The organism is Xanthomonas sp. BRIP62409 (genome assembly GCF_003992965.1).
Classification (GTDB): Bacteria; Pseudomonadota; Gammaproteobacteria; order Xanthomonadales; family Xanthomonadaceae; genus Xanthomonas; species Xanthomonas euroxanthea.
Map to the genome: position 1 here is coordinate 114,679 of NZ_QEZJ01000031.1, position 49,236 is coordinate 163,914.

The window sequence follows — 49,236 nt, forward strand, 5'->3', positions numbered from 1 at the left end:
AAGTGGTGCAGGCGGTCAAGGCCGGCGAGATTTCCATCAGCGCCGCCGCTGCCGTGGCCACCCTGTCCGAGGACGAGCAACGCGCCGCCGCGCAGGCCGGCAAGGCCGAGCTCAAACAGGCGGCCAAGCGCGTGCGCGACGCCAAGCGCAAACCCAGGCCCGACGAGGCCGAAGGCGGCGAAGCCGAACGCCGCGATGTGAAAGCCCTGCAACGCCGCGTGACCGAACTGGAAAACGAAAACGCCGCGCTGCAGGCCAAGGTGACCGCGCTGCAATCACAGCTGGAGCGCCTGCGCGGCTGAATACCCGACAGTGCATCACCGTAGGAGCGCACCCGGGCGCGACGCGGCTGTCCTGGTAACGCCATCGCGCTCGGGCGCGCTCCTACAAAACGATCGGCCGCTGCGCGAATGGCGACCACGATCGCTGCAACCACCGGTAGGAGCGCACCCGGGCGCGACACGGCTTTCCCGGTAACGCCATCGCGCTCAGGCGCGCTCCTACCGAACCGATGACGCGCGCCGTGGACATGCCCTGCTCCGGCGACTGGGTACACTTCGGACATGGAACCCAGTCTCAGCACTCCCCGTCCCGTCGATCCCCGTCGTGCCCAGCTGCAGCGCATGAAGCTGTTGGCGGTGGCCCTGCTGCTGGCCATGTTCGCCGGCTTCGTCGTCAGCCACCTGATGGGCGAACAAGGCGTCTGGGCCTGGGTCTCGGCCTTCTGCGAAGCGGCGACGGTCGGCGCATTGGCCGACTGGTTCGCGGTGGTGGCCTTGTTCCGCCGCCCGATGGGCCTGCCGATCCCGCATACCGCCATCCTGCCGCGCGGCAAGGACCGTCTGGCCGATGGCCTGGCGGTGTTCGTGCGCGACCAGTTCCTCGCCCCGGATGCGTTGATGGACAAACTGCGCGTGTTCGACCCGGCCAGCCGCCTCGGCGAATGGCTGGCCAAACCCGAGCAGGCGCGCATGCTCGCGCAGATGGCGCGCAGCTGGATGCTGCAGGCGCTGGAGCTGCTGGACGAGGCTGCGGTGCGCCGCGCGATCCAGCGCTTTGTGGTCGACCGTCTGCGCAAGTGGAATGCCGCCGCCACCGTCGGCGATATCATGGCCCTGCTCACCACCGATGGCCGGCACCAGAAATTGCTGGACGAGGTGCTGCTGCGCCTGGGCGAGTGGCTGGACCAGGAGCAGGTCAAGACGCGCGCCTCGGCGTTGATCGTGCGCTACGCGCGGCGCGAGTGGCCCAAGCTGGTCGGCACGGTGAACTGGGTCAAGCCGATCGAAGAGATTGGCGACAGCCTGGCCGACCGCATGGCGCGTGCGGCGATCGAGGAGTTGCAGGACATCCTCAAGACGCCCGAGCATCCAATCAGGCTCGACTATGAAGCCTGGCTGCAACGCTACATCGCGCGCCTGCGCGACGAGCCGGCAATGGCCGAGCGCGTGGAAGAACTCAAGCAGCGCGCGATCGAACATCCGGCCCTGCAGGACTACGTGCAAGGGCTGTGGGGCGAGATCCGCGATGCGCTGCGCAACGACCTGGCGCGTGAGGAATCATCGATGGCCGCGCACATGGAGCGTTCCATGCAATCGCTCGGCCAGGCATTGTCGCAGGATCCCTCGCTGCGTGAAGCGCTCAACCAGCACATGTTGCAGGCAGCCGACAAACTCACCACGCGCTTGCGCGCATCGGTGACCGAGCATATTGCGTCGACGGTGAAAAGTTGGGACGAACGTCACCTCGTCGAACAATTGGAATTGGGTGTCGGACGCGATCTGCAATACATTCGGTTCAATGGAACGCTGGTGGGCGGACTGATCGGTCTTGCCCTTCACGCATTATCGATCTGGCTGGCGTTCTGATGCATTGGCAATGACGTTGATCGCCCACCGGAAGCACGTGCAGACACGGGGAAGACCGCACGCATTCTGATGATCGTCAGGCGCCACCACGAAGCCGACCTCACTGTCGGTCAGCACACCGGGCACGCAACAGGCAAGGCAAAGGGACACAAATGCCGAATGGCCGCTGGGATCTGCGCAGGAAATACGGGCGCCGTGCGTCGATCGGGGCCCTGCTGATTCTCGCCGCAGGTTTGATTGCCGCCATTTTCGCCGGCCTGTCGCTGCAGCGACATAACGACCTCGAGCGCGAGCAGCGTTTCAACTACGTCGTGCGCACGCTGACCCGCAATATCAGCGAGCGCATGTATACCTTCGAACACGGGCTGCGCGGCGCGCGCGGCGCGGTGATCGGCGCCGGCAAGGAGATCATCAGTCGCGACCGCTTCACCCTGTACAGCCGCTCGCGCGATTACACGCGCGAGTTTCCCGGCGTGCTGGGCTACGGCTACATCCATCGCGTCGCGCCCGCCGACGAAGAGGCCTTCCTGCAGGCCGCCCGTGCCGACGGCGCACCGGACATCAAGCGGCGGCCGCTGGAGCCCTGGGACGGCGAGCGCTACATCGTGCTGTATTTCGAGCCGGAGTCCTCGGGCAACCGTCCGATTGGCCTGGACATCGCCTCCGAGCCACGTCGCCGCGCCGCCGCACTGCAGGCCGCGCGCAGCGGCCTGCCGATCATGACCTCGCCGATCTCGCTGTCCGGCTATCGCATTCCCAGCGAGAGCGGATTCCTGGTGCTGCTGGCCGTCTATCGCGAAGGCATGCCGCTGCAGACGCCGCAGCAGCGCATGGCCGCCACCAGCGGCTGGGTGTATGCGCCCTTCAGCGTCGAGCAGATGGTGCAAAGCACCCTGGGCGAGCGCGACGACCTGGCACTGGACCTGTCCGACAGGAACGAGCCCACCCACAATTTCTACCGCAGCGGCACGCCGTCCAGCGACAGCGCACGTCGCCCGCCGGTGATCCAGCAGCTGCAGATCTACGGCCGCACCTGGATCATCACCGCCCACCCCACCGCCAGCTTCCTGGCCTCGCTCAACCAGACCTCGCCATGGCTGATGGGCGGCCTGGTGCTGGGCGTGTCGGTGCTGCTTGCGGCATTGCTGGTGCTGTATTTCAGCAATGGACTGCGGCGCGAGGAAGTGCTGCGCAAGCAGATGGAGCTGGCGGCGCTGGTCAGCCATTCCAGCGAAGCCATCGTTGCCGAGACCCCGGACGGAGACATCACCCACTGGAATCCCGCTGCCGAAGCGATGTTCGGCTACAGCGCGGACGAGGCGATCGGCCAGAACCTGACGATGCTGCTGTCGCCGCAGCCGTATGCAATTGCCGACATCGCGCACGCCGACGAACACCAGTCGGTCGATGCCTCCGCGGCGCAGAGCATGCGCCATCGCGACGGGCATCTGGTGCATGTACTGGCCAGCAAGGCCCCGATCATCGAACGTAACGACACCCTGAGCGGGCATTCGCATTTCTTCCGCGACATCTCCGAGCGGGTGCGGTCGCACCAGCGCATCGTCGCGCTCAACGCATCGCTCGAACATCAGGTCGCCGAACGCACCAGCGAACTGATGAAGTTCTCCGCGCTGCATCGGGCGATTCTGGCGCATGCCGGCTTTGCCATCATCGCCACCGACTCCGCTGGCTTTGTCACGCTGTTCAATCGGGCCGCGGAAAAACTGCTGGGCTACAACGCCGACGAGGTGATCGGCCGCCGCAAGGCCGGCCAGTTCATCGAGCCCGAGGAACTGCAGCAGCGCGCGCACATGCTCTCCGAGCAGACCGGCGCGCCGGTGGCGCACACCCTGGAGGCGATCGCCGCGCTGACCAGCCTGGGCCGCAGCGACACCAGCGAATGGACCTACGTCAGCCATGAAGGCCGCCGCCTGCCGGTGCTGCTGACCCTGAGCACGCTGCGCGACGACAACGACCAGGTGATCGGCTACCTGGGCATGGCGGTGGATCTGACCGAACAGAAACTGCACGAGAAACAACTGCGCCTGGCGATGGACGCGGCCAAGAGCGCCAACCAGTCCAAGTCCGATTTCCTGGCCAACATGAGCCATGAGATCCGCACGCCGATGAACGCGATCCTGGGCATGCTGTACCTGCTGCAGCGCAGCGAACTGCCCGCTGCGGCGCAGGACATGGTGACCAAGATCGATCGCTCCGCGCGTTCGTTGCTGGAAATCATCAACGACATCCTGGACTTCTCCAAGATCGAGGCCGGGCGCATCGACCTGGAACGCGCACCGTTCGACCTCAATCAACTGTTTGACAACATCGCCGACCTGATGCGTTCCTCGCTCAGCACCAAACCGGTGGAAATGATCGTCGAACCGCTGCCGCGCGACTGCCGCTGGTTGCTCGGCGATGCGCTGCGCATCAACCAGGTGCTGGTCAACCTGGTCGGCAACGCGATCAAGTTCACCGAGCAGGGCGAAGTGGTGCTGTCGGTACGGCGCTTCCCCAGCGGCGATCCGAACAAGTTCAAGCTGTTGTTCTCGGTGCGCGACACCGGCATCGGCATCTCCAAGGAAAAGCAGAGCCTGATCTTCTCGCCGTTCCTGCAGGCCGACACCTCCACCAGCCGGCGTTACGGCGGCAGCGGCCTGGGCCTGACCATCAGCCGGCGCCTGATCGAGTTGATGGGCGGCGAGCTGGAAGTGGAAAGCGTGCCCGGCCGCGGCAGCGAGTTCTATTTCGTGATCACGCTGGAAAAAGCGGCCCCGCCGCCGGCCCAGCGCGAGCTGCCCGCGCTGCCGCCCGAAGCGATGCCGCGCGTTTTGATCGCCGACGACCACGATGCCGCGCTCAACAACCTGGTGCGCATCGCCACCGAACTCGGCTGGCGCGTGGATGCGGTCGCCAGCGGCCAGGCCGCCTTGCAGGCGATCGAACAGGCCAGCGAGCCCTACGACATCTTCCTGCTCGACTGGCGCATGCCCGATATCGACGGGGTGGCGATCGCGCGGCAGATCCGCGCGCGCGCCGTGCCCGGCCCGCATCCGGTGATCGTCATGGTCACCGCGTACGAGCGCCGCCTGCTTGAACAGCACCCGGAGCAACAGGATCTGGATGCGGTCATGACCAAGCCGGTCACCAGTGCGGCGCTGCACCGGCTGATGGAGCAACTGGTCGACGCACGCCCCGGCGCGCGGCCGGTGACGCCCACCTTCGTGGCGCGCCGCCTCGAAGGTGCGCATCTGCTGCTGGTGGACGACAGCGAGATCAACTGCGAAGTGGCCCAGCGCATTCTCGAAGGCGAAGGCGCCATGGTCACGGTCGCCCACGATGGCGAGCAGGCCGTCAACACGCTCAAGCGCGCCCCGGAGCTGTTCCAGCTGGTGTTGATGGACGTGCAGATGCCGGTGGTCGATGGCTACGAAGCCACGCGGCGGCTGCGGCAGATCCCGGCGCTGGCCAGCCTGCCGGTGATCGCGCTGACCGCCGGCGCCTTTCGCCCGCAACAGGAGAAGGCGCTGGAAGCCGGCATGAACGGTTTCATCGCCAAGCCCTTCAATGTGGAGGAACTGGTCACCGCCATCCGCCATTTCCTGCAGCCGGGCGTGCGGCGCATCCCCTCGCTGCCGCACGAAGCCGACGTCCCTGCCGGCCCCGAATGGGAACATGCCGACCCGGAGGTGCTGGATGCAGCACGTGCGCGCAGCCTGTGGCGCGAGCGCGAGCCGTACGAGCGCTATCTGCTCAAACTGCTGCGCGACAACCCCGACCCGGCCGAGACTGCAGCCGAGCATCTGCGCCGCAATGAGCTGCCGGCGATCGGCGCGCTGGCGCACAAGCTGCGTGGCGCAGCCGGGTCGCTGGCCTTGCCGGCCCTGGCCGGTGCCGCCAGCGATCTGGAGACCCGCATCGAGGAAGGCCACGACATCACCTCGGCGCTGATCGCGCTCAAGGACACCATGCAGCGCACCACCGCCGCGATCCATGCCTTCCTGCAACACGCCAGCAGCGCCGAGGCGGCAAGTGACGATGCGGTCGCGCTGGACGCAGACAGCGTGCAGATCCTGGAAGCGGCCCTGGGCAGCGACGATGCCGACAGGATCGACCACGCGCTGCTGATCTGCGCGCCGCGCCTGCCGCGCACCCTGCAGGAAGGACTGCAGCGTGCGGTGGATGATTTCGACTTCCGTCGCGCCGAGGCCACGTTGCGCGACTGGCAAGCCACTCACCTGCACTGACCGGTCGCCACGCAGGTCGCAAGGAGTCTTCATGGCGCATCGTCCCCTGCTGTGTGTCGACGACGAATCCAGCAACCTGGCCACCCTGCGCCAGTTGCTGCGCGACGATTTCCCGCTGGTGTTCGCCAAGTCCGGCCGCGAAGCGCTAGAGGCGGTGCTTCGCCACACGCCGTCGTTGATCCTGCTGGATGTCGAGCTGCCCGACATGGACGGCTATGCGGTGGCGCGCACGCTCAAGCAGCAACCGGCCAGCGCGGCCATCCCGATCCTGTTCGTGACCTCGCGCAACAGCGAGCACGACGAGCGCACAGGCCTGGAAGCGGGCGCGGCCGACTACGTCAGCAAGCCCTACTCGCCCGCCCTGCTCAAGGTCCGCATCGCCACCCAGTTGAAGCTGGCCGAAAACGCGCGGCTGGCCCAGCAGTACCGCGATGCGATCCATCTGCTCGGCACCGCCGGGCAGGGCCAGGATGCCGACACCGGCGCACATATCTGGCGCATGGCCGCCTATGCGCGGGTGCTGGCCGAAAAGATCGGCTGGCCGGCGCAACGGGCGCAGTTGCTGCAGGATGCCGCGCCCCTGCACGACGCCGGCAAGATTGCGGCACCCGGCGGCCTACTGCACCCGTCCGATACGCTGGACGAACACGAACGCTCGGTGGTGCGCCAGCATCCGCAGGTCGGCCACGCCCTGCTGCGACACGGTCGCGGGCCGGTGTTTCAGCTGGCTGCGGAGATTGCCCTGCATCACCACGAATGCTGGGACGGCAGCGGCTATCCCACGGGCCTGGTCGGCGATGCCATTCCCGAATCGGCGCGCATCGTGGCGGTGGCCGATGTGTTCGATGCGCTGTGCGGCCGGCGCGCCTACAAGGCGCCATGGACGGTGGACGACGCCATGCGCAAGCTCGACAGCATGGCCGGCAAGCAACTGGAGCCGCGCCTGGTGCAGCATTTTCGCGAGGCATTGCCGCAGATCCTGCAGATCATGGATGCCTGGGATAGCGCGGCGCCGGGGACCTGAAGAGCCGGGAATCGGGAATCGGGATTGGGGATTGGGGAATCGGGAATCGAAGAGCGGGGAGCGCGGGACGGGCTGATCAGTTTCTGGGCCGATCGGGTGAGTTGGCACGAGGCATTCGCACCCGTCTTGCGGGCTGTACGGCTCTCTCAGGTGGGCTGGTGGTGTTATCGGCCCTGTGATGCGTACGCAGTGTTGCCTGGCTTGTGCTTGAACACCGCTCCGCACGGGCGGACAATAGCCATGTTGCGCCGCACAACACCGTGCGACGCGGGCCGGTCTGATCGCCATCTGCGCGCCACCGATGCGGCCCCGCAACCGAGAGTCCGATGTCCTCCAGCGTGTCCGAGGCCGGCGTCACGCCGCCGCGTTATCCCGATTACCGCATCATCTCGCTGATCCTGGCCTGCGCCATCTTCATGGAGCAGATGGATGCCACTGTGCTGGCGACCGCGCTGCCGACCCTGGCGCGCGATTTCGGCGTTGCCGCGCCGGCGATGAGCATCGCCATGACCAGCTACCTGCTGGCGCTGGCGGTGCTGATCCCGGCCAGCGGCGCGATCGCCGACCGCTTCGGCCTGCGCCGGGTGTTCGGCGCATCGATCTGGGTGTTCGTCGGCGGCTCGATCCTGTGTTCGCTGGCCGACAGCCTGCCCACCATGGTCGCCGCGCGCGTACTGCAAGGCGCCGGTGGCGCGATGATGGCCCCGCTCGGCCGGCTGATCCTGCTGCGCACGGTGGAGCGCCGTCACCTGGTGTCGGCCATGGCCTGGACGCTGGTGCCGGCCTTTATCGGCCCGATGCTCGGCCCGCCGCTGGGTGGATTTTTCGTCTCGTATCTGGACTGGCGCTGGATCTTCTACATCAACGTGCCGATCGGCATTGCCGGCTTTTTGCTGGTGCGCCGTTTCATCCCGGAAATTCCCACCGACACCACACCGGCACGTTTCGACCTGCGCGGTTTCGTGCTGTGCGGCACCGCGTTGGGCTGCCTGTTGTTCGGCCTGGAAATGGTCAGCCAGCAGGACGGCATCGGTACCGCGAGCTGGCTGCTGGCCATCGGCGGCAGCGCTGCGCTGGGGTATCTGTGGCATGCACGCCACCACCCCGCTCCGCTGCTGGACCTGAGCCTGCTGCGGATCGATTCGTTCCGCTTGTCGGTGATCGGCGGTGCGCTGATGCGCATCACCCAGGGCGCGCATCCATTCCTGCTGCCGCTGCTGTTCCAGATCGGCTTCGGCATGAGTGCTGCACACAGCGGGCGCCTGATCCTGGCCACCGCGCTCGGCGCACTGCTGATGCGCAGCATCACCCCGCAGTTACTGCGCCGCTTCGGCTATCGCAACAGCCTGATCGGCAACGGTGTGCTCGCCAGCCTGGGCTACATGGTGTGTGCGTTGTTCCGGCCCGACTGGCCGCCGGCGCTGATGTTCGGCCTGCTGCTGTGCTGCGGCGCCTTCATGTCGTTCCAGTTCGCCGCCTACAACACCATCGCCTATGAAAACGTGCCCGCATCGCGCATGAGCCGCGCCAGCAGCCTGTACACCACCTTGCAGCAACTGATGCTCTCGGTCGGCGTATGCGCCGGCGCAATGATCCTCAAGCTGGCGATGCTGGCCGGCGATCACACCCAGCCTGCGCAACGGGATTTTTCGCTGGCGTTCTGCGTGGTCAGCCTGATTTCGCTCAGCGCCACCTGGTGGCATGTGCGTTTCGACAAGGATGCCGGGCAGGAAATGAGCGGGCACCGGGCTTCGAGCGGCTGACCGCAAGGCTGCGCAGCCGGAGCAGCTACACAGCCGTGACTGGAATCGGCGTGCACCGCCCCGGCAACTGTGGTTTCCATGCGACATCCTCATCCAGTTGCCAACTGCTCGCACTGCTTGGTTGACCAGTCTTGCAACGTGTCATGTCCGCCAACTCGCATGACAGCACCCCACAGGTGCCGCCATGCCTGCCATCATCGCGCCTTGTCGTTTTGCCGCGACGCGGCCTCGGCACGCGTCACCAGCAGGAACGCCAGCGGAAAGCTGATCTCGATCGCGACTGCCGCGAAGATGCCGGCGTTGACATGCCCGGCCACCCACTCCGCCACGCCCAGCACTGCCAACAACAGGCACGCGGTGACAAAGCCCGCAACCACGGCACGGCGCCCTGGCGACGGTGGCGCCGTTCGCACCAGCAGCAGCATGACGCCGATGGCCGCATACAGCGGTGCGGCGCGTCGGCCGAGCACGCCCAGCGCGTCGCTGTCGAAGGCCACGCCCCAATTGGCCAGCATGGCCGCAGGCGCCAGCAGCCAGGCAGCGCCCAACGCGAAGAACGACAACGCCGACAGCGTGGCCAGGTAGCGAAATGCGCGCGATGCAGTCGGCGCGCTCATGCGTTCACCTCCACGACCGTGCACCCCTGCACCTTCCGCGCGTTGCCGCCAAAGTGGGGCTGATGCAATCCCCGGCCGCTGGTCAGCACCCGGTCTGCAACCGCACTGCCGGCATCGCGGGACGCTTCGACCACACCGGCAAGATCGACGCCAGGAATCAGCGGAAGATGGCGAATGATCGGGCCACCTCTGCTCACCGCCACCGCCATCGCGTGGTGGTCGTTGCCGGTCGAATTCTCGACAGCAACCCTCACCTCGCCCGGCATCAACGCGTCTTCGTTGAACCGGACCAGCCTGGTAACCACCGGCTCGCTGGTCTGAACGCTAAGCACTGCATTGAAGGTCATTGCCTTCTCCTGTTGGGGTCAAGACCGCGCGCGACCGCGTCACCACCGACGCATCGGTAACGGCATGCGCACTGCAGTCGCTGCGGCTCGTTTGTGCAGCGGTGCAACCTAGCGCGGCGCAGCTGAAACCTGTTGCGCTCACCGCCAGGGCCGGCACTTGCAGTGGTTTGTCGGCCGGGCTTATCCGGCGTGGGATGGCGTCGTCGTCTCGGACGGCGTCTTCGCATCGAGCTGCAGGTTCTTGCGAATCAGCGCCTGGAACACGCCCGCCGGCGCAAACCGCCGCAGGAACTGCAGCTGTCCGGCGATCTTGCCCGCGGTGTAGCGCACCTTGGGCTGCTGCGCGCGCGCCGCCTTCACCACCACGTCGGCGACGACGGAGGGCTCGTCCGCGCTTGCCATTGCCTGCGCCACCACCTGGCCGACCTGGGTGCGCACCTGACGGTAGTTTTCCAGCGGCGCATCCGGGGCGAGAGTGTTCGCCTCGAACTGGGTTTTGGTGTAGGCCGGCTCGATTACCGTGACCCGGATTCCGTAGCTGCGCAGCTCGTGGTCCACCGCTTCGGAGTAACCCTCCACCGCGTGCTTGCTGGCCGCGTACAGCGCCGCATACGGCGTGGGCACCAGCCCGATGATCGAGCCGATGTTGATGATGCGGCCACTGCCCTGGCGGCGCATCTGCGGCACCACTGCGCGCGTCATGCGCACGACACCGAGGAAGTTGGTGTCGAGGATGGCCTTGGCCTGCTCGATCGAGCTTTCCTCCGCAGCGGCGGGAGACACACCGAAACCGGCGTTATTGACCAGCAGGTCGATGCGCCCTTCCCGTCGCAGCAGCTCCTGGATCGCGGCGTCGACCGATTCGTCGCTGGTCACATCCAGCGCCAGCAGCGTAAAGGCGCGCTGCCCGGACTGCGCGCCGCGACGGCTGGTGCCGTACACCGTATAACCGGCGGCAGCCAGCGCGTTGGCAGTTGCTTCGCCGATGCCGGAGGAGGCGCCGGTCACCAGCGCAACAGGGGGTTTGCTTGTCATTGGATTTCCTTGAGTGCAGTGAGTGACAGGGCGGCAGTCGGTTGACGATCACGCCGCGACTGGAATGCGATGGCTTGGCTAAAAACGCAGTCCTACCGGTGAAACCTCGGCCACGTGTGTGGCGGATGCACGCCTGTCGGTTAGTTGGATGCCTGCAACGACGACAGGATCTGGTCGCGACACACCGCGATGATTTCGTCGGCCAGTGGCGAATCGTTCGGGCACGACCGCGACAGCACGATGGCGCCGATGGCGTGCGCCATCATGTCCAGGTTGCTGGCGCGCTCCGCTGCTGCCTCGGCGGTGCCGGGCGCAGCGCCGCTGCGGTCGAGCGAGGCCAACAGGTTTTCGACCCCGGTGGCGAACGCCTCGCGCACTTCCTCCGGCTGGCGCGCGGCATCGGCGCCCAGCGCAGCCATCGTGCAGCCGGTGGCAAGGCTGTCGCGATGTCCGCGCGACAGATAGAAGTTCACGAAATCTGCCTTGTCCACGTGCTCGGTCTGCGCGGCGATGCTGGCCAGCCCGCAGGCCGCCGATTCAGCCATCAGATCTGCCTTGGAGCGGAACTGCTTGTAGAAGCCGCCGTGGGTGAACCCTGCAGCGGCCATCAGATCGGCGATGCCGATCCCTTCGTAACCGCGCTCGCGAAACAGCACCGAGGCGGTCTCGACGACGTGCGCCCGGTTTGCCTGCGCCTGTGCCTTGGTCACTTTCATCGTTGGGACACTCCGTGCTTGTGCGGGACTGGTGAGAGCGGCAGCTTACTTTGATGTCATTCGTCATCAAAGTATTGACACTTTAGATTTTGATCGTAATCTTTGTCAACCACTGATTCCGAGCACCGCCAATGACCCACCCTTCGCTGTTCGAACCCTATGCACTGGGCGCGCTGACCCTGACCAACCGCATCGTGATGGCCCCGCTGACCCGCAACCGTGCGGGCGCCGGCCTGGTGCCGAGCGCACTGGCGGCCACCTATTACGCCCAGCGCGCCTCGGCCGGCCTGCTGATCACCGAGGCCACCCAGATCTCGCCCCAGGCTCAGGGCTATCAGGACACCCCTGGCCTGTACACGCCCGAGCAGATCGCCGGCTGGCGTGCAGTCACCGACGCCGTGCATGCCAAGGGCGGGCGCATCTTCGTGCAGCTGTGGCATGTGGGCCGGGTGTCGCATGTCGACCTGCAACCGGGCGGCGCCGCACCGGTTGCGCCGTCGGCGATCCGCGCGGCGACCAAGGTGTTTGTCAACAACGGCTTTGCCGATGTCTCCGAACCACGCGCGCTTGCGCTGCACGAACTGCCGGGCATCGTCGACGACTTCCGCCAGGCAGCGGCCAATGCGATTGCCGCCGGCTTCGATGGTGTCGAAATCCACGGCGCCAACGGCTACCTGCTGGAGCAGTTCATCAAGGACGGCGCCAACCAGCGTACCGATGCCTACGGCGGCTCGATCGAAAACCGCGCACGCCTGTTGCTGGAGGTGGTCGCTGCAGTGAACAAGCAGATCGGCGCCGATCGCACCGGCGTGCGCATCTCGCCGGTGTCGCCGGCAAGCGGCATTTCCGGCAGCGATCCGCAGCCGCAATACGACTACATCGCCGAGCAGCTCGATGCGCTGGGCATCGTGTACCTGCACGTGGTCGAAGGTGCGACCGGTGGCCCGCGCGACGCGGCCCCGTTCGACTATGCCGCGCTGCGCAGCAAGTTCACCCGTACCTATCTGGCCAACAACGGCTACGACCTGGAACTGGCCAACGCCCAGTTGCGCGCAGGCAACGTCGACCTGGTGGCCTTCGGCCGCCCGTTCATCAGCAACCCCGATCTTGTCGAACGTCTGCACACCGGCGCAGCGCTGGCGCCGTTGAATCCGGCCACGCTCTACGGCGGTGGCGCCGAAGGCTATATCGACTACCCGTCCCTCGCCGGCTGAGGCTGTCTCGCCTGGCGTCCTTCATCCACTCTCATCAAGGAATCCTGCATGTCCACGCTTCCCGCTGTCCTCATCACCGGCGCCTCAACCGGCATCGGCGCCGTCTACGCCGAGCGCTTCGCGCAACGCGGCCATGACCTGGTACTGGTCGCACGCGACAAGGCCCGCCTGGATGCGCTGGCTGCGCGTCTGCGCGATGCACATGGCGTCAGCGTCGATGTGCTGCAGGCCGACCTGACCCAGGCCGCCGATCTGGCCGCGGTGGAAACCCGCCTGCGCGAGGATGCGCAGATCGGCATCCTGATCAACAACGCAGGCATGGCGCAGTCCGGCGGCATCCTGCAGCAGGACGCCGCGGCGGTCGACCGCCTGATCGCGCTCAATGTCACCGCGTTGACGCGCCTGTCCGCCGCCGTTGCGCCGCGCTTTGCACAGTCCGGCAGCGGCGCGATCGTCAACCTCGGCTCGGTGGTGGGTTTCGCTCCGGAATTCGGCATGAGCGTCTATGGCGCCACCAAGGCCTTCGTGCTGTTCCTGTCGCAGGGGCTGCACCTGGAGCTGGGCGCCAAGGGCGTCTATGTGCAGGCCGTGCTGCCGGCCGGCACGCGCACCGAGATCTGGGGACGCGCCGGTATCGACGTCAACACGCTCAGCGACCTGATGGACGTAGGCGAACTGGTCGACGCCGCGCTGGTCGGCTTCGATCGCCGCGAGCTGGTCACCATTCCGCCGTTGCACGTGGCCGAACGTTGGGACGCACTGGATGGCGCGCGCCAGGGCTTGCTGTCGGACATCCGGCAGGCGAACGCCGCCGAGCGTTATCAGCCGGCAGCCTGACCGGCCGAACGACGCTGCTGCCCCGCAGCGCTCGCCACGGTGAGCGCTGCGGACCTGCATGGAGACGGCACGCAGCCGCACGCGTGCACGGGTTCGATGGATTCACATGGGCGCATGTGGCGATCAGGCGGCAGGCATCGCTCTGCCAGCGCAGGGATGAAGGCGGCCGGGGCCCGCGTCCCACCCGGCCACCCATCCCTACAACCACGGCATTGGACTGGAACCAGATGAAAGCACTCACCTTCAAACGCTACGGCAAGGCTCCCGGCATCGGCTTCAGCGAGCTGGCCCGCCCGACGCTGCAGCCCGACGAACTGCTGGTCGAGGTGCATGCCGCGGGCGTGAACCCGATCGACAACATGATTCCCACCGGCATCTTCAAACCCGTAGTGAAATTCGAGCTGCCCGCCACGCTGGGCAGCGACGTGGCCGGAATCGTCATCGAGGTCGGCAGCCGCGTCACCCGCTTCAAGCCGGGCGATGCGATCTTCGCCAGCGTGTTCGATCTTGGCCGCGGCACCATCGCCGAGTATGTCGCGGTGCCGGAAAGCGCCGCAGCGTTGAAGCCGGCCAATCTGGAGTTCGTGCAGGCGGCATCGCTGCCGATGGTCGCACTCACGTCCTGGCAGGCCCTGAAGGAACGTGCCGGCCTGCAGCCCGGCCAGAAGGTGTTCATTCCCGCCGGCTCCGGCGGCATCGGCACCATCGCGATCCAGTTGGCAAAACACCTCGGCGCCACTGTCGGCACCACCACCAGCACCGGCAATGTCGCGCTGGTGAACAGCCTTGGCGCAGACGAGGTGGTCGATTACAGGCAACAGGACTTCGAGACCGTGCTGCGCGGCTACGACATCGCGCTGGGCACGATGCGGGGCGATACGATCGAAAAATCGCTCGCCATCCTCAAGCCCGGCGGCAGGATCGTGTCGCTGGTGGGGCCGCTGGACGCAGCCTTTGCCCGCGCACGCCGGTTGAATGTCGTGCTGCAATTCGTCTTTGCCATGATGAGCCGCAAGATCATCCGCCTGGCGAACAAGCACAACGTCGCCTACGGCTTCCTGTTCGTGCGTCCCGATGGCGCGCAACTGGCGAAGATCGGCGAACTGCTCGAAGCCGAACGCATCCGCCCGGTCATCGACAAGGTGTTTGGCTTCGACCAGGCAAAGCAGGCGCTGGAATATCTAGCCCAGGGCCGCGCCAAGGGCAAGGTGGTCGTCAAGATCAGATAAGGCAGTGAACTGGTCACGGCAATCGGTGCAGACCCACGCATGCGAAAGGTCGCCCCGACGGCGAATGCCACTCAGTCACTGATGACCACACTATCGCGGCATTCGTGCGCAGGTCGCCATCGATGAGCGCCACCTGCGCTGTATCACTCAATCGCTAAACCTTGAGCGCAATTCGGCCCAGCGCATCCGGGTCTCCCGCCAACAACGCTGCTCGCAGCCAGGATGCAGGAAGTCCGACGCCGTTCGATGACCGACGTTCGCACTGCACCTTACGATGCAGCTGCAAGACGTTCCTGCAACGCATGCAGCGATTCTTTTCCCGATACAGCCAGCGCACGCGACGCGTAGAGCAGGCGATCGGTGAGCTCGCCACCCAGGCCAGGTTGACCCGCCTCGCGGGCCGCCTCACCGGCGTGCAGCATCTCCAACACGCCCTGCAGCCCGAGCAAGCAGTGATCGATATGTGCGCATTTGAGAGCCAGGCCAAATTGCATCGGCAGATCGGACCAATGCAGGCCGTTGGTGGCTTCCGCACCACGTGACTCGGACAGGCGACGGAAGAACACGTCCTCACGCGCATCACCATGATCGGCCACGGTATGGGCGGTCGGCTGCGAGGCGGTTGCGGTAGTGGCCGAATGGGCAGGATTGGTGCGCGGCATGAGGATCTCCTTGGATAGTGGAGAGCACCGCCATCGTTGACCGGCGCTCGTGCGCCTTGGATTTCGGGCTTCCACACCCGTCTGCAGGATCTACTGCAGCTAAGCGATACTCATCGGACTATTCGAGAGTGTCAAGAAGCCTGGGATTGTTCACCTACTCGCGTGCGTTGTCTGACATGCCTCTGGCATGCAGACAGGCTCACAGAAAGGCAGCGCGCGTGTCGTAGCTGGCCGGATGTGGACCACGCGATTGGCCGACACCCGGACGACGCATTGGGCTCGCGATCGTACGGAGCAATTCCGCACGTAAATAAGGCGACCCTTGGGCCGCCTTGTGCATGGGCAGACACTACGTAGCTGCATCAGCTCAGCCTAGGTGATGACGAGCACCTGCTCCGCCATCACCTCGCTGCACACTATTACATCCCGTGCGCTGCCAACTGGCCCAACCGCTGCACCGCCACCGACACGGTCGGGTAGTCCAGCGTCTTCTGCTCGGCCACATCGGCCAGCATCGCCAGGGTGAAGCGCAGGCTGGAATCGTCGCGTGCCAGCCAGTTGGCCACCTTGTCCTCGGCACTGCTGCCGGGCATGGTCAGCACCTGCGCCACCAGTGCACGCTGATGCGCGGCCAGTTCATCGCGCAGCACACCACGTGCCACTGCATGCCAGCGGCCGTTGACCTCCAGCGCGTCGATCTGCTCGAACAACCATGGAAGGCGCAGCGCTTCGCCCAGGCGGAAATGCACCTTGGACACGTCCACCGGCTTGAGCTTGCGGGTGCGCGCGGTTTCGATGATGTCGAAGGCCGGTTCCAGGTAACGCAACTCGCACAGCTGTTGCGCCAGTTGCGGCGGCAGGCCCTTGTCCTGCCATTCCTGCACGCTGGCTTCGTACTGCGGGCGCTGCGCATCCGACAGCACGCCGGAAGCGATACGGATGTCGTTGAACGGGCCGTGGTAACGCTCCACCGCCGCGGTGATGCCCGGCATCTGGCCCGGACGCAGCAGCAGCCAACGCACGAACGAGCGTTGCAGGCGCCAGATCACTTCCAGTGCATCGATCTGCACCGACTCGGGCACCTTGCCGTCCAGCGCGTCGATCTGCGTCCACAGCGCGCGTGCATCCAGCGTCTCGCGGCTGATGGTATAGGCCTTGGCGACCTCGGCGATGCTGCGGCCGGTGTCTTCCTGCATGCGCATCAGGAAGGTGGCGCCCATGCGGTTGATGGTGGTGTTGGTCACCGCGGTGGCGATGATCTCGCGCTTGAGGCGGTGACGCTCCATCGCATCGGCGTACTTCTTCTGCAGCGGCTGCGGGAAGTAGCGCTGCAGTTCCTTGGACAGATACGGGTCTTCGGGGATATCCGATTCCAGCAGCTGCTGGAACGCCACCAGCTTGGAGTACGACAGCAGCACCGACAGCTCCGGGCGCGACAAGCCCTGCCCGCGTGCCTTGCGTGCGGACAGTTCGGCATCGGAGGGCAGGAACTCGATCTGGCGATCGAGCAGGCCCTGCAGTTCCAGCGTGCGGATGAAGTGCTGCTTGGAGCCCAGGCGCTTGACGCTCATCCGCTCCATCAGGCTGATCGCCTGGTTCTGGCGGTAGTTGTCCCACAACACCAGGTCGGCCACTTCGTCGGTCATCGACGCGAGCAATGTGTTGCGCGCGTCGTAGGTGAGCTTCTTGGCCTGCACCATGTCGTTGAGCAGGATCTTGATGTTCACCTCGTGGTCGGAGGTGTCCACGCCGGCCGAGTTGTCGATGAAGTCGGTGTTGAGCAGCACCCCGGCCTGCGCGGCCTCGATGCGGCCGAGCTGGGTTAGGCCGAGGTTACCGCCCTCGCCCACCACCTTGCAGCGCAATTCGCCGCCATTGACGCGCAGGCCGTTGTTGGCGCGGTCGCCCACATCGGCGTGCGACTCGCTGGACGCCTTGACGTAGGTGCCGATGCCGCCATTCCAGAACAAATCCACCGGCGCCTTGAGGATGGCGTTCATCAGCTCGTTGGGCGAGAGCTGCTTGACGCTGGAGTCCAAGCCCAGCACCTCGCGTACCGGCGCGCTGATGTCGATGGATTTGAGCGTGCGCGGATAGATGCCGCCACCGGCGCTGATCAGTTTGGCCTCGTAGTCGGCCCAGCTGGAACGCGGCAGCTTGAACAGGCGCTCGCGCTCGGCGAACGAAGCGGCGGCATCCGGATTGGGGTCCAGGAAGATATGCCGGTGATCGAACGCGGCCAGCAGGCGGATATGCCTTGAGAGCAGCATGCCGTTGCCGAACACGTCGCCGGACATGTCGCCGATGCCGACCACGCTGAAATCCTGGCTCTGGCAATCGCGCCCCATCGCGCGGAAGTGGCGCTTGACCGACTCCCACGCACCACGCGCGGTGATGCCCATGCCCTTGTGGTCGTAGCCGACCGACCCGCCGGAAGCGAATGCATCGCCCAGCCAGAAGCCGTGGTCCAGCGCCAGCCCGTTGGCGATGTCGGAGAACGTGGCGGTGCCCTTGTCGGCCGCGACCACCAGGTACGGGTCGTCCAGGTCATGGCGCACCACCTGCGGCGGCGGCACGATCTTGCCGCCGACGATGTTGTCGGTGATGTCGAGCAGGCTCTGGATGAACAGCTTGTAGCAGGCGATGCCTTCGGCCTGGATCGCGTCACGGTCGCCGCCCACCGGCGAGCGCTTGACGTAGAAACCGCCCTTGGCGCCGACCGGCACGATGACGGTGTTCTTGACCATCTGCGCCTTGACCAGGCCCAGCACCTCGGTGCGGAAATCCTCGCGCCGGTCCGACCAGCGCAGGCCGCCACGCGCCACCGCGCCAAAGCGCAGGTGCACGCCTTCCACCCGTGGGCTGTAGACGAAGATTTCGCGGTACGGACGCGGCTTGGGCAGGTCCGGCACGATCGAAGAATCCAGCTTGAAGCTGATGCAGTGCCCGTGCTTGCCGCTCTTGTCGGTCTGGTAGTAGTTGGTGCGCAGCGTCGCGTCGATCACGCCGATGAAGCTGCGCAGGATGCGGTCCTCGTCCAGGCTGGAAACGCGGTCCATCAGCTTCAGCAGCGTGGCGCGCGCAGCCTCCTGCTGCGCATCGCGGTCGCTGCCGCGCGCCTGCAGCACCGGCTCCAGCGCCTTGAGCGTGGCCTCGTCGCCAGCTGCCAGCACCGACAGTTCCTCGCGCAGGCGTTCCTGCCCGGCAACGATCTGCGCCTTGGTCTCGCTGCCGGTGGCCGGATCGAAGCGCGCCTCGAACAGTTCCACCAGCAGGCGCGCCAGCAACGGGTAGCGGGTGAACGTCGCCTCGACGTAGGCCTGCGAGAACGGCACCGCGGTCTGCAGCAGATACTTGCAATAGCCGCGCAGCAGCGCGACCTGGCGCCAGTGCAGGCCCGCCGCCAGGATCAGGCGGTTGAAGCCGTCGTTCTCGGCATCGCCATTCCAGATCCGTTCGAAGGCTTCGCCGAAACCGGCGTCGGCATTGGCTGCATTGATCTTGCCGGAGGTCGATTCGACCTCGAAATCCTGGATGTAGACCGGTGTCTCGCCGACCTGCAGCCGGTATGGCCGCTCGGAGATCACGCGCAGGCCCAGGTTCTCCATCATCGGCATCGCATCGGACAACGGGATGTCGTCGAGCTGGCGATACAGCTTCAGGCGCAGGCCTTCGCCGGCGTCCAGCCGCACGCCGTCGTCGCGACGGATCTCCTGCAGGCTCAGATGCAGGTCATCCGGGCCTTCCAGTGCCGCCAGATGCTCGACGTCGGAGACCGCCGATTCGATCGACGAGTCTTCGATATAGCCGGCCGGCAACGCACGCCCGAAGTTGGCCGCCATGCGCAGGCCATTGACCTCGCCATGCCGCGCCACCAGCGCCTCGCGCAGGGCATCGCGCCAGTTGCGCAGCAGATGCGCCAGCCGCGATTCGAGCTCGGTGGTGTTGAATTCCAGCGCCTCGCCACTCTTGGGCCGCACGATCAGGTGCAGCTGCGCCAGCGGCGATTCGCCCAGCACCACGCTGGAATCGATGTATTCGCCGTGCAGCGCCTCCTTGAGCAAGGCTTCGATGCGCAGCCGCACATCGGTGTTGAAGCGCTCGCGCGGGATGTACACCAGCGCGGAGATGAAGCGGCTGTACTTGTCGCGGCGCAGGAACATGCGGCTGCGCACGCGCTCCTGCAGGCCGAGGATGCCGATCGCGGTGCGGTACAGCTCTTCCTCGTTGGACTGGAACAGCTCCTCGCGCGGCAGCGTCTCGAGGATGTGTCGCAACGCCTTGCCGCTGTGGCTGCTCGGGGTCAGCCCGGACTTGCTCATCACGTATTCGTGGCGCTGCCGCACCAGTGGAATTTCCCAGGGGCGGCGGTTGTAGGCGCTGGAGGTGAACAGGCCCAGGAAGCGCTGCTCGCCGACGATGCGGCCCTTGGCATCGAATTCCAGGATGCCGATGTAATCCATGTAGCCGACCCGATGCACGCGCGAGCGCGCATTGGTCTTGGTCAGGATCAGCGCGTCCTTGAGCTTGGCCGAGGTGTTCAGGCCATGCGCCGCCAGCGTGGTCACCGGGCGCGCCGGCGAGGTGTCGCGGCCGCGCATCAGGCCCAGGCCGGTTTCTTCTACCGGCGCCAGCACGTCCTGGCCGTCCTGCTTCTCCACGCGGTACTCGCGGTAGCCGAAGAAGGTGAAGTGGTCGGCGGCCGCCCAGCGCAGGAATTCCTGCGCCTCGTGGCGGCTGATGTCGTCCATCGGCAGGCGGCGGGTGGCCAGGTCATCGGCCAGCATCACCATCTTTTCGCGCATCGACGCCCAGTCGTGCACGATCGCACGCACTTCGGCCAGCACCTTGCGCACGGCCGCTTCCACCTTGGGCATGTCGTCGGCAGGCTGGCGGTCGATCTCCAGCACCATCAGCGATTCGCTCTTGCCCTCGCCCACCGCGGTCAGCTTGCCGGCCTTGTCGCGCGCGATGCGCAGCACCGGGTGGCCAAGCACGTGCACGCCGATGCCCAGGTCCGACAGCGTCATGCTCACCGAGTCCACCAGGAACGGCATGTCGTCGTTGACGATCTGCAGCAGCGTGTGCGGCGACTCGTAGCCGTGGCTCTTCAGGGTCGGGTTGAACACCCGCACATTGACCGTGCCGGCCTTGCGCGTGCGCGCAAACTCCAGCATGTCGGCCGCCAGGGCCGCCCACTGTTCGGGTGGGTGGTTGGGGAACTCGTCCTCTTCCATGCGCCGGTAGAAGTCGGCTGCAAACAGCTGCACCTCGGACTGGCGGGCAGCCGGGTAGCGCTTGCGCAACGCGGCAAAGACCGGCTCCAGGGTGACCGCCTGCGGCGCGGTGGCAAGCACGGGGACGGCATGTTCGGCGACCGGTGTGACCGACGTCGTGGACGATTTCGAAGCAGCTTTCTTGGCTGTCATGAGAGCGCTGGGATGCTCGGTGGAAAACCTGAATTGTACCGGCGCCGGATGAAGGCGCCTTGCTGCATAGCGCAAATTCCCGGGGCCGGCGCCGGCCCCGGACGCGGCATCCAAGCGCTACCCGACTGTAATTCCTCGGGCGGCAGCCCATTGGCGGCCGCGCATCGGCCTGCCGGACCGCCACAACCGGCAAAGTCGGGCCCGACGCTTGGCGCACAAGGCGCTGTACAGACAGAATTGCGACCGTCAAGCCTGTTTAAAAACTAAACTGGACGGTATAGTCTACCGCCATGACCCCCCGTTCCCACCGTGCTTCCCGGCGCTCGGATTGCGATCGCCGCATCCATGCGGCTGTGCATACGCTGCTTGCCGAGCGTGGCATGCGGCTGAGCATGGATGCCGTGGCCGAGCGTGCCGGTTGTTCCAAGCAGACGCTCTATAGTTACTACGGTTGTAAAGAAAACCTGCTGCGCGATGTCCTTCAGGACCACGTGCATCTGGCCACGGTGCCGCTGGGCACCGCCTCCGGCGAGTTGCGCGAGGATCTGCTGGCCTTTGCGCTGGCCCATCTTGACCGCCTGAACCGGCCCGATGTGCTACAGACCTGCCGATTGGTGGAGGCCGAATCGCACCGGTTTCCCGACCAGTCACAGCAGATCTTCCAGGACGGGGTCGTCGGCATGCAGCAGCGCCTGGCGCAGCGCTTCGAACAGGCGATGCAGGCAGGCCAGCTGCGCCATGACGATCCGCACTGTATGGCCGAACTGCTGTTGAGCATGATCGTCGGTCTGGATTTCGACCGGCAACGCTTTCAGGTACCCCACCGCGCCGGCCTCCCCGCCAGGCAGCAGTGGGCGCAGTTCGCTGTCGACACGTTCCTGCGCGCCTTTGCCGCGGTCGCTGCCACGCCTTCGCTGTCCCCGCTTTCCTTTCTCACTTCAAGACCCTAACGGAGTTCCTCCTGATGATCGCCCCGCTCCGCACATTCGGCCTGGCCTGTGCCATCACCCTGGCGCTGGCTGCCTGCAGCAAGCCCGAACAACAGCAGGCGCCGCCGCCGCCGGAAGTGTCGGTGCTGGAAATGAAGCCGCAGACCCTGCCGCTGGAACGCGACCTGGTCGGCCGCCTGTCGGCATTCCGCTCGGCCGACGTGCGCGCACGCGTGGACGGCGTGGTGCTCAAGCGCCTGTACACCGAGGGCACCGACGTCAAGGAAGGCCAGCCGCTGTTCGAGATCGACCCGGCACCGCTGAAGGCCACGCTGCTGCAGGCGCAGGGCCAGCTGGCCGCCGCCGAGGCGACCTACGCCAATGCCCAGGTCGCCGCCAAGCGCGCGCGCAGCCTGGCCCCGCAGCAGTACGTGTCGCGGGCCGACATCGACAACGCCGAAGCCACCGAGCGCTCCTCCCGCGCCAACGTGCAGCAGGCACGCGGCCAGGTCGAGTCCGCCCGCATCCAGCTCGGCTTTGCCAGCGTCACCTCGCCGATCACCGGCCGCGCCGGCATCCAGCGCGTGACCGAAGGTGCGCTGGTGGGCTCGGGTGAGGCGACCCTGCTGACCACGGTCGACCAGATCGACCCGCTGTATGTGAACTTTGCGATGAGCAGCGAAGAGCTCGCCGCCCTGCGCCAGGCCCAGAGCAGCGGCAACGTGCAGCTCAGCGGCGATGGCAAGTCCACCATCAACGTGGAACTGGGCAACGGCACGCAGTACCCGCACCCCGGTACGCTGGACGTGTCGGCGGTGACGGTGGACCCGAGCACCGGTGCGGTGTCGCTGCGCGCGACCCTGCCCAACCCGGAACAGGCACTGCTGCCGGGCGCGTTCGTGACCTTCAAGGCCAGCCTGGGCCAGCGCAACAACGCCTACCTGATGCCGCAGCAGGCCGTGCAGCGCGATGCCACCGGCGCCTACGCGCTGGTGCTGGGCAAGGACGGCAAGGTGGTGCGCAAGAATCTCACCGTCGACGGCCAGCAGAAGGGTCAGTGGATCGTCACCGGTGGCGTGACCCCGGGCGATCAGGTGATCGTCGATGGCGTGCAGAAGGCCAAGGAAGGCCAGCCGGCCAAGGGCGTGCCGTGGGATCCGAACAAGCCGGCGCAGGGCGGCCAGCCGGGTGCACCGGGCGCGGCTCCCGCCGCCCAGGGTGGCAACGCACAGGCCGCACCGGCAGCCGACAAGGCCGACGCGGCGGCACCGGCCGCGCAGGAACAGTCCAAGCCAGACGCTGCGGCGCAGCCGACCGACTCCCAGTCCAAGCAGCAGTAACGGAACCCGGACATGCCTAAGTTTTTTATCGAACACCCTGTCTTTGCCTGGGTGGTGGCGATCCTGATCTCGCTTGCGGGCGTGATCTCGATCCTGAATCTGGGTATCGAGTCGTACCCCACGATCGCCCCGCCGCAGGTCACCGTCACCGCCAACTTCCCCGGCGCCAGCGCCGATACCGCCGAAAAAGCGGTGACCCAGGTCATCGAGCAGCAGCTCACCGGTATCGATCACCTGCTGTACTTCAACTCGTCCTCGGCCGCCAACGGCCGCGTGACCATCACGCTGACCTTCGAAACCGGCACCGACGCGGATATCGCCCAGGTGCAGGTGCAGAACAAGGTGTCGCTGGCCACGCCGCGTCTGCCTTCGGAAGTCACCCAGCAGGGTGTGGTGGTGGCCAAGGCCAACGCCGGCTTCCTGATGGTGGCCGCGTTGCGCTCGGACAACCCGTCGATCAACCGCGACGCGCTCAACGACATCGTCGGCTCGCGCGTGCTCGAGCAGATCTCGCGCGTGCCCGGCGTGGGCAGCACCAACCAGTTCGGCGCCGAGTATGCGATGAACATCTGGCTGAACCCGGAGAAGCTGCAGGGCTACAACCTGTCGGCGACCCAGGTGCTGACCGCGGTGCGTAACCAGAACGTGCAGTTCGCTGCCGGTTCGGTGGGCGCCGACCCGACTCCGGAAGGCATCAGCTTCACCGCCACCGTGTCGGCCGAGGGCCGCTTCAGCTCGCCGGAACAGTTCGAGAACATCATCCTGCGCACCGATAACAACGGTGCCACGGTGCGCTTGAAGGATGTCGCGCGGGTCACCGTGGGGCCGAGCAACTACGGCTTCGACACCCAGTACAACGGCAAGCCCACCGGCGCCTTCGGTATCCAGCTGCTGCCGGGCGCCAACGCCCTGAACGTGTCCGAGGCGGTCGGTGCCAAGCTCGACGAACTGCAGCCGACCTTCCCGCAGGGCGTGACCTGGTTTGCGCCGTACGAATCGACCACCTTCGTGCGCATCTCCATCGAGGAAGTGATCCACACGCTGGTGGAAGCCATCGTGCTGGTGTTCCTGGTGATGCTGCTGTTCCTGCAGAACTTCCGCGCCACCGTGATTCCCACGCTGGTGATTCCGGTCGCGTTGCTGGGCACGTTCTTCGGCATGTACATGATCGGCTTCACCATCAACCAGCTGACGCTGTTTGCGATGGTGCTGGCGATCGGCATCGTGGTCGACGACGCGATCGTGGTGATCGAGAACGTCGAACGCATCATGAGCGAGGAGCACCTGGAGCCGAAGGCGGCCACGCAGAAGGCGATGACCCAGATCACCGGCGCGGTGGTGGCCATCACCGTGGTGCTGGCGGCGGTGTTCATCCCCTCCTCGCTGCAGCCCGGCGCTTCGGGTGCGATCTACAAGCAATTCGCGCTGACTATCGCCATGTCGATGGGGTTCTCCGCGTTCCTGGCGTTGAGCTTCACCCCGGCGCTGTGCGGCGCGTTCCTCAAGTCCACCCACTCGACCAAGAAGAACTGGATCTACCGCACCTTCGACAAGTACTACGACAAGCTGGCGCATCGCTATGTCGGCGTGGTCGGCCACACCCTCAAGCGCTCGCCACCGTGGATGATCGTGTTCGTGGTGCTGGTGGTGCTGTGCGGCTTCCTGTTCACCCGCATGCCGGGCAGCTTCCTGCCGGAAGAAGACCAGGGCTTTGCGGTGGCCATCGTGCAGCTGCCGCCGGGCGCGACCAAGATCCGCACCAACGAGGCGTTCGCGCAGATGCGTGCGGTGCTGGAGAAGCAGCCGGCCGTGGAAGGCATGCTGCAGATCGCCGGCTTCAGCTTCCTGGGCTCGGGCGAAAACGTCGGCATGGGCTTCATCCGGCTCAAGCCGTGGGAAGAGCGCGACGTCACAGCCGAACAGTTGATCCAGCAGCTCAACGGTGCCTTCTACGGCATCAAGGGCGCGCAGATCTTCGTGGTCAACCTGCCCACCGTGCAGGGGCTGGGCCAGTTCGGCGGCTTCGACATGTGGCTGCAGGACCGCTCCGGCGCCGGCCAGCAAGCCCTGACCCAGGCGCGCAACATCGTGCTGGGCAAGGCGGCGGAAAGGCAGGACACCATGGTGGGCGTGCGCCCGAACGGCCTGGAAGACGCACCACAGCTGCAGCTGTCCGTGGACCGTGTGCAGGCGCAGTCGATGGGCCTGGACGTCAGCGATATCTACAGCTCGATCCAGCTGATGCTGGCGCCTGTGTACATCAACGACTACTTCTCCGAAGGCCGCATCAAGCGCGTCAACATCCGTGCCGACGACCAGTTCCGCACCGGCCCCGAGTCGCTGCGCAGCTTCTTCAGCCCCAGTGCGACAGCAGTCGGTGCCGATGGGCAGCCGGGAATGATTCCGCTGAGCAATGTGGTCAAGGCCGATTGGACCTTCGCCTCGCCGGCGTTGAACCGCTACAACGGCTATTCGGCGGTGAACATCGTCGGCAATCCTGCGCCGGGTGGCAGCTCCGGCCAGGCGATGACCGCGATGGAAGAGATCGTCAACAACGATCTGCCGCCGGGCTTCGGCTTCGACTGGAGCGGCATGTCGTACCAGGAAATCATCGCCGGTAATGCGGCCACGCTGTTGCTGGCGTTGTCGGTGGTGGTGGTGTTCCTGTGCCTGGCCGCCCTCTACGAGAGCTGGTCGATTCCGGTGGCGGTGCTGATGGTGGTGCCGATCGGTGTGCTGGGTGCGATCACCTTCTCGATGCTGCGTGGGCTGCCGAACGATCTGTACTTCAAGATCGGCATGATCACGGTGATCGGCCTGGCGGCGAAGAACGCGATCCTGATCGTGGAGTTCGCGGTGGAACAGCGTGCGGCAGGCAAGACGCTGCGCGAGGCGACGCTGGAAGCGGCACACCTGCGCTTCCGCCCGATCCTGATGACCTCGTTCGCTTTCATCCTGGGCGTGCTGCCGCTGGCCATCTCCACCGGTGCCGGCGCCAACTCGCGTCACTCCATCGGTACCGGCGTGATCGGCGGCATGGTGTTCGCCACCGTGCTCGGCGTGATCTTCATCCCGCTGTTCTTCGTGGTGGTGCGCCGCATGCTGGGCGACAAGCTGGACGAACAGTCCAAGGACTACCTCGCGGCACAGGGCGACGCCGGAAGCCATCGTCCGGATCGTTGATCTGGGACATCGCCTAGAACGAAAAGCCCCGGCACTGCCGGGGCTTTTTTTTGGGTTGCGCAACCGTGATATCTCGTAGGAGCGCACCCGGGCGCGACGGGCATGACCGGTAACGCCCGTCGCGCCCGGGTGCGCTCCTACGGTGGGGGGATCGGTGACATGCCGTGCTCGGGCAAGACCTGCACCATGTGCCAGCTGTTGGCCAAGCACATAGCGCGATCTGTAACAACCGCCGCGCCGTCGTAGGAGCGCACCTGGGCGCGACGAGCCTTACTGGTAACGCCTGTCGCGCCCGGGTGCGCTCCTACGGGTGCCGGGGATTGGTGACATCCGTGCTTGTGCAAGACCCGCACGGCGCGATCCGCAACAACCGCCACGGCGTTGTAGGAGCGCCCCTGGGCGCGATGGCTCTACCGGTAACGCCCGTCGCGCCCAGGTGCGCTCCTACGGTGGGGTGCGGGGGCCGGTGGAGCCGCGCACCACGCAGCGGCCGGTCATCACCATGCGGCGGATCGGCAGCTGCGGGTTGCCCAGGCGTTCCAGCAGCAGCGACATCGCTGCGCGGCCCATGTCCTCGACCGGCTGCTCGACCACGGTAATGCCGGGCTCGACCAGGTCGGTCCAGCGCTCGTTGTCGAAGCCTGCCAGGGCCAGGTCGTCTGGCAGGCGCAGACCGGCGGTGCGGGCGGCCTTGAGCGCGCCCATCAACAGCAGGCTGTTACTGGTGACAATGGCCTCGGGCCGGTCTGCACCGGCCAGCCATTGGCCGACTTCGGCAATCGCCGCTTCGGCGGTGGGCGCCACTTCGCGGTAGGCCGGCGTCAGCCCCGGCGCCGCCATCGCGGCCAGATAGCCGTTGCGGCGCTCGGTGGCGGTGGTACTGGTGCCGAACAGCCCGCCGATGCGCCGATACCCCTGCGCCTGCAGGTGCGCAACCAGCTCGCCCATGGCCGCAGCGTTGTCCAGCACCACACTGTCGTAGCGGCTGCCGGGGCCGGCGCGGTCCACCAGCACGGTCGGGTAGTCCAGCACCAGCTCGTGCATGCGCCCGACCGTGCTGCGGGTTGGCGCGAAGATCAGCCCGGTGATGCGTTCTTCCTGCATCAATTGCAGGTACAGCGCTTCGCGCTCGGGGTCTTCGTCGGTGTTACACAGGGTTACGCGCATGCCGGCACGGTAGGCCACCTCCTCCACCGCGCGGATCAGCGCGGTGAAGTACGGGTTGCGGATGTCGGCAACGATCACCCCCAGGATGCCGGACTGCTGGGAGCGCAGGCGTCGCGCCATCAGGTTGGGCCGGTAGCCGGTCTGGCGCACCGCCGCCTCGACCTTGGCCCGTACTTCCTCGCTGACCGGGCCAGTGCCCAGCGCGCGCGAGACCGTCGATTTGGAAACCCCGGCCACGCGGGCCACGTCGTTGATGCTGATACTCACTGGGACCGTTCCCGCTCCATTCGCGCACCTGCAGCCAGGTGCGGTGCCTGATCCGATGCTAACCCGAAAGCACTACACCGTTTTTGTGCAGCGCACATTGACCTGGAACGTGGGAACGTTCCCACTATACTGCCCAGCCCGTTCCCATCCCGGAGTCCGTCTTGTCCTCTCCGTCGCCAGCCGCCCCCGTCACCCCCGAACTCGTGCGTCTGCGTGCGCATGCCCGCGACAAGGACGACGCCATCGCACAGGCTGCCCAGTTGCTGGTCGCCGCCGGCTGCGTGGCGCCGGGCTACGACGCCAGCATGCGGCGCCGCGAAGGCCTGGCGAACACCTTTCTGGGCCATGGCCTGGCGATCCCGCACGGCGTTGGCGAAGACCGCCACCTGGTGCGCCGCGACGGCATCGCGGTGCTGCAGTTGCCCGAGGGCGTGGAGTGGAACCCGGGCCAGACCACCCGGCTGGTGGTCGGCATTGCCGCCCAGTCCGATACCCACATCACCTTGCTGCGCCGGCTGACCCGCCTGATCCAGGACCCGGCCCAGCTGGAAGCACTGTTCACCACCGACGACCCCGGCGTGATCGTGGCCGCCCTGACCGGCGACCGTGCGCCCGACACCAGCGCCGCACCGGCCACCGACCTGGCCGAAACCTTCGCGTGGACCATCGCCTACCCCAGCGGCCTGCACGCGCGCCCGGCCACCCGCTGGGCCGAGACCGCACGCGGTTTCTCGGCGCGCGCCCAGGTGCGCGCCGGCGACCAGGCCGCCGATGCCAAGAGCCTGGTCGGCCTGCTGCAGCTCGGCCTGCGTGCCGGCGACAGCATCACCGTCTCGGCCGAAGGCCCCGATGCCGCCGCGCTGCTCAAGCGCCTGCGCGCGGTGATGGACAGCCTGACCGCGCAGGAAAAGGCCGATGCCGAACGCGCCGCGCAACGCCGCGCCGCCCCGGTGGCCGGCTGGACGCCGCCGCAGGCGCAGCCGGCCATCGTCGGCATCGGCGCCAGCCCGGGCGTGGCGATCGGCATCGTGCACCGGCTGCGTGCGGCGCAGACCGAAGTGGCCGATCAACCGGTCGGCCTGGGCGATGGCGGCGCGCTGCTGCACGACGCGCTGACCCGCACCCGCCAGCAGCTGGCGGCGATCCAGGACGACACCCAGCGCCGGCTCGGCGCCTCAGACGCGGCGATCTTCAAGGCCCAGGCCGAGCTGCTCAACGACACCGACCTGATCACCCGCACCTGCCAGCTGATGGTCGAAGGCCACGGCGTGGCGTGGTCGTGGCATCAGGCGGTGGAACAGATCGCCTCGGGCCTGGCCGCGCTGGGCAACCCGGTGCTGGCCGGCCGCGCGGCCGACCTGCGCGATGTCGGCCGCCGCGTGCTGGCCCAGCTCGACCCGGCCGCCGCCGGCGCCGGCCTGACCGACCTGCCGGAGCAGCCTTGCATCCTGCTCGCCGGCGATCTGTCGCCGTCGGACACCGCCAACCTGGACACCGCGCGCGTGCTCGGCCTGGCCACCGCGCAAGGCGGGCCGACCTCGCATACCGCGATCCTGTCGCGCACGCTGGGCCTGCCGGCGCTGGTCGCGGCCGGCGGCCAGTTGCTGGATATCGAAGACGGCGTCACCGCCATCATCGACGGCAGCAGCGGGCGGCTGTACATCAACCCCTCCGCACTCGACCTGGATGCGGCGCGCGCGCATATCGCCGAACAACAGGCCATCCGCGAGCGCGAGGCTGCCCAGCGCGCCTTGCCCGCCGAAACCACCGACGGCCACCACATCGACATCGGCGCCAACGTCAACCTGCCCGACCAGGTCGCGATGGCACTGACCCAGGGCGCCGAAGGCGTCGGCCTGATGCGCACCGAATTCCTGTTCCTGGAAAGCGGCAGCACGCCCAGCGAAGACGAGCAGTACCAGACCTACCTGGCGATGGCGCAGGCGCTGGATGGCCGCCCGCTGATCGTGCGTGCGCTGGACATCGGCGGCGACAAGCAGGTGGCGCATCTGGAGCTGCCGCACGAGGAAAACCCGTTCCTGGGGGTGCGCGGCGCGCGCCTGCTGCTGCGCCGCCCCGACCTGCTCGAACCGCAGCTGCGGGCGCTGTACCGCGCCGCCAAGGACGGGGCGCGGCTGTCGATCATGTTCCCGATGATCACCTCGGTGCCGGAGCTGATCACCCTGCGCGCCATCTGCGCGCGCCTCCGCGGCGAACTCGACGCGCCCGAGGTGCCGATCGGCATCATGATCGAAGTGCCCGCCGCCGCCGCGCAGGCCGACGTGCTGGCGCGGCATGCAGACTTCTTCTCGATCGGCACCAACGATTTGACCCAGTACGTGCTGGCGATCGACCGCCAGAACCCGGAACTGGCCGCCGAAGCCGACAGCCTGCACCCGGCGGTGCTGCGCATGATCCGCAGCACCATCGAGGGTGCGCGCAAGCACGAGCGCTGGGTTGGCGTGTGCGGCGGCCTGGCCGGCGATCCGTTCGGCGCCAGCCTGCTGGCCGGCCTGGGTGTGCAGGAACTGTCGATGACGCCCAACGACATCCCGGCGGTCAAGGCACGCCTGCGTGGCACCGCGCTGAGTAAGCTGCAGCAGCTGGCCGAGCAGGCGCTGAACTGCGAAACCGCAGAGCAGGTGCGCGCCCTGGAAGCGCAGCGCGAGGGCCAGGCATGAACCTGCACGCCATCACGGTGACGCTGAACCCGGCGATCGACCAGACCATCCAGCTCGACAGCCTGCAACCGGGCGCGGTGCATCGCGCCAGCAGCGTGCGCAACGATGCCGGCGGCAAGGGCATCAACGTGGCCGCGTGCCTGGCCGACTGGGGCAGCCAGGTCGCCGCACTCGGCGTGCTCGGGGTCGGCAATGCCGGCGTGTTCGAGGCGCTGTTCCGCGAGCGCGGCATCACCGATCACTGCCAGCGCGTGGCCGGCGAGACCCGTACCAACCTCAAGCTGGTCGAGGCGCGCAGCAACGACACCACCGACATCAACCTGCCCGGCCTGCGCCTGGGCCAGCCGCACCTGCAGGGCGTGGCCGCCCACCTCGCCCCGCTGCTGCGGCCCGGCCTGCCGGTGGTGCTGTCGGGCAGCCTGCCGGCCGGCCTGCCGGACGACAGCTGGGCGCAGTTGCAGGCCCAGGCCGGCGCCGCCGGTGCGCGCGTGCTGCTGGACACCAGTGGCGCGCCGCTGGTGGCCGCGCTCGGCGCCGCACGCCAGGCGCTGCCCTACGCAGTCAAGCCGAACCGGCACGAACTGGAAGCCTGGACCGGCCGCCCGCTGGCCGACCGCGCCGCCCTCAGCGCCGCCGCGCACGAACTGATCGCCCGCGGCATCCAGCTGGTGGTCATTTCGATGGGCACCGAGGGCGCCCTGTTCGTGCAGCGCGACCAGCGCCTGATCGCGCGTCCGCCGCGCCTGGCGCAGGGCAGCAGCGTGGGCGCCGGTGACGCGATGGTGGCCGGCCTGGCCGCCGCGCTGCTCGACGACTCCACCGACCTGGAACAGTGCGCCCGTCTGGCGACGGCGTTCTCGGTCAGCCGGCTGGAAAGCGGCGATGCGCGCCGGCTGAACCCGCAGCAGGTACGCAAGCTCACCGGCGAGGTCGTCATCGACCAGCTCTCCTAGCAAGGCCGGCGGCGCGCCCGGTGGGAGCACCACCGCAACGCGCCCGGGTCTTGCGCAAGACACCACGTATCCCGCCGGCACTCGCCGGCGACCGAACAACGCAGGAGATTTGCATGTCCTCTTCCATCGTGGTCATCGCCGCTGGCGACCGCAGCACTGAAGCCGTCCTGGCGGCCGAAGCGCTGCGCCGCGCGGCCACCGCCGCCGGGCGCAGCGTGACGATCGAGATCCGCAGCGACCAGGGTGTGCTCGGCGCACTGCCGGGCGACCTGGCCAGCGGCGCCAGCCAGGTGCTGGTGATCGGCGACGCCGATGCCGACACCGCCCGCTTCGGCGATGCGCAGCTGCTGCGCCTGAGCCTGGGCGCGGTACTCGACGACCCGACCGCCGCAGTGCACCAGCTCGCCGCACCGGCCGCCGCGAATGCATCGGCTGCCGCAGCAAGCGCAGGCGCCGGCAGCAAGCGCATCGTCGCGATCACCTCCTGCCCCACCGGCATCGCGCACACCTTCATGGCCGCCGAGGGCCTGCAGCAGGCAGCCAAGAAGCTCGGCTACCAGATCCGCGTGGAAACCCAGGGCTCGGTGGGCGCGCAGGACGCCCTGACCGACGATGAAATCCGCGCTGCCGACCTGGTGCTGATCGCCGCCGATCGCGAGGTCGACCTGGCCCGCTTCGGCGGCAAGCGCCTGTTCAAGAGCGGCACCAAGCCGGCGATCAACGATGGCCCGGCCTTGATCCAGAAAGCGCTGGCCGAAGCTGGCGTGCACGGCGGCGCGGCGCCGGTCGCAGGCGCCGCCAAGGCCGAAAACACGGGCAACGGCCGCACCGGCGCCTACAAGCACCTGATGACCGGCGTGTCGTTCATGCTGCCCTTCGTCACCGCCGGCGGCTTGTTGATCGCGCTCGCATTCGCGCTCGGTGGCATCTATGCCGGCGACGATGCGCACCAGGGCACGCTGGCTTGGTCGCTGTTCCAGATCGGCGCCAAGGCCGGCTTCACCCTGATGGTGCCCGCGCTGGCCGGCTATATCGCCTACTCCATCGCCGACCGCCCCGGCATCGCGCCGGGCATGATCGGCGGCCTGGTCGCCGCCAACCTCAATGCCGGCTTCCTTGGCGGCATTATTGCGGGCTTCATCGCCGGCTATGGCGTGGCCGCGCTCAACCGCTACATCCGCCTGCCGCGCAACCTGGAAGGGCTCAAGCCGGTGCTGATCCTGCCGGTGCTGGGCACGCTGCTGGTCGGGCTGGCGATGATGTACGTGTTCGGCCAACCGGTGGCCGACCTGCTGGCCTGGCTCACCGCCTGGCTGCGCGGCATGCAGGGCAGCAGCGCGCTGCTGCTGGGCCTGTTGCTCGGCGGGATGATGGCCTTCGACATGGGCGGGCCGGTCAACAAGGCCGCCTACGCTTTTTCAACTGGTCTGATCGCCAGCCAGGTCTATACCCCGATGGCCGCCGCCATGGTCGCCGGCATGACCCCGCCGCTGGGCATCGCGCTGGCCACCTGGGTGTTCCGCAACCGCTTCACCGTCGAAGAGCGCGGCTCGGCCACGGCCGCCGGCGTGCTCGGGCTGGCCTTCGTCACCGAAGGTGCCATCCCGTATGCCGCACGCGACCCGCTGCGCACCATCCCGGCGCTGGTGATCGGCTCGGCCGTGGCCGGCGCGATCTCGATGACCGCCGGTGCCGAGTTGAAGGCACCGCATGGCGGCATCTTCGTGCTGCTGATCCCCAACGCGGTGACCCACCTGCTCAATTACGTGCTGGCCCTGGTGGTCGGCGTGGTGGTCACCGCGGTGGCACTGCGCCTGCTCAAGAAGCCGGTGGCCGACGTGGTCGCCTGACGGTCGGCCACCTCGCCATTGCCGCGTGCCCTCCGCGCATGCGCCACGCCTGATCGCCGCCCCACTCCACCCCTGACTGGTTTCACCGCTGCGCTGCGCACCTTCGTGCGCGGCCAGCGGCTTGCCCATCCCCCAGCTGTCGCGTTCGCCACCTCGGCCACGCCTTCCTTCGTTCGGAGTCCTGCCATGACCGTCCTCGCCCCCCGCCATGCCCGTCCCCGCCTGCTGTGCCTGTCGCTGGCACTGGCGCTGACCCCGCTCGCCCACGCGCAGGATGCCGCCGATGCCTTCAAGCTCAAGCTGGGTTACACCGGCGAAGCGGCGTCGATGATCGATGGCGGCCGCAAGAACGGCGACGCCTATGCCGGCCAGCTGATGGTGGGCACCGACGTCGACATGGACCGCCTGTTCGGCTGGGGCGGCGCCACGGTCAAGCTGTACGTCACCAACCGCCACGGCACCAACCTGGCCAATAGCAGCATCGGCAACAGCACCTCGGTGCAGGAAATCTACGGCGGCCAGGGCACGCGCCTGGCCAACTTCACCCTGCTGCAAAAACTCTTCAACGACCGCCTGGAACTGGAAGCCGGCCGCAGCGTGGCCAACATCCACTTCCTCGGCTCGGACCTGTGCCAGTACTTCCAGGGCAACTCGGCCTGCGGCAACCCCACCTTCGTGTTCCGCACCAGCAACTTCACCTACTGGCCGGTGTCCAGCTGGGCTGCGCATGCCACCGCCTGGGTCACGCCCAAGGTCTACGTGCATGTGGGCGCCTACGAGGTGAACCCGGTGCAGGCCCAGGATGGCCAGCACGGCCTGAAGTGGAGCACCGACGACACCACCGGCGTGGTGGTGCCGTACGCGGTCGGCTACAAGAACAAGGGCGGCGACGGCAGCATGGCCGCAATGTACGAACTCGGCGGCTGGCAGGACAACTCCGACTACACCGACCCGCTGCGCGACCGCAACGGCAACCCGGCCGTGCTCAGCGGCCTGGGCTACGAGAACAAGCAGGGCCGCTCGGGCATGTTCGCCCGCTTCGAACAACAGGTCACCAACCCGGATCCGTCCGGCGCCCGCGGCCTGACCGTGTTCGGCGCCATCCTCAAGAGCACCGGCGGCCAGGCGATCGAAGACCACTTCGTGCAACTGGGCCTGGTGCAGAAAGGCACCTTCGCCAGCCGCCCGCAGGACAACATTGCGTTTGTGATCACCCAGCAGAAGTACAGCGACGAAGCCATCGAAAACCTGCGCCTGGCGCGCGCCTCCGCAGGCGGCACCGGCACCCCCGCAGACAACCAGATCATGATGGAGCTCAGCTACGGCATCCAGGTCACCAAGCGCCTGCGCATTGCCCCGAACCTGCACTACGTGATCAACCCCGACCAGTTCAACGAACCCACCCGCACCAACGATCTGAAGAACGCGTTGATTGCTGGCATGCGGATCGACTGGAATCTGTGACCCGTAGAGAGGCTACGCGCGTTGCGCGCACGCTTAGCGGGAACCATTGTCTGAAGTGAGTGGCGGGTGCGTTGCATCTGTGTAATGACCCACCACTACCTAACGTTTGAATTCAGCGGCCGCCGGAGGCGGTCCGCTGAAATGATGGGTTCGGCGTCCCTGCGTAGCCCTAAAAGAAAAGCTCGAAGCCCTTCTTGAGTGCGGCACGAAATACCTCGATTGATAAAAAATTCGCACCGCCTTTGAGCCACCGAATTGCCCGCGACGGCCCAATTGAAGCTGCGGGGCTTGCCGAAAGATACTGTTGAATTGCGCCATACAGTTCATGAAATCCATGAACAAGATCAGCGTTTTCAAGTTGCGCAATCTCGACGTCCTCAACTGCTCCCTCTTGCAATCGAAAGAAGACCACACACGGTAGCGTCGCTTGGTCCTTGATGCCGAGTGCGTCAAAGAAATGAGCGTTAAATGCATCAACGGCGGCCTTTGTTCCGGCATGCAAGTAGAAGACGCTCAGTTCTTTACCGGATAGACGGTCAAGCTGTGCGAAGACGCCTTGGTTCTTCAGAACCTCGCGGATGGCTTGATCGGTGAAGTCGTAGAAGATGAATGCGAACGACTTGGCACGGCCTTTAGCGAGATGCTCGACGCGGATTTCATCGAAGCGCCGAAGGAAGGACTGAAGTCCGTGGCCGATACCGTTTCCACTACCTTGTTCGAAGATGGGGATCATGATTGAGACGCCGAACGCCTGAATTAAGCCGAGCCGCGAAGCGGCTTCTGCTTGAATGAATTGTTAGCGCTCAACGTGGGGAACAAACAGTGCCTCCATTTCGTCTCGCGCGGACACCAGTAGCGTAAGGGCGAAGGAAACGCACAAGCAACTGTAGTTATCCTCGACCTCGCAATGCACCCCGCGGCCACGCTCGTCGAACTGGCCAGTGCGGTAGAACGACAAGGGAAGGCCATGTACATGGCTGGAAAGGAACTTGTATAGCCAACGAAACTGCTGAACTTCCACGCCAGCTGCGGCAGCAATTGCCTCCAGCGGCGCGAGATATGCACTCTTGCCATGAAGGAGTTTGCGCTGATCTGACGCACGGAGAGCCAAGAAGAATGCATTGCTATTGAGTCGATCTCTAAGCTCAGCGGCCTGCGTCTGAAACCCCGGAATGTCGGCTGAGTTTGGATCCATCTCCTCAAACAGGTGAATCCTTGCCGTGCAGTCATGGAGATTGAAGATGTTCCAGCGACACTCCCACTCATCTTGAGTGGATTGCTCGATGCACAAGTAGAAGAACGCGAGCCTTACCTCGAGCAGGGATCTGACAAGTACGGCTAGTGAGGCGTAGTCCCAGTGGTCAGTGACCTTCTTTGACCATGACGTGCCTGGAGCCAAGATCGCTAAACTGACGCCGCGAGCGCATAGCGTTGTGAACAGAACGCTGGCATAGAAGTGGGCACCCGTTGGTGCTGGGATGCCGGCGCAGTTGCGAGAGACATTGAGGCAGTCACTAAGGACGCTCTCGAACGCCTTGATGCGTTCTTTGTAGTCGTCAGATGCGGCAGTGCTGGCGTTTTTCGCAGGGCGCCCCAACAGTTTGTTTATGAGTGCCAGGGACATGCTTTGAGCGCTAACGCCTGAGTTAAGCCGAGCCGCGAAGCGGCTTCGGCTTGAATGAGTTGTTAGGCAGTGAGTGGCCGCGAAGATTGGATGGTGCAACCATGCTCCCCAGCACTGCCGCCTGGACCGAGTGTGCCACAGCTTACGGGATGGAGCTTGCCAAGCGATGCAGCGGCGCGTGATGCCACCGAAACCAAATGCAATGAGCGCAGCGTACTAATAATGTGCGAGGGCGGAGTACCGAACTTGCCCCCCTCCCCGCAACGGTGATGACTACCGCCCGGAGCCGACCGCATGCATCCCAGTCAATGCACCGAAGCCGGATGCACGAACGTGTTTGCTCCACCACTGCCTAACGCCTGAATTAAGCCAGCCCGCGAAGCAGGCTCGGCTTAAATGAATTGTTAGGCCCCAACTCGATCATGTGTAACGACCTTAGTCGTCTGCACGGAAGTTGGGGTTGGCTTGGTAGCTGCCTGGAATGACTTCATCGGCTTGACTGACTCGCCATGCGCCCTTGATAGCGTGCGGCGGTACCTCGCCGTTCGGGTCGTACTTGCCAGAGATCTCGTAGACCCAGCCGCCTGGATTGGCCTTGGCCTCCCGAATCAAGTCACCGGGAGGCATCTGTCGGTTCATGTCAATTGGTTTAGAGAACAGTTTGCTGAGGAGCTTCATTGCGGCCTAACACCTGAATTAAGCTGAGTTGCGAAGCAACTTCGGCTTGGATGAATTGTTATACGCCGCGTAGCATCTGAGTAATTGCCTGTGACGCAACGGCAATAGCTGCTAAGACTGCACCTACTGAGTTCCATCTGACCTGCGCCTCCATAGTCTCTTTCAACTCAGCACCGAAGAGTTCAATGCCACCAAGGTTTGGCTTTTCGCCAGTCTTCTCGGCACGTTTTCGGCGCTTTTCCAGTGCGCCCCTCCGGGTCACCTTCACGTTGCTAGCATAGAGCCAAGCTCCAGCAGACATGAAGCCTGCAATTACGGAGAGCCACGTGAGTATCGTTGCCAGCATGATTGCACCGTATAACGTCTGAATTAAGCCGACCCGCGAAGCAGGTTCGGCTTGAATGAATTGTTAGCCGCTAACCGACGCAAATACGGCGGTGATGGCTGGCCAGTAACGCTGGCATACCTCACTGATGTCGTTAGCCATTGACGTAATCTTCTCGGCCCGCTCCAAGAGCGATAGTGCAACCGTGTTTTGGCGTGTTTCGGGCGGCGTGGCAGCCTCCCGCGAGATGGCGTTAAGTGCCTCAATGAGCTCATTGCGCTGGTTCCTTGTCAGGTCGCCGCTCTGAAGGATTGCCTCCGAAAGTCCTTTGAACGCTTGAGCAACTTGCGGCTCATTGAGCTGGACCAAAGCAGAAATGGACTGGTCCAAGCTACCTATTGAGCCAGTATTGACTGTGCCGACGACACTGTTATTGACCGAAATATTGTTCAAACGGACGTCTCCGACGTGAACTGGCTTGGGCCGCGGCTGAAACCGGGGGCCGCCCAAGGATGGCATGCCAACGCTAAAGGCTATCTCATCGCTCAGGTAGTTGAGCATGCGCTCGTGATTCTCCAGCTGTTGCTGCTCCATGCATGCCACCTTTGAGTAGCAATTGAGGCACAGCGGGATATTCTGATCCCCAACTTGATACATGGCCGGAGAAGGGCACTGATAGCACTTCATGTGACGTGATTCTCCCATTAGCGGCTAACGCTTGGATTAAGCCGAGTTGCGAAGCAACTTCGGCTTGAATGAGTTGTTAGGCAGTGAGTGGCCGCAAAGGTTGGATGGTGCAACCATGCTCCCCAGCACTGCCGCCTGGACCGAGTGTGCCACAGCCTGCGGGATGGAGCTTGCCCAGCGACGCACCGATGCGGACTGCTACCGAAGCCAAGTGCAACGAGCGTGCCGCGGCAATGACGGACAAGGGCGAAGCACCGAACTTACCGCAACCAGCAACGGTGATAGCGACTTGCCGGAGCCGACCGCCTGCATGCCAGCCAACCGACCGAAGCCCTACCCACCAACTGATTTGCTCCACCACTGCCTAGCGCCTGAATTAAGCCGTGCCGCGAAGCGGCATCGGCCTGAATGAATTGTTAGGGGGCAGCCTACGTGGCGTCATGACTGATCGCCAAGCTGCCGACGAACCATAGGTATGCAGACGCTGAGACTGTAAGCAGGTGCAGCACGCCCACCCAGCGCCACCGAAGGGCCAAGCCCGAAGGGGCAACTAGGGCGACTGTTACGACGAGCCCAGCTACCGGGAAATACCTAGCGGGTTGCGATGATTCAATGCCGGGAATGCCTGCCAGAAGACACGAGGCCGCAAAAACAAGGAAAGCAGAAAGGCTTGCAGCTGACGCCTTGAGCTTACCGTTTGGTGTTGCAGCGAGAGCAAAAACCGGGAGGATAGAAGTGAGCCCGATGAGTCCTGGTATGCCTTGTTCTGCGGCAAATAGAACGTGGCGCCAATCCATAAGCTGTCACTGCCCCCTAAAGCCTGAATTAAGCCGACCCGCGAAGCGGGTTCGGCTTGAATGAATTGTTAGGCCCCAGCTAACGCTGTGACCGACTCGACTGTGATGCTGCCATTAAAGCCTTCTGCAATGCACGCTGCGATGGCGTCCGAGAACTCGTCCGTCAGGGCAGAACCATCCGTGTCGTAGTCGTTGTCCGCTTGCAGCAGCAGCCGAGAGCCGTTCCACGAGCAATGAACGTTCTGGTGCCAGGGTCGGTGCGTGAATTCATCAGCGATGTCACAGGCAGCGGCAGCGCCGACCCGCTCAGGAACTCCACTACAGGCAAGGACTACTCGATACATGAGGCCTAACGCGTGAGTTAAGCCGTGCCGCGAAGCGGCATCGACTTAAATGAATTGTTAGACGCTCTGGATGAGTAAGTCACCGTATCCCCAGACGAGCGCACCCCAAATTGCCAAGATGGCAGCTGCCCAAGACAGAACGTGATGATGAGTCTTGAACATATGGAAGAGGGACCACGACTCTGCAAAAGTACCCCCACGAATCGATTCTAAGAATCCAGTGATGCGGAATTGTGCAAGTGCAGCGAAGATAGAGGTAATTGCACCACTTCGCTGGAACCACGACGCAAGTAATTCTGATTCTGGACGTAACACTGAGCACAAAGACAGTGGACCGACAACTAATGCCAAGAAGAGCAGAAACACTATCAAGCAGAGCTCGGCTTTAAGTTTCTTAGTGATGGTAATCGGCATGGTCGGCAACGTCTAACTAGTATTGGACCGCCGAAATGCGGTGTTGCGCGGAGTATCTTCGATCGCTGGCGCTTTGTGAATGGGGGAAAACCCCTAGCAGCGATAACGGGATTACACGATGGCTAGCGGACTCTACCATTACGAGGCTTCCAACCTTATCCAGCAAGGACGCGAGCGTATGAAGTACACCCCCAAAAACAATGGCGTAACAGCACGTCCGCCGGCGCGGTTGCTCGATCGAGTGCGTGACCGCTTGCGCGTTCGGCACTACAGCTTGCGCACCGAACAGGCGTGTCTCAGTTGGACACGGCGCTTCATCCTGGCCAGCGGCTCTCTACCGCAACGCACTGGGTATCGATCGACATCACGTGCCGGACAAAATCCCTAGCTTTCACAAACTTGAATAACGGCATCGTAGTGCAGACCATACAGTTACGACGCCCAACCCCAGAAACAAAAAAACCGCGCAATGCGCGGTTTTTTCGTCAGACCTTTTGCCAACCGATCAAGGACGACGCGCCAGCGCCTCCACGTCCTTGGCCTTGGGCAGCAGATCCTGCTTGGTCACCGCAAACGGCCCGATGCTCAGCATCGGCACTGCCACGATCACCGAGGAGATCACCACGATCACCGCGCCGATCATGTGCGTCTCGGCCAGGCCTTCCATCGACTCACCGCCGTAGATGTACAACGCCAGTGCCGACAGGAAGAACATCACCGCGGTGATCACCGTGCGCGAGAGCGTCTGGTTGATCGAGCGGTTCAGCACTTCCAGCGGCTCCACCCGCAACGCGCGGAAGTTCTCGCGCACGCGGTCGAACACCACGATGATGTCGTTGATCGCAAAGCCCATCACCGACAACAGGCCGGCCAGCACGGTCAGGTCGAATTCGCGGCCGGTCAGCGACACGAAGGCCACGGTGACCAGCAGGTCGAACAAGGCGGTCAGGCTGGCGACCACCGCGAACTTCCACTCGAAGCGGAAGGCGATGTAGATCAGAAAGCCCACCAGCATGAACACCGTGGCGTACACGCCGTTCAAGGCCAAATCCTTGCCGACCTGCGGGCCGACGAATTCGCCCGGCTGCACGGTGGCGGGGTTCTGCGCGGTGCTGACGGCCTTGCGCACTTCTTCGGCCACGCTGCTGGCGGCATCGTCGCGGTTGTTGTGCTGCTCGCGCGCCTGCAGGCGGATCATCACTTCGTTGCCGCCACGTGCGTTCTGCACCTGGGCGTTCTCGAAGCCGGCCCTGGCCAGCTGCTCGCGCACCTGGTCCACGTCCACGGTTTTCTGGAACGAGGTCTGCACCAGCGTGCCGCCGGTGAATTCCAGCGCGTAGTTGAAGCCCTTGCCGACGATGACGCCGACCGAGGCCACCGCGATCACCAGCATCAGGATCAGCACCGGCTTGCGCAGGCGCATGAAGTCGATCCTGGTGTCGTTCGGGATCAGATGAAGCGGAAAAATTTTCATTAAAAGATCTTCCTAAAAAGTCCGCACATGGATGTGCGGGCTCTTGCGAGGGACTCGCATTAAATAGCGACGGTCTTCAGCTTCTTGCGGCGGCCATAGATCAGCACCGCCAGCGCACGCGACACGGTGATCGCAGTGAACATCGAGGCGAAGATACCGATCATCATGGTCAGCGCGAAGCCCTTCAGCGGGCCGGTGCCGAACGCATACAGGGCCACCGCCACGATCAGGCCGGTGAGGTTGGCGTCCAGGATGGTGCCGCCGGCCTTTTCGTAACCGGCGGCAATCGCCGATTTAGCCGGCACGCCCAGCCGCAGCTCCTCGCGGATACGCTCGTTGATCAGCACGTTGGCGTCCACCGACAGGCCCACCGACAGCGCCAGGCCGGCAAAGCCCGGCAGCGTCATGGTGGCACCGAACAAGGACATCACCGCCACCACGATCAGCAGGTTGAACAGCAGCGCCACCGAGGTGATCGCGCCGAACACGCGGTAGTAGATGGTGAAGAACACCAGCGTGAACAGGAACGAGTAGATCACTGCGGTGACGCCGCGCTCCACGTTCTCCGCGCCCAGGCTCGGGCCGATCACGTATTCCTCGACGAAATCCATCGGCGCGGCCAGCGAGCCGGATTTCAGCAGTTTGGCCAGGTTTTCGGCCTCGGTCTTCTCCAGACCGGTGGTCTGGAAGTTCTTGCCGAACACACCCGCAATGCGGGTCGGCGACAAGGCTTCTTCCTTGACCCGAACGCTGCGCACTTCCTTGCCGTCGACCATGGTCACGGTGGGGATGCGCTCGATGTAGACCACCGACATCAGCTTGCCGACGTTGGCGCTGGTGTAGTCGAGCATGCGCTGGCCGGCGACGTTGTTGAGCGTCACCGCCACCGCCGGCATGCCGTTCTGGTCGGTGCTGACGCTGGCGCTGACCATCTGGTCGCCGGTCACCAGCGCGCGCTTGTTCAGCAGCACCGGCGCGCCGGTATCGCGCACGCGGTAGACCTTGGCTTCCGGCGGGATGCTGCCGCTGCGCACGGCGTCTTCGGCATTGCCTTCGACCACCGCACGGAATTCCAGCGAGGCAGTGGCACCGATCAGGCGCTTGGCCTCGGCGGTGTCCTGCAGGCCGGGCAGTTCGACCACGATGCGGTCTTCGCCCTGGCGCTGGATGGTCGGTTCGGACACGCCCAGCGCGTTGACACGGTTGCGCAAGGTGGTGAGGTTCTGCTCGATCGCGCCGCTGGCGATCTGCTTGAGTTCGGCCTCGGGCACCTTCACCGAGATGTTCTGGCCGCTGACGTCATAGGTCAGCGTCGGCTGCGACTTGGCCAGCGCGGTACGCGCAGCGTCGACGCTGGCCCCTTCGCTCACGCTGACCTGGATGCTGTTGTCGCCGCGACGCTCGACCGAGCGATAGGCGATACGGCCATCGCGCAGCGTGGTGCGGATGTCTTCGGCAAAGCCGTCCAGGCGCTTTTCAAGCGCGGCCTTCTGGTCCACCTGCATGGCGAAGTGCACGCCACCGACCAGGTCCAGGCCCAGCACCATCGGCCGGCCGCCCAGCTTGGCCAGCCAGTCCGGCACGGTCGAGGCCAGATTTAGCGCAACCGTGTAGTTCTCGCCCAGTTGCTGGCGCAGCACGTCGTTGGCGCGGGTCTGTGCCTGCAGGCTGGGCAGGCGCACCATCAGGCTGTCGCCCTCCTTGGTGACGGCCTTTGGCGTGATGCCGGCGGCCTTGAGGTCGGCGTCGATGCGGCTGCGCAAGGCGTCGTCGAGCTGGGCACCGCGGCTGGCGGTGATCTGCACGGACGGGTCCTTCTGGTAGATGTTGGGCAGCGCGTACAACGCACTGACCGCCAGCACCAGCAGGATCAGGAAATACTTCCAGCGAGGAAATTCGAGCATTGCGACAGTCCCGCGCGACACCATCCCGGCGACGCGCCTAGCAGTGAAAACGACTTCCAGCGGCCAACACAATGACGCCAGCGGTCGTCAGGTGGATGCGGCGGTGCGCGGAGCGGAGCGGTGCGCGCCGGTTCGCGGCACCGACTGCGCCCACCTGACAGTGGGCGCAGCAGGTTGGTTGCCGCTTAGTTGGCAGACTTCAGCGTGCCCTTGGGCAGCACGTGGCCGACGGCACTCTTCTGCACGCGGATGCGCACGTTGTCGGCCACTTCCACGGTGATGAAGTTGTCGCCGATGTCGGTGATCACGCCCGCCACGCCGCCGGAGGTGATGACTTCATCGCCGCGCGCCAGCTTGTCCAGCAGCGACTTGTGCTCCTTCTGGCGCTTCATCTGCGGGCGGATCATCAGGAAATACATGACCGCGATCAGGATGATCGGCAGCGCGAAGGTGGACAGGCTTCCCATCGGGCCGGGCGCCGGCGCGCCGCCAGTGGCCTGCGCCTGGGCGACGGGGATCAGGAAATCGAGCAGATTCATTCAGTGCGTCCTAGTTTTGGTGCCAGCGCGCCAAGCGGCCCGCTCGCTATTCAGGTACCGCCGGAGCGGAACAGCCGGGAATTATGCCATGCAGGTTCCAAACCGTCCGCGCGGGGCGCGGACGGCCGGTCTCAGCTGGTTTCCCCCGGCAACGGCGGCGTGGTGGCGCCGCGTGCCGCATAGAAGGACCGCCGGAACTGCGCAAAGGTTCCCGCCGCGATCGCCGCGCGCAGGTCGGCCATCAGCTTCTCGTAGTACCAGAGGTTGTGCAGGGTGCCCAGCATCGGCGCGAGCATCTCGTTGCAGCGGTCCAGGTGGCGCAGATACGAACGCGTGTAGCCGCTGCTGCAGGCATGGCAGCCGCAGCCCGGCTCGATGGTGTCCAGGTCGCGCTCGTACCTGGCGTTGCGGATGCGCACGGTGCCGAAGGAGGTGAAGTAATGCCCGTTGCGCGCGTTGCGGGTGGGCATCACGCAGTCGAACATGTCCACGCCACGCGCCACGCCTTCGACCAGGTCCTCGGGCCGGCCCACGCCCATCAGATAGCGCGGGCGCTCGGCCGGCAGGCGCGGATGCAGGTGTTCCAGCATCGCATTGCGCTCGTGCTCCGGCTCGCCCACCGCCAGCCCGCCGATGGCGTAACCGTCGAAACCGATGTCCTGCAGCCCGTCCAGCGAGCGGCTGCGCAGGTCCGGATGCACCCCGCCCTGCACGATGCCGAACAGCGCCGCGTCGTTGCCCAACCCGTCATGCGCCTGCCGCGAGCGCTGCGCCCAGCGCAGGCTCAGCTCCATCGAGCGCCGCGCCACCTCTTCGGTGGCCGGGTACGGCGTGCATTCGTCGAAGATCATCACGATGTCCGAATCGAGCACCTTCTGGATCTGCATGCTCTCTTCCGGGCCCAGGAACACCCGTGCGCCGTCGGTCGGCGAGGCGAAGGTGACGCCCTGCTCGGTGATCTTGCGGCGATGGGCCAGCGAAAACACCTGGAAGCCGCCCGAATCGGTGAGGATCGGCCCGTCCCAGCGCGCGAACCCGTGCAGCCCGCCGTGGTCGCCGATCACATCCAGGCCCGGGCGCAGATACAGGTGGAAGGTATTGCCCAGGATGATCTCCGCACCCAGCGCGCGGATCTGCTCGGGCAGGATGCCCTTGACCGAGCCATAGGTGCCCACCGGCATGAACGCCGGCGTCTCGACGGTGCCGCGCGGAAAGGTCAGGCGCCCACGGCGGGCATGGCCGTCGGTGGCTTGGAGCTGGAACTGGAGTCGGGACATGGAGGGGCCGGGAATGGGGAATCGGGATTGGGGAATCGGAGAAGCGGTTGGCAGGTGGCTGATCGTTCGGCGGATGCCGACTTACGATTCCCCATTCCCGATTCCCGATTCCCTGCTCCACAACAGCATCGCATCGCCATACGAAAAGAAGCGATAGCGCTGTTCGATGGCGTGTTGATAGGCGGCGAAGATGCGCTCGCGGCCGGCGAAGGCCGAGACCATCATCAGCAACGTGCTTTCGGGCAGATGGAAGTTGGTGACCATCGCGTCGACGCTGCGGATGCGGTAGCCGGGCAGGATGAAGATCTGGGTTTCGCCGGCAAACGGCAGCAACTCGCCCTCGGGCGCGGCATCGGTGATGCGCCAGGCGCTTTCCAGCGAGCGCACCACCGTGGTTCCCACCGCGATGACGCGCCCGCCACGCGCACGCGTGCGCCGCACCTGCTCGACCAGCGCGGCGCCGACGTTGAGCCATTCGGTGTGCATCACGTGCTGATCCAGCGCGTCCACGCGCACCGGCTGGAAGGTGCCGGCACCCACGTGCAGGGTGACATGGCCGAACTCCACCCCGCGCTCGCGCAGGCGCGCCAGCAATGCCTCGTCGAAATGCAGCCCGGCAGTGGGGGCGGCCACCGCGCCCACTTCGCGCGCGAACACGGTCTGGTAGCGCTCGCGGTCTTCCACCCCCGGCTCGCGACGGATGTACGGGGGCAGCGGCAGGCGCCCGGCCTCCAGCAGCCAGTGCTCCAGCGGCGTGGGGATCTCGAAGCGCAGCAGGTAGAACTCGCCGTCACGGCCCAGCACCTCGGCCTGGCCGCCGGCATCCAGCGCGATCCAGCTGCCGGCCTTGGGCGACTTGCTGGCGCCGATCTGCACGCGCGCCTGCCGCTCGCCCAGCAGGCGCTCGATCAGGATTTCCACCCGCCCGCCGCTGGCCTTCTGCCCGAACAGCCGCGCCGGGATCACACGGGTATCGTTGAAGATCAGCAGATCGCCCGGCTGCAGCAACTCGGGCAGATCGCGCACCTGCCGGTCGACCAGCGCCTGCGGCGACGGCGGCACCACCAGCAAGCGGCTGGCCGCACGCTCGGCCAATGGCGCCTGGGCGATCAGCTCGTCGGGCAGCGAATAGTTGAAATCGGACTTCTTCAAGGCCGCAGGATGTGTTGGCTGAGGAGCCGGCTATTGTAACTGCGGCGGGGAATGGAGATTCGGGAATCGGGAATCGTAAAAGCGGGCCAGTCTGCGCCGTATGAGTTTCGGCCCTCGGATCTGGCTCTTACGATTCCCCATTCCCCACTCCCGATTCCCGCCCCTCACCTCTCGAACTTCGTCGACAAAATGATCGACGTCGTCGTGCGCTCCACGCCGTCGATCGCGCCGATGGCGTCGGTGAGCACGTCCATCTCGTTGACGCCGCCGACCACGCCCAGGGCGATCAGGTCGTAGGCGCCGCTGACCGAATGCAGCAGGCGCACCTGCGGGATGTCGCGCAGCGCCTTGACCACCGCGGGCATCTTCTTGGGCAGTACGGTGATCAGGATGTGCGCGCGGATGCGGCCCTGTTCGTAGGCGTCGTGGGTGCGCACGGTGTAGCCGCTGATCACCCCATCGCGCTCGAGTTTGTCGATCCGGCTCTGCACGGTGGTGCGCGACAGCCCGAGCCGGCGCGCAATCTGCGCGGTGGAGGCGCGCGCGTCCTCGCGCAGCAGCGACAGCAGGCGTTCGTCGGAGGGAGTGATTTTCACTTTTCGCCCAAATGGTTCGTCGATTCGACGAAAATACCCGACTTCCTGCCCGGATTCACGCTGCCAAACGCCGATCTTCTGCCGATAATAGAAAGGGAACGCCACCTTGCAGGAGATGCGCCATGTCCGTCCTCGCCCCGCTCGCCCCGTTGCGCGCCCATGCCGGCCGCCGCCTGACCGATGGCCTGGACGATGCCAGCATCGCGCGCCTGGCCGCCAGCCACCCGGATCTCGCACACGCCATCGACGCGGCCGCTGCCGAGTACGCGCTGGTGCGCGCCGAGGCCGCCGACCTGCTGGACCTGGACGAAGACGCACAGATCGGCGCGGTGCAGGACGGCTTCATCAACTTCTACGCCGACGATGCGGTGACCCCGTACGTGGCGCTGGCCGCGCGCGGCCCCTGGGTGATCACGCTCAAGGGCGCGGTGCTGTACGACGCCGGCGGCTACGGCATGCTCGGCTTCGGCCACACCCCCGCGCCGGTGCTCGAGGCGATGGCGCGTCCGCAGGTGATGGCCAACGTGATGACGCCGAGCCTGGCGCAGCGCCGGCTCGACCGTGCGCTGCGCGCCGAGATCGGGCATACCCGCGGCGGCTGTCCGTTCGCACGTTTCATGTGTCTCAACTCCGGTTCCGAGGTGGTCGGCCTGGCCGCGCGCATCGTCGATACCAATGCCAAGCTGCACACCGATCCGGGCGCGCGCCATGCCGGCGCCAGCATCAAGCGCGTGGTGGTCAAGGGCAGCTTCCATGGCCGCACTGACCGCCCCGGCCTGTATTCCGATTCCAGCCGCAAGACCTACACCAAGTACCTGGCCAGCTACCGCGACGAAGACTCGGTGATCGCGATCGCGCCCTACGACGTGGCGGCGCTGCAGCGCGCCTTCGACGAGGCCGCGCGCAATCACTGGTTCATCGAGGCGGTGTTCCTGGAGCCGGTGATGGGCGAAGGCGACCCGGGCCGCGCATTGCCGGCCGCGTTCTATGCCGCCGCGCGCGAGCTGACCCGCCTGCACGGCAGCCTGCTGCTGGTGGATTCGATCCAGGCCGGCCTGCGTGCGCACGGCGTGCTGTCGGTGGTGGATTACCCCGGCTTCGAACAGCTCGACCCGCCGGACCTGGAGACCTACTCCAAGGCGCTCAACGCCGCGCAATACCCGTTGTCGGTGCTGGCGGTGACCGAACACGCCGCGCAGGTGTATCGCAAAGGCACCTACGGCAACACCATGACCACCAATCCGCGTGCGCTGGATGTCGCCTGCGCCACGCTGGCGTTGTTCACCCCGCAGGTGCGCGAGAACATCCGCACCCGCGGCGCGCAGGCGATCGCAAAGCTGCAGGCACTGCAGTCCGAGCTGGGCGGCCTGATCACCAAGGTGCAGGGCACCGGGCTGCTGTTCTCCTGCGAGCTGGCGCCGCAATTCAAGTGCTATGGCGCCGGTTCCACCGAGGAATGGCTGCGCCATCGCGGCGTCAACGTGATCCACGGCGGCGAGAATTCGCTGCGCTTCACCCCGCACTTTGCGATGGACGAAGACGAGCTGGATCTGCTGGTCGGATTGATCGGGCGTGCGCTGAAGGAAGGTCCGCGCCAGAGCCAGGCCGAGGCGGCCTGAGCGCCACCGATACGCATGGCGAGCAGTCGCAGTCGCTAGCGGGAAGCGGACGGTGCGCAGGACGTCGGTCACCGAGCGGTACACGCCGATGCGGAGCACCGGCCGCGCCCACCGGGCGGCCAGAGCGATGGTGGTGTAGACCGCTCGACTTCAAGGCGACGCAGGCAGTGCCTGCGCGCCTGTAGAACAGGCGCGGCCACTCCTGGGCAACCGCCACGCGCCGTCGGCGCTGCGCGCGGCGGGGGTGCTGCCTGGCCCGGTCAGATCGGCACGGCGCTCAGCTTGCGACGCAGGTAATTGGTCACTGCCCGGCGTGGCGACTTGCCGCGCCAGGACGCCCAGCACAGATGCGAGCCCACCGCGACCGTGCCGCCACGGTGGCCGAGCCCGAACCAGGTGCGATCGGGATGGAACGCGTCGCGCGCCGGGAACACGATGCCGGCAAACTCGCCGGCGTGCGCGTTGTAGAAACGCGTCAACCCGCGCGGGCCGGAAATCATCGGAATCTGCCGGTGGTCTTCCAGCGTCTCGGGCGCATGCATGGTGAAAATGTGCTCGATGAAGGCGCGCCAAAACGGATGTCCTGCCTCCGAGCCGAACACCGCATTGCCGATCTTGAACTGCTCGTTGCCGGGCGCGCCCTCTTCGATCGGCAGCACGCATTGCTGTGCCAGCACGTCCGCGCCCAGCGTGCGCAGCAGCTTGTAGTCGGTGTCGAAATAGAACCCGCCATAGGTATGCATGTAGGCGCAGCGGGCGATGTCGGCCTTCATCACACCGAAGCGGATCGCTTCGTAGCGGTCGGCCAATTCCGGGAAGGCGCGACGCATCAGCGCCGAGTTGTCGGCATCGTCCCAGACATGGCAGGTCCAGCCCGGCAGCAGCCGTTGCAGGCGGGCCTGGATTTTGCGCTCTTCCCAAAGCAGGTGCTTGGTCGGCGCAGTGAGATGGAACACGTGGGGAATCATGGGGGCTTCTCGGGGG

General features: G+C 65.7%; 35 protein-coding genes (1 of these 35 only partly in view). 16 read left to right on the forward strand and 19 right to left on the reverse strand.

What is annotated here, in order from left to right:
• The 5 genes from EO170_RS19050 to EO170_RS19070 all read left to right on the forward strand — a co-directional run.
• Positions 1–302 carry the end of a plasmid replication/partition related protein gene (locus tag EO170_RS19050; protein ID WP_126947397.1) on the forward strand. Its footprint begins 556 nt before the window's first position, so the window shows 302 of its 858 coding nt (coding positions 557–858); the start codon falls outside the window, past its left edge; its stop codon occupies positions 300–302.
• A gap of 261 nt (positions 303–563) precedes the next feature.
• The gene (locus EO170_RS19055) at positions 564–1,868 is read left to right on the forward strand and encodes a DUF445 family protein (RefSeq protein WP_104647914.1); all 1,305 of its coding nucleotides are present in this window, start codon (positions 564–566) and stop codon (positions 1,866–1,868) included.
• 152 nt (positions 1,869–2,020) lie between these two features.
• Positions 2,021–6,115 (forward strand): CHASE domain-containing protein, encoded by a 4,095-nt coding sequence (locus EO170_RS19060; protein WP_126947400.1) that lies wholly within the window; start codon positions 2,021–2,023, stop codon positions 6,113–6,115.
• Between the two features lie 31 nt (positions 6,116–6,146).
• Positions 6,147–7,139 carry an HD domain-containing phosphohydrolase gene (locus EO170_RS19065; RefSeq protein ID WP_126947403.1) on the forward strand — a complete coding sequence of 331 codons (993 nt, stop codon included), beginning with the start codon at positions 6,147–6,149 and terminating at the stop codon, positions 7,137–7,139.
• 326 nt (positions 7,140–7,465) lie between these two features.
• Positions 7,466–8,902, forward strand: coding sequence for a DHA2 family efflux MFS transporter permease subunit (locus EO170_RS19070; RefSeq protein WP_039522006.1), 1,437 nt, complete (start codon positions 7,466–7,468; stop codon positions 8,900–8,902).
• Positions 8,903–9,096: 194 nt separating this feature from the next.
• Here EO170_RS19070 and EO170_RS19075 read toward each other — a convergent pair whose 3' ends face one another.
• The 4 genes from EO170_RS19075 to EO170_RS19090 all read right to left on the reverse strand — a co-directional run bounded on the left by EO170_RS19075 (position 9,097) and on the right by EO170_RS19090 (position 11,617).
• Positions 9,097–9,519 carry a hypothetical protein gene (locus EO170_RS19075; protein WP_126947406.1) on the reverse strand — a complete coding sequence of 141 codons (423 nt, stop codon included), beginning with the start codon at positions 9,517–9,519 and terminating at the stop codon, positions 9,097–9,099.
• The gene (locus EO170_RS19080; protein WP_126947409.1) at positions 9,516–9,866 is read right to left on the reverse strand and encodes a hypothetical protein; all 351 of its coding nucleotides are present in this window, start codon (positions 9,864–9,866) and stop codon (positions 9,516–9,518) included. The genes EO170_RS19075 and EO170_RS19080 overlap by 4 nt, the downstream gene beginning before the upstream one ends.
• A 180-nt stretch (positions 9,867–10,046) precedes the next feature.
• Complete coding sequence (locus EO170_RS19085; protein ID WP_065031628.1) at positions 10,047–10,901, reverse strand: oxidoreductase; 855 nt, start codon at positions 10,899–10,901, stop codon at positions 10,047–10,049.
• A 140-nt stretch (positions 10,902–11,041) separates the two neighbouring features.
• Positions 11,042–11,617 (reverse strand): TetR family transcriptional regulator, encoded by a 576-nt coding sequence (locus EO170_RS19090; RefSeq protein ID WP_126947412.1) that lies wholly within the window; start codon positions 11,615–11,617, stop codon positions 11,042–11,044.
• Between the two features lie 131 nt (positions 11,618–11,748).
• Between EO170_RS19090 and EO170_RS19095 the strand changes: the two genes are divergently transcribed.
• The 3 genes from EO170_RS19095 to EO170_RS19105 are packed head-to-tail and all read left to right on the forward strand — an operon-like array spanning position 11,749 to position 14,897.
• Positions 11,749–12,831, forward strand: a complete 1,083-nt coding sequence (locus EO170_RS19095; protein WP_126947415.1) for an alkene reductase — start codon at positions 11,749–11,751, stop codon at positions 12,829–12,831.
• A 48-nt stretch (positions 12,832–12,879) separates the two neighbouring features.
• The gene (locus tag EO170_RS19100) at positions 12,880–13,668 is read left to right on the forward strand and encodes an SDR family oxidoreductase (protein WP_119131394.1); all 789 of its coding nucleotides are present in this window, start codon (positions 12,880–12,882) and stop codon (positions 13,666–13,668) included.
• Positions 13,581–14,897, forward strand: coding sequence for an NADP-dependent oxidoreductase (locus EO170_RS19105; RefSeq protein ID WP_241239473.1), 1,317 nt, complete (start codon positions 13,581–13,583; stop codon positions 14,895–14,897). Before EO170_RS19100 ends, EO170_RS19105 begins: the two co-directional genes overlap by 88 nt.
• 269 nt (positions 14,898–15,166) lie before the next feature.
• On the opposite strand, the gene EO170_RS19110 is transcribed toward EO170_RS19105, so the two are convergent.
• Both EO170_RS19110 and EO170_RS19115 read right to left on the reverse strand, forming a co-directional pair.
• Entirely contained in the window at positions 15,167–15,463 is a 297-nt protein-coding gene (locus EO170_RS19110; protein WP_104648244.1) for a hypothetical protein, read from the reverse strand.
• Positions 15,464–15,978: 515 nt separating this feature from the next.
• A complete protein-coding gene (locus EO170_RS19115; protein ID WP_126947420.1) occupies positions 15,979–20,988 on the reverse strand; it encodes an NAD-glutamate dehydrogenase domain-containing protein in 5,010 nt (1,669 codons plus the stop codon).
• Positions 20,989–21,278: 290 nt separating this feature from the next.
• Here EO170_RS19115 and EO170_RS19120 point away from each other — a divergent pair, with 290 nt between their 5' ends.
• Genes EO170_RS19120 through EO170_RS19130 form a run of 3 tightly spaced genes read left to right on the forward strand, consistent with a single transcriptional unit; the run spans position 21,279 to position 26,440 of the window.
• Complete coding sequence (locus EO170_RS19120) at positions 21,279–21,938, forward strand: TetR/AcrR family transcriptional regulator (RefSeq protein ID WP_104582124.1); 660 nt, start codon at positions 21,279–21,281, stop codon at positions 21,936–21,938.
• A gap of 14 nt (positions 21,939–21,952) precedes the next feature.
• Positions 21,953–23,257: an efflux RND transporter periplasmic adaptor subunit gene (locus EO170_RS19125; RefSeq protein WP_126947423.1), complete on the forward strand. Its 1,305-nt coding sequence runs from the start codon at positions 21,953–21,955 to the stop codon at positions 23,255–23,257.
• A gap of 12 nt (positions 23,258–23,269) precedes the next feature.
• Positions 23,270–26,440, forward strand: a complete 3,171-nt coding sequence (locus EO170_RS19130; RefSeq protein WP_104582122.1) for a multidrug efflux RND transporter permease subunit — start codon at positions 23,270–23,272, stop codon at positions 26,438–26,440.
• A gap of 444 nt (positions 26,441–26,884) precedes the next feature.
• On the opposite strand, the gene EO170_RS19135 is transcribed toward EO170_RS19130, so the two are convergent.
• Positions 26,885–27,874, reverse strand: coding sequence for a LacI family DNA-binding transcriptional regulator (locus EO170_RS19135; protein WP_126947425.1), 990 nt, complete (start codon positions 27,872–27,874; stop codon positions 26,885–26,887).
• A 161-nt stretch (positions 27,875–28,035) separates the two neighbouring features.
• Here EO170_RS19135 and ptsP point away from each other — a divergent pair, with 161 nt between their 5' ends.
• The 4 genes from ptsP to EO170_RS19155 all read left to right on the forward strand — a co-directional run bounded on the left by ptsP (position 28,036) and on the right by EO170_RS19155 (position 34,822).
• A complete protein-coding gene (gene ptsP / locus EO170_RS19140) occupies positions 28,036–30,555 on the forward strand; it encodes a phosphoenolpyruvate--protein phosphotransferase (RefSeq protein ID WP_126947428.1) in 2,520 nt (839 codons plus the stop codon).
• Entirely contained in the window at positions 30,552–31,508 is a 957-nt protein-coding gene (gene pfkB, locus EO170_RS19145; protein ID WP_126947431.1) for a 1-phosphofructokinase, read from the forward strand. Before ptsP ends, pfkB begins: the two co-directional genes overlap by 4 nt.
• Positions 31,509–31,621: 113 nt before the next feature.
• Positions 31,622–33,358 carry a fructose-specific PTS transporter subunit EIIC gene (locus EO170_RS19150; RefSeq protein WP_126947434.1) on the forward strand — a complete coding sequence of 579 codons (1,737 nt, stop codon included), beginning with the start codon at positions 31,622–31,624 and terminating at the stop codon, positions 33,356–33,358.
• 186 nt (positions 33,359–33,544) lie between these two features.
• Complete coding sequence (locus EO170_RS19155; RefSeq protein WP_164741102.1) at positions 33,545–34,822, forward strand: carbohydrate porin; 1,278 nt, start codon at positions 33,545–33,547, stop codon at positions 34,820–34,822.
• Between the two features lie 169 nt (positions 34,823–34,991).
• Here EO170_RS19155 and EO170_RS19160 read toward each other — a convergent pair whose 3' ends face one another.
• The 11 genes from EO170_RS19160 to EO170_RS19225 form a co-directional block, all read right to left on the reverse strand.
• Positions 34,992–35,555 carry a hypothetical protein gene (locus EO170_RS19160; protein ID WP_126947437.1) on the reverse strand — a complete coding sequence of 188 codons (564 nt, stop codon included), beginning with the start codon at positions 35,553–35,555 and terminating at the stop codon, positions 34,992–34,994.
• A 63-nt stretch (positions 35,556–35,618) separates the two neighbouring features.
• Positions 35,619–36,446, reverse strand: a complete 828-nt coding sequence (locus tag EO170_RS19165) for a DUF5677 domain-containing protein (RefSeq protein WP_126947440.1) — start codon at positions 36,444–36,446, stop codon at positions 35,619–35,621.
• A gap of 435 nt (positions 36,447–36,881) precedes the next feature.
• Positions 36,882–37,124: a hypothetical protein gene (locus EO170_RS19175; protein WP_126947443.1), complete on the reverse strand. Its 243-nt coding sequence runs from the start codon at positions 37,122–37,124 to the stop codon at positions 36,882–36,884.
• A gap of 58 nt (positions 37,125–37,182) precedes the next feature.
• Entirely contained in the window at positions 37,183–37,470 is a 288-nt protein-coding gene (locus EO170_RS19180; RefSeq protein WP_126947446.1) for a hypothetical protein, read from the reverse strand.
• Between the two features lie 63 nt (positions 37,471–37,533).
• Positions 37,534–38,043: a hypothetical protein gene (locus EO170_RS19185; protein ID WP_126947449.1), complete on the reverse strand. Its 510-nt coding sequence runs from the start codon at positions 38,041–38,043 to the stop codon at positions 37,534–37,536.
• Between the two features lie 2,153 nt (positions 38,044–40,196).
• On the reverse strand, positions 40,197–41,165 hold the full coding sequence (gene secF / locus EO170_RS19200; protein WP_126947452.1) for a protein translocase subunit SecF: 969 nt from the start codon (positions 41,163–41,165) through the stop codon (positions 40,197–40,199).
• Between the two features lie 59 nt (positions 41,166–41,224).
• Positions 41,225–43,069, reverse strand: coding sequence for a protein translocase subunit SecD (gene secD / locus EO170_RS19205; RefSeq protein ID WP_164741103.1), 1,845 nt, complete (start codon positions 43,067–43,069; stop codon positions 41,225–41,227).
• A gap of 185 nt (positions 43,070–43,254) precedes the next feature.
• Positions 43,255–43,608 carry a preprotein translocase subunit YajC gene (gene yajC / locus EO170_RS19210; RefSeq protein ID WP_104533651.1) on the reverse strand — a complete coding sequence of 118 codons (354 nt, stop codon included), beginning with the start codon at positions 43,606–43,608 and terminating at the stop codon, positions 43,255–43,257.
• 131 nt (positions 43,609–43,739) lie between these two features.
• On the reverse strand, positions 43,740–44,885 hold the full coding sequence (tgt, locus tag EO170_RS19215) for a tRNA guanosine(34) transglycosylase Tgt (protein WP_115677458.1): 1,146 nt from the start codon (positions 44,883–44,885) through the stop codon (positions 43,740–43,742).
• An 81-nt stretch (positions 44,886–44,966) separates the two neighbouring features.
• Complete coding sequence (queA, locus tag EO170_RS19220; RefSeq protein WP_104647937.1) at positions 44,967–46,037, reverse strand: tRNA preQ1(34) S-adenosylmethionine ribosyltransferase-isomerase QueA; 1,071 nt, start codon at positions 46,035–46,037, stop codon at positions 44,967–44,969.
• A gap of 164 nt (positions 46,038–46,201) precedes the next feature.
• Positions 46,202–46,633, reverse strand: coding sequence for an Lrp/AsnC family transcriptional regulator (locus tag EO170_RS19225; RefSeq protein WP_104582110.1), 432 nt, complete (start codon positions 46,631–46,633; stop codon positions 46,202–46,204).
• 122 nt (positions 46,634–46,755) lie between these two features.
• On the opposite strand from EO170_RS19225, the gene EO170_RS19230 reads away from it, so the two are divergent.
• Positions 46,756–48,252: an aminotransferase class III-fold pyridoxal phosphate-dependent enzyme gene (locus EO170_RS19230; protein WP_126947458.1), complete on the forward strand. Its 1,497-nt coding sequence runs from the start codon at positions 46,756–46,758 to the stop codon at positions 48,250–48,252.
• A 260-nt stretch (positions 48,253–48,512) separates the two neighbouring features.
• Here the strand turns inward: EO170_RS19230 and EO170_RS19235 are convergent, their stop codons facing one another.
• The gene (locus EO170_RS19235; RefSeq protein ID WP_104582108.1) at positions 48,513–49,220 is read right to left on the reverse strand and encodes a glycosyltransferase; all 708 of its coding nucleotides are present in this window, start codon (positions 49,218–49,220) and stop codon (positions 48,513–48,515) included.
• Positions 49,221–49,236: the final 16 nt, after the last annotated feature.

Coding starts and splice junctions, on each gene's coding strand:
- EO170_RS19055 (WP_104647914.1), top strand. CDS start 564: ATGGAACCCAGTCTCAGCACTCCCCGTCCCGTCGATCCCCGTCGTGCC.
- EO170_RS19060 (WP_126947400.1), top strand. CDS start 2,021: ATGCCGAATGGCCGCTGGGATCTGCGCAGGAAATACGGGCGCCGTGCG.
- EO170_RS19065 (WP_126947403.1), top strand. CDS start 6,147: ATGGCGCATCGTCCCCTGCTGTGTGTCGACGACGAATCCAGCAACCTG.
- EO170_RS19070 (WP_039522006.1), top strand. CDS start 7,466: ATGTCCTCCAGCGTGTCCGAGGCCGGCGTCACGCCGCCGCGTTATCCC.
- EO170_RS19075 (WP_126947406.1), bottom strand. CDS start 9,519: ATGAGCGCGCCGACTGCATCGCGCGCATTTCGCTACCTGGCCACGCTG.
- EO170_RS19080 (WP_126947409.1), bottom strand. CDS start 9,866: ATGACCTTCAATGCAGTGCTTAGCGTTCAGACCAGCGAGCCGGTGGTT.
- EO170_RS19085 (WP_065031628.1), bottom strand. CDS start 10,901: ATGACAAGCAAACCCCCTGTTGCGCTGGTGACCGGCGCCTCCTCCGGC.
- EO170_RS19090 (WP_126947412.1), bottom strand. CDS start 11,617: ATGAAAGTGACCAAGGCACAGGCGCAGGCAAACCGGGCGCACGTCGTC.
- EO170_RS19095 (WP_126947415.1), top strand. CDS start 11,749: ATGACCCACCCTTCGCTGTTCGAACCCTATGCACTGGGCGCGCTGACC.
- EO170_RS19100 (WP_119131394.1), top strand. CDS start 12,880: ATGTCCACGCTTCCCGCTGTCCTCATCACCGGCGCCTCAACCGGCATC.
- EO170_RS19115 (WP_126947420.1), bottom strand. CDS start 20,988: ATGACAGCCAAGAAAGCTGCTTCGAAATCGTCCACGACGTCGGTCACA.
- EO170_RS19120 (WP_104582124.1), top strand. CDS start 21,279: ATGACCCCCCGTTCCCACCGTGCTTCCCGGCGCTCGGATTGCGATCGC.
- EO170_RS19125 (WP_126947423.1), top strand. CDS start 21,953: ATGATCGCCCCGCTCCGCACATTCGGCCTGGCCTGTGCCATCACCCTG.
- EO170_RS19130 (WP_104582122.1), top strand. CDS start 23,270: ATGCCTAAGTTTTTTATCGAACACCCTGTCTTTGCCTGGGTGGTGGCG.
- pfkB (WP_126947431.1), top strand. CDS start 30,552: ATGAACCTGCACGCCATCACGGTGACGCTGAACCCGGCGATCGACCAG.
- EO170_RS19150 (WP_126947434.1), top strand. CDS start 31,622: ATGTCCTCTTCCATCGTGGTCATCGCCGCTGGCGACCGCAGCACTGAA.
- EO170_RS19155 (WP_164741102.1), top strand. CDS start 33,545: ATGACCGTCCTCGCCCCCCGCCATGCCCGTCCCCGCCTGCTGTGCCTG.
- EO170_RS19160 (WP_126947437.1), bottom strand. CDS start 35,555: ATGATCCCCATCTTCGAACAAGGTAGTGGAAACGGTATCGGCCACGGA.
- EO170_RS19165 (WP_126947440.1), bottom strand. CDS start 36,446: ATGTCCCTGGCACTCATAAACAAACTGTTGGGGCGCCCTGCGAAAAAC.
- EO170_RS19175 (WP_126947443.1), bottom strand. CDS start 37,124: ATGAAGCTCCTCAGCAAACTGTTCTCTAAACCAATTGACATGAACCGA.
- EO170_RS19180 (WP_126947446.1), bottom strand. CDS start 37,470: ATGCTGGCAACGATACTCACGTGGCTCTCCGTAATTGCAGGCTTCATG.
- EO170_RS19185 (WP_126947449.1), bottom strand. CDS start 38,043: ATGGAGCAGCAACAGCTGGAGAATCACGAGCGCATGCTCAACTACCTG.
- secF (WP_126947452.1), bottom strand. CDS start 41,165: ATGAAAATTTTTCCGCTTCATCTGATCCCGAACGACACCAGGATCGAC.
- secD (WP_164741103.1), bottom strand. CDS start 43,069: ATGCTCGAATTTCCTCGCTGGAAGTATTTCCTGATCCTGCTGGTGCTG.
- yajC (WP_104533651.1), bottom strand. CDS start 43,608: ATGAATCTGCTCGATTTCCTGATCCCCGTCGCCCAGGCGCAGGCCACT.
- tgt (WP_115677458.1), bottom strand. CDS start 44,885: ATGTCCCGACTCCAGTTCCAGCTCCAAGCCACCGACGGCCATGCCCGC.
- EO170_RS19230 (WP_126947458.1), top strand. CDS start 46,756: ATGTCCGTCCTCGCCCCGCTCGCCCCGTTGCGCGCCCATGCCGGCCGC.
- EO170_RS19235 (WP_104582108.1), bottom strand. CDS start 49,220: ATGATTCCCCACGTGTTCCATCTCACTGCGCCGACCAAGCACCTGCTT.